Raw genomic sequence first — 54,846 nt, 5'->3', positions numbered from 1 at the left:
AGCAGCGGTGGCGGTCGAGATTCTCGAGCGACATGTCGGCGTGCAGGTCGCCGTAGAGCGTGTCGTCGAACAGCCAGTGCGGCGAGAGGCCGCGATGGCCGTACTGGCAGAAATGATCGAAGCCCGAGGCGTAGCCGCCCTCGGCGACCAGCGCCGCGATGTCGGGGTTGCTGGCGCGGTAGAAGCCTTCGTCGAAGAGCGGGCTCGGGCTGTGCCCCAGCCGGCCGCCGACGGCGAGGTAGTATTCGAGCAGGGCGGCCTCGTCGCGCCCGGCGGCGATGTCCGGATGGCGGAGGGCGTACCAGACCGGATCGAAGAGCGCCCAGGCGGGTCGTTGCTCGGCGGGGAGGCGCAATAGGAGATGGGCGGGCTGGGGCACCTGAAATGGTCTCGCGGCTGAAATGACGGATCGAAAATGGACGGCGAATGCAGGGCGACAGAACTGCAAAAACCGGTCGAGCGCAAGAACGGCTGAGAAACGGTTAGCGGATCAGCGGGTCGTGGCCGGAGTCGGCGAGCGCGGCCCAGGCCGTGGGGGCGAGGGCGGGGACGGGATAATACAGGAACGGCTTGGCGCCGCGGCCGGGCCCGACCGCGAGGCCGGTGGACAGCACGGCGCCGCCCGTCGCCCGGAGGAATCCGGAGCGGGTGCGCGCGGCGCGCAGCGTGGCGGCGAAGCGGACCGCCGTTGTCTGGTGGCCGCCGGCGCGGCGCAGGGCGAGCAGCGCGAAGCCGGTGCCCTCGGTCCAGAGTCCCTGGCTGGCGGCGCTGAAGCCGATTCCGGCCGGCGCGCCGCGCGGCTGGCCGAGCGCGCCGAGGCAGGCGGCGATTCCGGCGGGCGGGGCCAGGCCGGCGAGGACCGGCCAGAGATTGGCGTCCGCGGCGACGAGGCGGTTGGGGGCGCCGCCGGGCAGCAGGCCGGCGGCGAACAGGCCGGTGGCGGGATCGCGCATGGCGCGGACGAAGCGCGCGGCGTGGGCGGCCTCCGCCCGCCGGCCGAGCCGGGCGAAGGCCACCGCGAGATCGGTGTTTTGTTCCGTGCTGGTCCAGCGCAGGCGCTGCGGATGCGGCGGGAAGCCGAACACGCCGCCGGTGAAGCCGCGCGGGGCGCGGCATTGGGTGACGATCCAGTCCGCCGCGCGTGTTGCCGCCTCGCGGTAGCGGGCCGCGTTGACCCCGGCGCGGGCGAGTGCGGTCCAGAGCAGGATGGCCCAGGCGATCGGGCCGGTTTCGCTGCCGGTCTGGTACGGGTCCTCGGCCCAGTGGCCGCCCGCCGCGTCCCACCAGCCGGGCAGGGGGACGGCGCCGTGGAGCAGGCGCATCGTCCCGGCGCGGTAGGCGTTGCGCAGGCGGAAATCGCGGTGATCGGGGTCGTGGGTCTGGGCGAGGACGAGGGCGTCGGCGATGCGGGCGGCGCGCGGCGCGTCGCCCGCGGCGAGGAGGGCGAGGCCGGCGAGGGCGTTGTCATAGACATAGGCGACGCCGTCATTGGCGGGGAAGAAGGCGGGGAAGCGGCGGTTGGCCGCGGTGTCGGGGTAGCTCGCCAGCAGGGCGGGGCCGGGGGGAATCGAGTCGATCGCGGCGGCGATGGCGGTGGTGGGGGATGGCGGCGCGGCGGCGCGGGCGGTGGTGTGGGCGAGGGCCGGGCTCGTGGCGAGCCCGGCGAGCAGGGCGCGGCGGCGGATCGGCCGCGCCGCGCCCCGCATGGTCAGGACAGCGCCTCGACCAGCGCCTCGGCGGTGCGGCCATTGGCGATGGTGGCGGCGCGGCGGTCGAAATGCACGCCGTTGACGCGGGCGAAGGCGTGGTGGACGGCGGGATAGACATGCGAGGAGACCAGGGCGTTGCCCTTCGTCGCCGCCATCACCGCGTCGCGCGCCTCTTTCGGGGCGAACTCGTCGAGCTCGGCCATGTGCATCACCAGCTTGCGGCCGATGTTGCCGAATTCGGGGATCAGCTTGTCGAGCATGACGCCGTAATAGGAGATGTTCACGTCGGCGTCCGACCGTGTGGCCATCATCACCGCGAGGCGGCCGCCGAGGCAGAAGCCGACGGTGCCGACCTTGCCGTTGCAGCCCGGCAGGGCGCGGGCGGTGGCGAGGGTGGTCTTGAGATCCTCGATCCCCTTGTCCTGGTCGAAGCCGTTCATCAGCTCGAAGGCGCGCTTCCACTCGGCCTCGGACTTGTCGGTGAGGTCGACGCCCGGCTCCTGCCGCCAGAACAGGTCCGGCGCGATGGCGATGAAGCCCATCTCGGCGATTTCCTGGCAGGTCGCGCGCAGCGCGTCGTTCACGCCGAAGATTTCCTGGATCACCACCACCGCGCCGGTCGGCTTGACGGAGGGGGTGACGGTGTAGGCCTTGAACGCGCCCGAACCGTCGGCGGCCTTGATGTCGATGCTGCCGATGGTCGTCGTGATCTTGTCGGTCATGAGGCTCTCCCTGAGCGCTGGTTGCAACAACGCGCCGCCCGGACGCCGGGCGGCGCGACTGCGTCAGAGATAGTGTTCTTCCGGCGGGAGAAAACCGTTGAACCCCTGGCTCGCGTAACTTGTCACGTAGGCGCCGGTATCGTGGATCAGCACGCGGTCGCCGGCGGCGAGGGATGCGGGCAGCGGGCAGGGGGTTTCGCGATACATCACATCCACGCCATCGCAGCTCGGCCCGGCGAGCACGGCGGGCGCGTCGGCGCCGGCGACGCCGGGGGCGGTGATGCGGTAGCGGATGGCCTCGCCCTCGGTTTCGGCGAGGCCGCCGAAACGGCCGAGATCGAGATAGACCCAGCGGCGGCCCTCATCCTCGTGCCTTGTGCAGGCGAGCACCACCTCGCTCACCGCAACGCCGGCATCGCCGACGATGGCGCGGCCGGGCTCGATCAGCAGGTCCGGCACGTTGTTGCCGAAGGCTTGGCGCACGGTATCCATGATCGCGGCGCCGAAATCGCCGAGCGGCGGGATGTCGTCGCGGTAGCGGGTCGGGAAGCCGCCGCCGAGATTGAGCAGCCGCAGGTCGATCCCGCGCGCCCGCAGGTCGGTGAACACGGCGGCGGCCTGGCCGATCGCGGTGCGCCAGGCGCCGACGCCGGTCTGCTGGCTGCCGACATGAAAGGAGACGCCCCAGGGGATCAGGCCGCGTTCGGCGGCGCGGACCAGCAGGTCGCGCGCATGGGTGCCGCTGGTGCCGAACTTGCGCGAGAGCGGCCAGTCCGCCCCGTCCTGGCTGACGGCGAGGCGGCAATAGACTTTCGCGCCGGGCGCGGCCTCGGCGAGCTTGTCCAGCTCCTCGTCGGAATCGAAGGCGAAGAGATCGACGCCGCGCGCATGCGCCTCGGCGATGGCGGCGCGCTTCTTGACCGTGTTGCCGAAGCTGATCGCGGCGGGGGCGGCGCCGGCGGCGAGGCAGGCGCGGATTTCCTCGATGCTGGCGGCATCGAAGCGCGAGCCGAGGCCGACCAGGCGATCGAGCACCGGGGCGGCCGGATTGGCCTTCACCGCGTAGTAGATCGCGGCGTCCGGCAGGGCGGCGCGCAGGGCGGCGAAATTCGCCGCCACGCGATCGAGATCGACGAGGATGGCCGGCGTGGAGACCATGCCGGAATCGAGAAAACGGGCGAGCTTGGGGGTCATGACCCACTCCCTTCCCAGATCCATGGGCCCGGCGCTTGCGGCGCAGGGCGGGTTGCGAAACGGTCGAACGAACCAGCGACCAGACGAAACCGGCACGAATGCCGGGTTGTTGCCAGAACGCTTGACGTCGTTGCGTAACCCCCGACGGGAGGCAGAGGCACGTGCGTTGCTGCGTGGAGCGCGACATAGGGCCATCACCCCGGGGGCGCAAGTAAAATCTTGGACGCCGGGGCATGATCATTTTGCGTAAGGAAATGCAACGGCGCGCCCAAAGTGAAACGATCCCGGCTATTGTAACAGCCATGGACATCATGCCGCACATCCTCGTGGTCGACGATGACCGCGAAATCCGTGAACTGCTCGCCCGCTTTCTCGAACGCCAGCGCTTCCGCGTCACCGCCGTGCGGGATGCGCGCGAGGCGCGGCGGGCCTACCTCAACGGCCATTACCAGCTCGTCGTGCTCGATCTCATGCTGCCCGGCGAATCGGGGATCGATTTCGCTCGCTGGCTGCGCGGGGAATCGCAGGTGCCGATCATCATGCTCACGGCGCTGGGCGAGGAGCCGGACCGGATCATCGGCCTCGAACTCGGCGCCGACGACTATGTGACGAAGCCGTTCAACCCGCGCGAGCTGGTGGCGCGGATCCGCGCGGTGCTGCGCCGCGTCGGCGAGAACGAGACCCCGGGCCGCGAAAGCTCGGCGCGGCTCTACCGCTTCGCCGGGTGGGTGCTGGAGACGTCGCGGCGCCGGCTGCTCGACCCGCACGGGGTCGAGGTGCCGCTGACCGGCGGGGAATACGACCTGCTGCTCGCCCTGCTCGACCGGCCGAACCGGGTGCTGACCCGCGACATGCTGCTCGACCTGCTGCGCGGGCGGCAGGCGGGGCCGTTCGACCGGGCGATCGACGTCGCGATCTCGCGGCTGCGGCGCAAGCTCGAGGATGACGGGCGGCACGCGCAGATCATCAAGACGGTGCGCGGCGGCGGCTATGTGCTGGCGGTGCCGGTCGAGCGTTCATGACCCTCGGCCGGATCTGGGCACGGCTGAAATTCTGGCCTTCCAGCCTCGCCTGGCGCACCGGGCTCGTTCTGCTGCTCGGGTTTTCGCTGATCCAGGCCATCGGCCTCGGCGTTCATGTGCTCAACCAGATCGAGGTGAACGGGATCGTCGCCGAACGCGCGATCGCGACGCGGGACGGCGCGCTCTATCGCCGGGTGGTGAGCGCGCCGAAGCCGCTGCGGGCGCAGATCGTGGCGGAGGCGAACGGCGTCGCCGGCGACCGGGTCAGCCTCGATCCGGTGCCGCCCTATTCCGGCACCTTCACCCTGCCGCTGCCGACCCGGCAGATCATCCAGGGTTCGCTGCTCGCCTTTCCGATGCCCGATTTCCTGCAGCCGAGGCAGGTGGTGATGCGGGGCACGACCGCGCCCTCGACCACGATCCTGAGCTTCGAGCTGCCGGATGGCGGCTGGCTGACGGTGCAGAGCCCGTTCCGGCCGCGCCCGCCCTGGGAACAGCCCGGCTTCGCGAGCGCCTTTCTGGTGATGTTCGCGCTCGGCGCGCTGCTGATCTTCTGGGGGGTGGTCAGGCTGACCGCGCCGGTCCGCACGCTGGCCGCCGCCGCCGAGCAGCTCGGGCGCGACATCGCCCATGCGCCGTCGCTGCCGGAGGGCGGGGCGACCGAGATCGCCACCGCGGCCATCGCGTTCAATACGATGGCCGCGCGCATCCGCCGCTTCGTCGAGGACCGGACCTTCCTGCTCACCGCCATCGGCCACGACCTGCGCACGCCGATCACCCGGCTCCGGCTGCGCGCCGAATTCCTCGACGACGACGCGCAGCGCGAGAAGATCCTCGCCGATCTCGACGAGCTGGAGGCGATGCTGACCTCGACCATCGCCTTCGGGCGCGACGTGGCGCAGACCGAGGCCTCGGTGCCGGTCGACCTCGCGATCCTGCTGCGCACCGTGATCGACGAGACGGCCGATATCGCCCCCGCCGCTTCGGCCAGGCTCGCCTATCAGGGGCCCGATCACATCACCATCCGCGGCCGGCCGCTCTCGCTCAAGCGCGCCTTCGCCAACCTGATCGGCAACGCGGTGAAATACGGCCAGTCGGCGCGGGTCTCGCTGCACCAGGCGGAGCGGCATACGCTGCGCGTCGATATCGAGGATGACGGGCCGGGCGTGCCGCCGGGCGAGCTGGAGCGGGTGTTCGAGCCGTTCCGCCGGCTGGAGACCAGCCGCAACCGCGAGACCGGCGGCTCGGGGCTCGGCCTCGCCATCGCCCGCAACGCGATCCGCGCGCATGGCGGCGACATCACGCTGGCGAACCGGCCGGGCGGCAAGGGGCTGATCGCCAGCGTGTATCTGCCCGAATGAACGCAGGCGCATCGCCGCGAGACCGGATCTGGCGGCGATGCGCCGGTTGAGGAAGATCGAGTAAAATACAGGGATATTTCCGCGCGTTCGCCGGGAATGACATGAATCCTGCGATTTTTTCTTGATCCGTGAGCTGACGCCTCCATATCTGGATTGAGACTGCAATCTCAGATGGTGCCCGTCGGGCGCCTGATTCATGAGTCGCCGCGTGTCCCGGTTGCCGGGGCGCGGCGGGCCGGGCGCCGCGACGAGGCGACCGGCGCCGTGATGACGCGCTGACGCCGTCCGGCCGCAACCCAGGACCCGACCGGTTCGCCCCGCGCCGCCCCTCACCGGGGCGCGGCGATGCGTCGCCGCCGTTCGGGAAGAACGAAAGCGAGGTCCAAGATGCCGCACCCTGCTTCTGAGCCGCACCCGGCTTCCTCCGCCACCGCGCCCTCGCGGCGCAGGAAACGCCGCACCCTCTCGCTCGGCAATCTCAGCGCCGGCACGATCGGGAACGTGCTGGAATGGTACGATTTCGGCCTCTACGGCTATCTCGCGCCGATGATCGCCAGCCTGTTCTTCCCCTCGTCCGACAAGATCGCCTCGTTGCTCGGCGCCTATGGCGGGTTCGCCATCGGGTTCATGATGCGGCCGATCGGCGGGGTGATCTTCGGCCATCTCGGCGACCGGGTGGGGCGGCAGACGGTGCTGGTGACCTCGGTGGTGATGATGGGGCTGGCGACCACGGCGGTCGGGCTGTTGCCGACCTATCAGCAGATCGGCTTCTGGGCGCCGGTGCTGCTGCTGGTGGTGCGGCTGTTCCAGGGCCTGTCGGTGGGCGGGGAGTTCACCGGCTCGGTGTCGTATCTCGTGGAAACCGCGCCGGCGAACCGGCGGGGCTTCGCCGGCAGTTTCGCGAATTTCGGCTCGACCGGCGGCTATCTGCTCGCCGCCGGCTTCGCCGCGCTGACCACGCTGATGGCGGGCCATCATGCGGTGCAGGGCTGGGCCTGGCGCGTGCCGTTCCTCGCCGGCGGCGTGCTCGCGGTGCTGGCCTATCTGGTGCGTTCGCGGCTGACCGATACCGGATATGAGCCCGACAAGGCGGCGGAGGATGACGAACTGCCGATCCGCCAGGCGTTCCGCCGCAGCCCGAAGATCATGCTGCTGGCGATGCTGTTCACCTGGGGCTATGGCGTCGCGGATTATCTCACCCTCGTGTTCCTGCCGACCTTCGGGTCCAAGTTCGGCGCGATTTCCGACGGCCTGGCGCTGGAGATCGTGACCGTCACGCAGCTTTTCGTGCTTGTCCTGATCCCGCTGACCGGCTGGCTGACCGATCACTGGATCCTGCGCCGCTCCTGGCTGATCGGCAATTTCGGCTTGCTGCTGGTTCTGGCGCTGCCCTTCTTCGCGATGGCGCAGGGGGCGTTGACGCCCTTCGCCATCGCCCAGGTGGTCTCGGGCCTGATGCTCGGCTCGATCATGGGCGTCGCCCCGGCGATGCTCTCCGAGCAGTTCCGCTCTGAATACCGGCTGTCGGGCTATTCGCTGGCGTTCAATGTCGGGCTCGGGATCGGCGGCGGCACGGCGCCGCTGATCGCCACCGCGCTGATCGGGCTGACCGGAGTGAAGCTCGCCGCCGGCGCCTATCTGCTGGTCGGCTGCGCGATGTCGGTGGTCGCGCTGTGGATGCTGAAGGACCGCGGCCGCCAGCCCCTGAGGTGAGCGCCGTGCGGCGGCGGGGCGATTGACGCGCCCGCCGCGATCGGACAGGTTTCGGGCGAGGAATGTCATGAAACCTGCTCCATTCGATTACGTCCGTGCCGGGTCGGTCGCCGAGGCGGTCGGGCTGCTCGCCGCCCATGAGGGGGCGAAGCTCCTCGCCGGCGGGCAGAGCCTGCTGCCGGCGCTGAACTTCCGGCTGTCGGCGCCGGGCCTGCTGGTCGATATCGGCCGGATCGCGGACCTGCGGCGCATCGACGTCACCGCGACGATGCTGCGGATCGGCGCCGGCTGCACCCATGCGACGCTGCTCGACGCACCCGAGATCGCCGCCCATGCGCCGCTGATCGCGACCGCGCTCGCCCATGTCGCGCATCCGGCGATCCGCTCGCGGGGGACGATCGGCGGCAGCCTCGCCAATGCCGATCCGGCGGCGGAACTGCCGGCCTGCATGCTGGCGCTCGATGCGACGATCATCGCCGAGGGGCAGGCGGGCGCGCGGCGGATCGCGGCGGCGGATTTTTTCACCGGCCTGTTCGAAACCGCGCTGGAACCGGGGGAGATTCTGACCGCGGTGGAGATTCCGCTGGTGCCGGGGCGGCGGCATGGCTTCGCGGAGCTGGCGCGGCGGCATGGGGATTACGCGCTGGTCGGGCTTGCCGCCGCGGCGGAAGGGGATGCGGTGCGGCTCGGGTTCTTCGCGGTCGGCCATGCGGCGCTGCGCGCGCCGGCGGCGGAGCGCGCACTCGCGGACGGGGCGGCGGGGATCGAGGCGGCGTGCGCGGCACTCGCCGGGGATTTGCCGCCGCATGCGGACCCGGAGATTTCGGCGCCGGTGCGGCTGCACCTGGCGCGGGTGCTGCTGCGGCGGGTGATGAAGGAATGTCTGGCTCCATGACGGCGATTTCCCTGATCGTGAATGGCGAGCGCGTCGAGGCCGAGGTGCCGGCCCGGCTGCATCTGGCGGATTTCCTGCGCGAGCGGCTCGGCCTGACCGGCACGCATCTCGGCTGCGAGCATGGCGTGTGCGGCGCCTGCACGGTGCGGCTGGACGGGGCGATCGTGCGCGGCTGCCTCGTCCTCGCGGTGCAGGCGGCGGGGTGCGTGGTCGAGACCATCGAGGGGGTGTCGGATTCGGGCGAGCTGGCGGATTTGCAGGAGGCGTTCTGGCGCCGCAACGCGCTGCAATGCGGCTATTGCACGCCGGGGATGATGCTGGCGGCGGCGGATTTCCTCGCCCATGCGCCCGACCCGACCGACCGCGCGGCGATCCGCGCGCATCTTTCGGGCAATTACTGCCGCTGCACCGGATATGAGGCGATCGTCGACGCGGTCGAGGCGACGGCGCGGGCGCGGAGGGCGGCATGAACGGCGCCGACCGGCCGATCGGACGGGCGATGGCGCGGCCGGATGCGCGGCGGCTGACCCAGGGGCGCGGGCTGTTCGCCAGCGATATCGCGCTGCCGCGCATGGTGCATGCGGCGTTCCTGCGATCGCCCTATGCGCATGCCGAGATCAGGGCGATCGACCTGGCGCCGGCGCGGGAGATGCCGGGGGTGGTCGGCGTGTTCGACGCGGCGGCGCTGGAGGGGCGGTGCGCGCCGTGGGTCGGCGTGCTGACGCATCTCAAGGGATTGAAATCGGCGCCGCAATATCCGCTGGCGCGAGGACGGGTCCGGTTCCAGGGCGAGCCGGTGGCGATGGTGGTGGCGGCGAGCCGGGCCGAGGCGGAGGATGCGGCGGAGCGGATTCTCGTGGAGTACGCGCCGCTCGCGCCGGTGGTCGATCCGCTGGCGGCGCTCGCGCCGGGGGCGGCGGCGATCCATCCCGAACTCGGGGATAATCTCGCGTTCGCGCGGACGATCGAGGCGGGCGGCGGGGCGGCGGCGATCGACGCGGCGGCGGAGCGCGTGGCGCTGGAGTTCGATTTCGCCCGGCATACCGGGGTGACGCTGGAGCCGCGCGCGCTGGTGGCGGACTGGAACGAGGGCGAGCAGCGGCTGACCGTGCATCTCGGCACCCAGGTGCCGCACATGTTCCAGACCGTGCTGGCCACATTGCTCGGCCTCGCCGAGCGGCAAATCCGGGTGATCGGGCCGGATGTGGGCGGGTCGTTCGGGATCAAGATCCATGTCTATCCCGACGAGATGGCGGCGGTGGCGGCGAGCCGCATCCTGCGCCGGCCGGTGCGGTTCGTGGCCGACCGGCTGGAGAGTTTCACCGGCGATATCCATGCGCGCGGGCACCGGGTGTCGGCGCGGATCGGGGTGGCGGAAGACGGGCGGATCGAGGGGTTCGCGGTGGACGATCTGACCGGGGTGGGGCCGTATTCGGCCTATCCGCGCACCTCGGCGGTGGAGGCGAACCAGGTGATCAATCTGGTCGGCGGGCCGTATGATTTCGCGCATTACGCGGCGCGGGCGCGGGTGGTGTTCCAGACCAAGGCGATGATGTCGCAATATCGCGCGGTGGGGCATCCGATCGCGACCGCGGTGACGGAGGCGCTGGTGGACGAGGCGGCGCGGCGGCGGGGGATCGACCCGGTCGAGATGCGGCGGCGCAACCTGATCGCCGACGACGCCTATCCCTGCGCCTCGCCGGCGGGGATGAGGTTCGAGGCGCTGTCGCACCATGCCTGTCTCGACGAGCTGGTCCGGCTGATGGACTACGACGCGCTGCGGGCGGAGCAGGCCGGGCTGCGGGCGCGCGGGGTGTGGCGGGGCATCGGGATCGCGAGTTTCATCGAGATCACCAATCCGGGGGCGGCGTTCTACGGCGTCGGCGGGGCGCGGATCGCCGCGCAGGACGGGGCGACGGCGCGGCTCGATGCGGCCGGCGACGTGGTGCTGCATGCCGGCGCCACCGAGCAGGGGCAGGGGACGACGACGATCCTCGCCCAGGTGACGGCCGCGGCGATGGGGGTGGACCCGGCGCGGGTGCTGGTGAAGCTCGGCGATACCGACGCCACACCCTATGGCGGCGGCACCTGGGCCTCGCGCGGGGCGGGGGTGGGCGGCGAGGCGGCGTTTCGCGCCGCATCCGCGCTGCGGGAGAATGTGCTGGCGCTGGCGGCGAGCATCCTGCAGGCCGCCCCGGAGGCGCTCGACATCAGGGATGGCGCGATCGTCGATGCGGCGGGCGGGGCCGAGCGGATGAGCCTCGCCGAGCTGGCGCGCATCGCCCATTTCCGGCCCGACACGTTGCCGCAGGGGGTGGAGCCGGCGCTGGTCGCGAGCCGGCATTACGTGCCGCGGGAGTATCCCTTCGCCTTCACCAACGGGGTGCAGGCGGCGGTGGTGGAGGTGGACGCCGAGACCGGCTTCGTGCGGCTGCTGAAGCATTTCGTGGTCGAGGATTGCGGGACGATCATCAACCCGCTGCTGGTGGACGAGCAGATTCGCGGCGGCGTGGTGCAGGGGCTGGGGGCGGCGCTGTTCGAGGAATGCCGCTACGATTCCGAGGGGCAGATGCTGAACGCGACGATGGCGGATTATCTGGTGCCGATGGCGGCCGAGATGCCGGACATCGTGATCGGCCATGTCTGCACGCCGACGCGGGAAAGCCATATCGGCGCCAAGGGCGTGGGCGAGGCCGGCACGGCGGCGGCGGCGGCGGCGGTGCTGAACGCGGTGAACGACGCGCTCGCACCGCGAGGCGCGCGGATCACGGCGCTGCCGATCACGCCCGCGCGCGTGCTGGAAGCCCTCGGCATCGGCTGACGCGGAGGGCGCCGGCCGCGGTCAGCGGCCGGTCAGGATCTGACGCGGTCAGCGGCCGGTGAGGATCTGACGCGGTCAGCGGCCGGTCAGGATCTGACGCGGTCAGCTTCCGGTGAGGATCTGACGCGGTCAGCGGCCGGTCAGGATCCGTTCGATGAGCTGCTTCACCGTCGGGATGAAGCCGTTGGAATAGAACGGATCGGTCGCGAAGCGGTAGCCGTTGTGGCCGCTGAACATCAGGTTGTGGTCGACCGAATCGGGGTCGTTATGGGTGTGGGCGATGTCCTGCAGGGTCTTCTGGATGCAGAAGCTGCGCGGGTCGGCCTTCTTGCCGGTGGAGAAATCGGGCTCTTCCTGCGACCAGTTGGAGAAGCGGCACTGCGAGAGGCAGCCCATGCAGTTCACCTGGTCGAGCCGGATTTCCTCGGCGGTTTCGGGGGTTTCGAAGACGAGGGTGGAATCCGGGGTGCGCATCGCCTCGGTGAAGCCCTCGCGCTCCCAGGCGTGGACGTCCTTGAGGTCGGCCGGGGTGAGCCAGACCGGGCGCTTGCGCGGGCCGACGCCGTATTCCTCGGTATGCTCGCCGACCGGCTCGGTGGTGTAGGCGACCTGCCGCTCGTTGCGGGCGCGCAGGCCCTGGATGAAGCCGTTGTTCACCGCGCTGGAATAGAAGCCGGTGGGCGAGAAGCGGTTGAGGAAGACGTCGCCCTGCTTGAGGGTGAGGAGCTTCTGCTTCCAGACGTCGCTGATCGGGCTTTCCCTGGTCAGCAGTGGTCGGGTGCCGAACTGAAAGGCGACGGGGCCGAGATCCGGATTGTCGATCCAGTCCTCCCATTCCTCGAGCCACCAGACGCCGCCGGCCATGATGATCGGCGTCTCGCCGAGGCCGAACTCGCGCATCTGCCGGCGCAGCGCGATGACGCGGGGCAGCGGGCTTTCGGGCCTGGTCGGGTCTTCGGAGTTGGACAGGCCGTTATGGCCGCCGGCGAGCCAGGGGTCTTCGTAGACGACGCCGCCGAGCAGTTCCTGCGCCTTGTGGTAGGCGCGGCGCCAGAGCGCGTTGAAGGCACGGGCGGAGGAGACGATCGGATAGTAGTGGATGTTGAATTTCGAGGCGATTTCCGAGAGCCGGTAGGGCATGCCGGCGCCGCAGGTGATGCCGTTCACGAGGCCTTTCGCGCCTTCGAGGATGCCGGTGATGACGCGCTCGGCGCCGCCCATCTCCCAGAGGATGTTGGCGTGGATGCGCCCCTGGCCGCCCGATTCCTCGTGCGCGCGCCGGGCCTGGGCGATGCCGCCCTCGATCGCGAAGGCCACGAGCTCCTCGTGGCGGGCGCGCCGCGTGGTGCCGTGATAGACCTGCGGGACCGGACGGCCGGAGTCGTCGTAGCTGTCGGCATTGACGGCGCTGAACGTGCCGACGCCGCCCGAGGCGGCCCAGCTTCCGGCCGAAAGTCCGTTGGAGACCGCCACACCCTTGCCGCCTTCGACCAGCGGGAGAACATCGACGCCGCCCATCCTGATCGCGTTGATCGTCTTCATCGTCTCGATAACCTGTTCATCGCCTGCGCGATGCCATCCTGAGTTTCACTGCCGCCCGCCGTCCATCGTCGCGCGCCGCCCCGTGCCGGGCCGGCCGTGGGCGAGGATCGGGTGTCGGGCGGGGGGTGCCGCCGAAACGCCGATCCGGCTTGCTGGGCCGGCTTGCGGTGCCGCATCGCGAACGCCTGCACCGTCCGGATACGAATTCATATCATCATTCGGATGCACGAGAAACCGCCGCGTGAGACGCCGATACACGAAACCGTCATGCACCGTCCACAAAATCCGCACGCGCCGCGCGCCAGCGCTGCCAGCCCGCCGCGCGCAGCTCGCAGGCCGGGCAGGTGCCGCAGCCATAGCCCCAGTCGTGCAGCGTGGCGCGCTCGCCGCGATAGCAGCTGTGGCTGCCGGTCCGCAGCGCCTCGACCAGCGCAGCGCCGCCGAGTTCGGCGGCGAGCTCCCAGGTGGCGGCCTTGTCGCGATACATCAGCGGCGTCTCGACCGTGACGGCGCGGTCGAGGCCGAGCGAGAGGGCGAGCTGCATCGCCTGCATCGTCGTGTTCCGGCAGTCGGGGTAGCCGGAATAGTCGGTCTCGCACATGCCGCCGACCAGCGCGCCGATGCCGCGGCGATAGGCGAGGGCGGCGGCATAGGTGAGGAAGAGCAGGTTGCGGCCGGGGACGAAGGTGTTGGGCAGGCCGGCCTCGGTGGTCTCGATCTCGATCTCGGCGGTCATCGCGGTGGCGCCGAGGGTGGCCAGCGCGGCGCTGATGTCGAGCATCGTGTCGGCGCCGAGTGTGGCGCGCCAGGGGCGCAGGCCGGCGATGGCGGCGCGCAGCGGGGCGCGGCACTCCAGCTCGACCGCGTGGCGCTGGCCGTAGAAGAAGCCGATCGTCTCGACCCGGTCGTAGCGGTCGAGCGCCCAGGCGAGGCAGGTGCCGCTGTCCTGGCCGCCGGAAAAGAGGACGAGGGCCGCGCCGGATGCGGCGGGAGGGGAGGTGGTCATGGCCGGAACATGCCGGGCGGGCCGGCCGCGATCAAGCGCGATCGGGGGCGTAGATCCGCGCCCTTGCGGCGGGGCGGCGCGGATGCGATTCTATGCGGCATGGATCTCGACTTCACCGAAACCGAAATCGCCCGGTATTCGCGCCACATCCTGCTGCGCGAGGTGGGCGGCACCGGGCAGGCGCGGCTGCGCGCGGCCTCGGTGCTGATCGTCGGCGCGGGCGGGCTCGGCTCGCCGGCGGCACTTTATCTCGCGGCCGCCGGCGTCGGGCGGATTTCCATCGTCGATGACGACGTGCTGGAACTCTCCAACCTGCAGCGGCAGATCGCGCACGGGGTGGCGTTTCTCGGCGCGCCGAAGGTGGAGAGCGCGGCGGCGGCGATGCGCGGGCTGAACCCGGAGGTGAGCGTCAACCCGGTCCGCGCCCGGCTGGACGCGGGGAATGTCGGCGCGCTGGTCGCCGCGCACGACATCGTGCTCGACGGGACCGACAATTTCGCGACCCGCTTCCTCGTCGCCGATGCCTGTGTCGCGGCGCGGCGGACGCTGGTTTCGGCGGCGGTGCTGCGCTTCGAGGGGCAGCTTTCCACCTTCAAGCCGCATGCGGGGCCGGATTGCCCCTGCTATCGGTGCCTCTATCCCGAGGCGCCGCCGGCGGGCATGGTGCCGACCTGTTCGGAGGCCGGGGTGCTCGGCCCGGTGACGGGGGTGATGGGCACGTTGCAGGCGACGGAGGCGATGAAGGAGATTCTCGGCATCGGCACCTCGCTGGCCGGGCGGCTGCTGCTGTGGGACGCGCTGGATGCGCGGTTCCGCACGATCACGATCCCCCGCGTGCCGGACTGTGCCGCCTGTGCGGGCGTCTAGCCGCCTCGCCCGGCTCGGGCTGGTCGTCGTGGCGCTGGCGCTCGGCGCGTGGCACGCGCCGAAGGTCGGGCCGGGACCGGGGCCGGGCAAGGGGTCGGCCACCGGCTGGCCGGTGCCGCGCTTCGAGAGTTTCCGCTCCAGGGAAATCTACATGCGGGCGGGGCCGGGCTTCCAGTATCCGATCATCTGGGTCTATCACCGGCTCGACCTGCCGGTGGAGGTGACCGGGGAATTCAATGTCTGGCGCCACGTCGTCGCGCCGGATGGCGGCGACGGGTGGGTGCACGAGGCGCTGCTGCACGGCCTGCGCAGCTTCATCGTCATCGGCGGCCGGCACACGCTGCGCGCGGGGCCGCACAAGGATGCGGCGCCGGTCGCCTATCTCGACAAGGGCGTGATCGGCGTGATCCGGCGCTGCAAGGCGGGGGCGGCGTGGTGCCAGGTGGAGGTCGATCACCGCGCGGGGTGGCTCCGGCGCGACCAGTTCTGGGGCTCGTTCGCCGGCGAGGCGATAAAATAGCCCTTCGACGTGGGTTTTCCACAGAAAACTGCAAGGCAGAACTCAACTAGATGTTGAGTGAGGCCGGTCGCTCGGCTACAGAATGTTGTAGCACATGAGAGGGACAGGACAGGCCATGGAATGGACCGACGAGATCATTGCCCGCCTCCGCCAGCTCTGGGACGAAGGGCTTTCGACCGCCGAAATCGGGCGACGGCTGAACATTTCCAAGAATTCGGTGGTCGGCAAGGCGCACCGGCTTGATCTGCCGGCCCGTCCCTCGCCGATCCGGCGCGACATCAGCGGCGCGCGGCCGTCGCGCCCCGCGCCGGCGCGGGTGACCGGGCCGACCCTGCCTTCGCTGGCGATCGCGGCGGAGCCGGTTCCGGTGATGCCGCACGTGACGGCGGCGCCGGCGGGCGGGGCTTCGACGGTTGCGGCGGTGCGGACGGCGCCGCCGCGCCCGACCCTGGTGGCATCGCGTCCGGCGGCGCCGCCGCGGGCGGTGGCCCGGGTGCCGGCCTGCTGCTGGCCGATCGGCGAACCCGGAACGCCGAGCTTCCGGTTCTGCGGCGATCCCGCGATGAACGGCAAGCCCTACTGCCAGCCGCATGCCGAGATCGCCTATGTGCGGGTGCGCGACCGCCGCGAGGACGTCGCCTGAGGTGTTTTGCCGCCGGAGATGAATTCCGGGCTTGCATGTCCGGCCCGCTTCACGCAGTGTTTGTCCTGCCCGCGCCGCGGGCATGAGGCACGCGCCTTCGGTCTGCTGTCTTGCGCCCCTGGCGGGCGTGCTGCGCTGCCGATCGTCGGTCGCAAGTGACGGGTCGACAGGAGCAGCGTCCGAAAATGAGCGAAGCCTACAAGAGCGCCCCCAACACCGGCGAGGCCGAGAGGCTGGCCAGGCGCGCTTCCGCGCTCGACGCCGATGCGGTGCGGGCTGCGTATCGGCGTTGGGCCGGGATCTACGACGGCGTGTTCGGCGCGGTTTCGGCGCCGGCCCGCCGCGCCGCGGTGGACGCGGTGAACAGGGCGCCGGGCACCGAGGTGCTGGAGGTGGGCGTGGGCACGGGCCTCGCGCTGCCGCACTACCGGCCGGAGAAGCGGATCACCGGCATCGACCTCTCGACCGACATGCTGGACCGCGCGCGGGCGCGGGTGAAGCGCGAAGGGCTGCGGAATGTCGAGCAGCTGCTGGAACTCGACGCCGAGGCGACCGGGTTCGAGGACGGGCGGTTCGACATCGCGGTGGCGATGTTCGTCGCCTCCGTGGTGCCGAATCCGCGCCGCCTGGCGGCGGAACTCCGCCGTGTGGTCCGGCCGGGCGGGCTGATCCTGTTCGTCAACCATTTCGCCGCCGAGTCGGGCCCGATGGTGTGGATCGAGCGGGCGCTGGCGCCGGCCTCGCGGGCGCTGGGCTGGCACCCCGATTTCGCGATCGAGCGGCTGATACCCGCCGACCAGCGGGGGCGGCTGAGTGTGGCGCGGATGCGACCCTTCGGGCTTTTCAGGCTGATTTCGTTCCCCAATCCGCGGGGCGAGGGGAACCAGCCCGCTTTGTGACATCAGGTCTCTTGATCGAGGGGTGGGCCTGTTATATCCAGTTTGTTGAATGCGCGTGAAAGGGGCGTAATCGGCCCCGGCTGCGCTGTGACGTATTTTTATTTCAACTGACTTCGACGGCCGCGCCGAACGCGGTCCGAGTACACGGAACTGGCGGAGCTGATGAAACGATCCAACAAATATCTGTTCCTGGGCCTGGTCGGCTTCGCGGTTCTCGCCGCGGGCGCGCCGATGGCGCTTGCCGCCGCGAAGAATGCCGTCGGGTTTCCGGTGCATGCGCCGACGCCGTGGGAATGGTGGTTCCAGCCCGCCGCCAGCCCGATCCAGAAGAGCATCGACTGGCTCATGCAGTTCGTGCTCTGGATCATGGCGGGCGTGGTCGGGCTGGTGGGCCTGCTGCTGGCCATCGTGATCATCCGCTTCCGCGCCTCGAAGCACCCGGTGGCGACGACCACGACGCACAACACGCTGATCGAGGTGATCTGGACGGTGGTGCCGGCGTTGCTGCTGGTCGTGATCTTCGTGCCGTCGCTGAACCTGATCTACGAACAGTCGAACTACACGCACCGCTACATGACCGTGAAGGTCACCGGGCACCAGTGGTATTGGGAATACGACTATCCCGCCGCCAAGGGGGTCGATTTCACCTCGTACCCGATCCCCGACAACCAGATCAAACCCGGGCAGATCGCGCGGCTTTCGGCGGATCACCCGCTGGTGCTGCCGGCGAACGAGAAGATCGTCTTCAAGATCACCAGCGCCGACGTGCTGCACTCGTTCTTCATTCCCTCGCTCGGCGTGCAGCGCTACGCCATTCCCGGCCAGTACTGGCACCAGTGGACCAAGATCGACGCGCCGGGCATCTATTACGGCGAGTGCAACCAGATCTGCGGCATGAACCACGACAACATGCCGATCGAGATCGTCGCGCTTCCGCTGAAGCAGTTCAAGGCGTGGCTGGCCGAGGCGAAGGCCGACGCCGCGCAGGGCAATGTGCCGCCCGTGCGCAAATACGAGGTGCTGGCCATGGCCGATGCGGCGAAGAAGGCCGCATCGCGCGCGCAGGGGCACATCGCCCTGGCCAGCGCAACCACCGATGAAACGACGCGTTAATCTGTAGTCGGCGATCATCAGGAGCATATGACAATGTCCGCGACCGCACTGCACGATGCCCATGGCGAACATGCCCACCACCAGCCGGGATTCTTCCGGCGCTGGGTGATGAGCACGAACCACAAGGATATCGGCACGCTCTACATCACCTGGGCGATCATCGCCGCGATCGAGGGCGGCGTGCTCTCGATGATCATGCGCGCGCAGCTGGCCCATCCGAACAACACGATCATCACCTCGGGCCAGACCTGGAACGCGATCGTGACCGCGCACGGCCTGCTGATGATCTTCTTCTTCGTCATGCCCGCGCTGATCGGCGGTTTCGGCAACTGGATGGTGCCGATGATGATCGGCGCGCCGGACATGGCGTTCCCGCGCCTGAACAATATGAGCTTCTGGTTCCTGTTCATGGCGTTCATCTTCGTCAACCTGGGCCTGCTGGTCGGCGCCGGCTCCGGCGTGGGCTGGACGCTGTATCCGCCGCTGTCGGACATCACCTACCAGCCCGGGGTGGCCGTCGACTTCACGCTGTTCTCGCTGCATCTGGCCGGCATTTCCTCGCTGCTCGGCGCGATCAACTTCATCGCGACGATCCTGAACATGCGCGCGCCCGGCATGACGATGCACAAGATGCCGCTGTTCGTGTGGTCGATCCTGGTGACGGCGTTCCTGCTGCTGCTGGCCATTCCGGTGCTGGCCGGCGCGATCACCATGCTCATCATGGACCGCAATTTCGGCACCTCGTTCTTCGAGCCGGCGGGCGGCGGCGATCCGGTGCTGTTCCAGCACCTGTTCTGGTTCTTCGGCCATCCCGAAGTGTACATCATGATCCTGCCGGCCTTCGGCGTGATCAGCCACGTGGTCTCGACCTTCTCGAAGAAGCCGATCTTCGGCTATCTCGGCATGGTCTACGCGATGGTGGCGATCGGGTTCGTCGGCTTCGTGGTCTGGGCGCACCACATGTTCGTCTCGGGCATCTCGGTGGACAGCAAGGTCTATTTCGAGGCCGCGACCCTGGTGATCGCGGTGCCGACCGGCGTGAAGGTGTTCTCGTGGATCGCCACGATGTGGGGCGGGTCGATCGAGCTGAAGACGCCGATGCTGTGGGCGATCGGGTTCATCTTCATGTTCGTGCTCGGCGGCGCCACGGGCGTGGTGCTGGCGAATGCCGGCCTCGATACCGAGCTGCACAACACTTATTTCGTGATCGCCCACTTCCATTACGTGCTGTCGATGGGCTCGGTGTTCGCGATCTTTGCCGGCTTCTACTACTGGATCGGCAAGATGTATGGCCAGCCCTATCCCGAGGGCGCGGCGAAGCTGCATTTCTGGCTGTTCTTCATCGGGGTGAACCTGACCTTCTTCCCGCAGCACTTCCTCGGCCTCGCCGGCATGCCGCGCCGCTACCCGGACTATCCGGTGGCGTTCGCGGGGTGGAACTACGTCTCCTCCGTGGGGGCGCTGATCTCCGGCATCAGCACGCTGGTGTTCTTCTACATCCTCTTCAAGATCTTCACCGGGCGGCAGCAGCTGGCCGCCAACTACTGGGGTGAGGGCGCGACGACCCTCGAGTGGACGGTTCCCTCGCCGGCGCCGCACCACACCTTCGAGGATGTTCCGGTAATCCGCTGACGCGCGGGTTGCCACTGACGAAAGCGGGCGGGTGATGGTTCTCTCCGGCGGGGAGAACCATCCTCGTTCCCGCAAGGCAAAATCCGGATGCGAATATTCGCGCCGGCTGGATTGATGGAATGAGCGATACGATCCTGCGCACCTCTGCCACCGCTGTCCCCGATACGGCGCTGCTCGACCAGTCGCTGCTCGGCGCGACGGCCGGCGACTGGCTCGCCCTGCTCAAGCCGCGGGTGCTCTACCTCGTGGTCTATACGGGCGCGGCCGGATTGCTCGTGGCGCCGGGCGGGATCAATCCCATCCTCGGCTTTACCGCGATTCTCTGCATCGCCATGGCCGCCGGCGCGGCGGGGGCGATCAACATGTGGTATGATCGCGACATCGATGCCGTGATGCGGCGGACCGCCGGCCGGCCGATCCCGACCGGGCGGATTTCGCCGGATGGCGCGCTGGCCTACGGCGTTGCGCTTTCCGCATTGTCGGTGCTGTTGATGTGGCTCGCCACGAACCTGCTGGCCGCCGGGCTGCTGGCCGCCTCGATCGGGTTCTACGTGTTCATCTACACGATGTGGCTGAAGCGGCGGACGCCGCAGAATATCGTGATCGGGGGCGCGGCGGGGGCGTTTCCGCCGGTCATCGGCTGGGCCGCCGCGACCGGGCATGTCGGATTGCTGCCGGTGCTGCTGTTCGCGATCATCTTCTTCTGGACGCCGCCGCATTTCTGGGCCCTGTCGCTCTTCGCGTCGGCCGATTACCAGAAGGCGGGCGTGCCGATGCTGCCGGTGGTGGCCGGCCAGAAGGCCACGCGCCTCGCGGTGATGCGCTACACGCTGTGGCTGGTGCCGCTCTCGCTGCTGCCCTACGTGCTGCACCTCGCGGGCCCGGTCTACGGCGCGAGCGCCATGGTGCTGGGCCTCGCGTTCGTGTGGTATTCCTGGCGGGTGCTGCGCGACCGGCAGGATGGAAATGGCGTCAGCCTGACGCGGGACGCGCCGGCGAAGGCGGCGTTCAAGTTCTCGATTCTGTACCTTTTCCTGATCTTCGGCGCGCTCGTTCTGGACCATCTGGTATGACCGGGGTGGAACGGGCCAGCAGCAAGGACTGGAGCCGGGAGGAGCGGGCGGAATTCATCCGCCGGCGGCGGGGGCGGAACTGGGCGCTGCTCGCGGCGCTCGTCGCGCTCTGCGGCCTCATCTACGCGATTGCCGTCGTCAAGCTTTATCATGCCGGGCATATGTGGTGAAACGAATCATGGCCTTAGCGGCCGGCTTCTATCGGGAGAGAGTGTCTTATGAGTGCTGAGAGTCATACCGCCGAAGGGCAGATCGCGGGGCACGTGCCGCACCCGTATCACCTGGTAGAACCCAGCGTGTGGCCGCTGACGGGGGCGATGTCCGCCATCCTGATCGCGACCGGCATCATCTTCGTCGCGCATTTCAACGATTACTGGTTCCTCATTGCCGGCTTCATCGGCGCGGTCAGCACCATGTTCGTCTGGTGGCGCGACGTGGTGCGCGAAAGCCGCACGCCCGGCCTGCACAAGCTCGTCACCCAGATCGGGCTGCGCTACGGCATGGCGCTGTTCATCTCTTCCGAGGTGATGTTCTTCGTCTCCTTCTTCTGGGCCTATTTCAACTTCTTCTTCTTCCCGGCGCACCAGGGCTACATGCACCAGCCGGTCTGGCCGCCGGCGCATATCACCACGATCGACCCGTTCGCGGTGCCGCTGTTCAACACGATGGTGCTGCTGCTCTCCGGCACGACGATCACCTGGGCGCACCACGCGCTGATCGAGGGGGACCGCCGCGGGCTGATCCAGGGCCTCGGCTGCACCATCATTCTCGGCCTCGCCTTCCTCTGCGGCCAGACCTACGAATACACGCACTCGCCGTTCAACTTCTATCATGGCGGCATCTTCCCGTCGGTGTTCTTCATCGCGACCGGGTTCCATGGGTTCCACGTGATCGTCGGCACCAGCTTCCTGATCGTGAACTTCTTCCGCGCGCTGAAGAACCAGTTCACCCAGAAGCGGCATTTCGGCTTCGAGGCCGCCGCCTGGTACTGGCACTTCGTCGACGTGGTGTGGCTGTTCCTGTTCGTCTGCATCTACTACTTCGGCCGCAGCGCCATCACCGCCGCCTGACCGCATGACCGATCAGGCCTTGCCGCGCTCGCGCTGGCGGCGCCTGATCGGGATGGGGGCGATCAGCCTGTTCATGCTGGTCGCCCTGATCGCCCTCGGCGTCTGGCAGGTCCACCGGTGGCACTACAAGGACCGGATCCAGCGCGAGATTCATGCCGCCCAGCTACGGCCGCCGGTTCCGCTCTCCGCAAAACCCTCGCCTTATGAAAAGGTGGCGCTGACCGGGACCTGGGTTTCCGGCAAGGCGGCGTTCTATGGCGACCAGATCCGCAATTCGCCGACCGGCCCGCTGCGGGGCGGTCAACTGATCGTGCCGTTCCGCCGCGCGGACGGCGGCGTGGTGCTGGTCGATCTCGGCTGGGTGCGGGGACGGGTGCCGAAGCCGGTGCCCTTGCCCGCGGGGCCGGCGGTGGTTTCGGGCTATGTCCAGGCGCCGCAGAAATTCGGGCCGTTCGCCCCAAGCCCCGATCTGGCCCGGCTGATTTTCTACAAGCTCGATCCGCGGGCGATCGGGGCCGCTCTCGGGTTTGCGGATGCCGCGCCGTTCACCCTGGTGATGCTGGGGCCGAAGCCGGTCGCGGGCGGGCCGATCCCGGCGCCGAGCCTGCCGACGCCGCCGAACAATTCCGAGCAATACGCGCTCACCTGGTTCGGCCTCGCGCTGGTCGTCGTGCTCGAATATATCTTCTACGTGCGAAAAGTGATTCTGGAGACCGCGTGAACGATCTGGGCACCGACATCCCGGCAACCGCGTATCGGCGACTGGTGTCGCGGTTCGAGCGGCTGGCGATCATCGACGAGGCCAGCGCGATGCTGGGCTGGGACCAGGCGGCGGTGATGCCGGAAGGCGGCGCCGCGGCGCGGGGCGACCAGCTGGCGACGCTCGCCGGCGTCGCCCATGGGATGCTGGCGGCGCCGGAGGTCGAGGAGGATCTCGCCGCCGCCGAAATCGCGCCGCCCGCCGATCCGGTCGAGCGGCGCAATCTCGCGCTGATGCGGCGGGCGTATCGGCGGGCGACGGCGGTGCCGGCCGATCTGGTCGAGGCCGTGGCCCGCGAAAGCGCGGCCTGCGAGACGGTGTGGCGCGGGGCGCGGCGGGATGCCGATTTCGCCGCCGTCCGCCCGAGGCTGGAGGTGCTGCTCGGGCTGATCCGCGAACAGGCGGCGGCACTCGGCGCGACGCTCGGCCTCTCGCCCTACGATGCGCTGATCGATTCCTACCAGCCGGGAATCACCGCGGCCGAAATCGACCCGGTGTTCGACCGCTACGAGGCGTTCCTGCGGGACCATCTCGCCACCGTCGAGGCGCGGCAGGCGGGGCGGATGGCTGGCCTGCCGGGCACGCCGCCCTTCGCCGAGGCGGCGCAGGAGGCGCTGTGCCGCCGCCTCGCCGAGCGCGTCGGGCTCGATTTCCGGGGTGCGCGGCTGGACCGCTCGCTGCACCCGTTCTGCGGCGGCACGCCGACCGACATCCGGATCACCACGCGGTATGACGAGGCGGATTTCGCCTCCGCCCTGATGGGCGTGCTGCATGAATCCGGCCACGGGCTGTACGAGGCCGGATTGCCGCGCGCGCGCGCGCGCCAGCCCGTCGGCGCGGCGGCCGGCATGGCGGTGCATGAAAGCCAGTCGCTGATCGTGGAATTGCAGGCGGCGCGATCCGATCCGTTCCTGCGCTGGCTCGGCCCGCAACTCGCCGCCGCCTTCGGCCAGCCGCCGGCGGATTTCGCGCCGGACCGGCTGGCGGCGCGGCTGCGGCGGGTCGAGCGGAGTTTCATCCGCGTCGAGGCGGACGAGGTGACCTACCCGGCGCATGTGATTCTCCGCTTCCGGCTGGAGGCGGCGATGGTGGCCGGCGACCTCGCGGTTGCCGACCTGCCGGCGGCCTGGAACGACGGGATGCGCGCGCTGCTCGGCATCGTGCCGCCGGACGACGCCAGGGGCTGCCTGCAGGACATTCACTGGTACGCGGGGCTGTTCGGCTATTTTCCGTCCTACACGCTTGGCGCGATGGCCGCGGCGCAGCTGATGCAGGCGGCGCGGCGGGCGCGGCCGGACATCGACGCCGCCCTGGCGGAGGGCGATTTTGCCCCGCTGCGGGACTGGCTGCGCGCCAATGTCCACGGTCACGGCGCGCGCTATGGGTTCAACGAACTGTTGGTCGAGGCGACCGGCAAGCCGCTCGACCCCGCTTCGTTCGAGGCGCATCTGCGGGCGCGTTACCTGGCCTGAGGCCGCCCGCCGCCGGGCGGGTCAGGCGGCGACGCGCTTGAGGCCGGCCTTGAGCGAACGGCGGGAGGTCGCGAGATGAACCGCCATGGCAAGCTCGGCCTTTTCCATCGCACCGGACCGCAGGGCGATGAGCACCGTCATGTGTTCGGCGATGGCGACGCGGGTGCGTTCGACCTCGTAGTTCCGGTCCCACTGGTAGTGGTAATGGAACAGGAAGGACACGATGTCGAAGAAATCGTAGGCGAAGCGGTTGTTCAGGAAGCCGATGATCCAGAGATGGAAATCCCGGTCCAGCGCCGCGAACTCGGTGTAGCGCCTTGCGATTGCCGCCTCGATGTCGCGGTGGCGGGCGATCATCGCATCCGCCGCCTCGGTGAGGGCGGCGCTGCCGGCGCGGGGCATGCGCGCCAGGGCGGCCATTTCGATCAGTTCGCGCATGTCGGCCACCTCGGCGGCGAAACCGTCATGGAATTCCCGCAGGATCCAGCCGCCGCGCGGCTGCTTGGCGATGAGCCCGAAGCGGGAGAAGCCGATCAGGAATTCGCGGACGGAAACGGTGCTGGCATTGCTGTCGCGCGCCAGCTCGGCTTCGGAGAAGGTGTGCCCGGGCCGCCAGTCGCCAAGGAGCACGCGCTGCATGAAGACGCGTTCGATCTGCTCCTGCGGACCGTCGGTTTCCGACTCGGTGTAATAGTCCGCGCGTTCCGGGCGGCGCACGATCCGCAGGCCGGCCGGGCCGCGCTCCAGGATGCCGCTCCCGATCATGGTTTCGATGGCGGCGCGCACCGTGGTGCGGCTCACCCCGAACTGGCGGGCGAGCGCGCTGTCCGACCCGAGTGCGGCTGACTCCTCCGGAAGATCCTTGATGTAGTCGAGTAGGGCGTTGCTCGTTCGTTTCAGCAACGTATTCGGCTTTGCCATCCGTTCTGCCCGGCGCTTCCTCTTGATTGTCGGGCCGGCGGTCGAACCGCCGGCCTAGTCGGTTTGCAATATTTATTGTGCGGCGAGCTTTGCCGCGTTGGCAAGCCCTGATTCGTAGATCCCGGAAATCGCCTTGATCGCGGCGGCGTTGTCCTCGCCCTTCTTCGGATGGGCGGAGAGATCGAGGCGGCGGAAATGGCCGCTCCAGACGAGGCGGGTCTCGTTGGCGCCGAGCCGGTGCACCGAAATCGTCGAGACATAGTCGCGCACCGGCAGGATCTTCATGTTGTTGGCGGTGTGCTGGATTTCATAGGTGTAGGTCATGTGCCGGGCGTCATACCGGATGAGCTGTTCGGTCAGCACCGGCCCGCCGAGATCGAGATGGCGCACCGAGCCGGGGTGGTTGCCCTTGTCGGCCTTGCTGGTCTTGACGGCGGGAACCCAGGTCAGCTTGCCGAAATCATGCACGATCGACCACACCTTCGCGGCCGGCGCCTTGATGACGACGCTTTTCGTCACGTGCAGCACGGGGGCTTTCGCCTGGGCGGGAGCGACGGCGGCGAGCAGGGTCAGCGGCAGCGCGACGAGAACGGCGCGGCGCAAGATCGGTGCTTTCAAGTGTTCCTCCTGTTGACGGTCCGGTGAAGCCGGTCCTATGCGTTTACATGCATGGATCGCTCTATGCCATAGTTTTGCGTGCGTATGAAAATTTAGCGGGCACGGGCTTCTGGGCGAACGTCGTTCGGACGAGGCTGCCCTGACGAGGCCGGTTCAGGATGACCCTCGATCAGTTGCGGATCTTCATCGCGGTCGCCGAACGCGAGCATGTGACACGGGCCGCCGAGGCGCTGGGGCTCACCCAGTCCGCCGCCTCGGGGGCGGTGGCGGCACTGGAGCGTGAATTCGGCACCAGGCTGTTCCACCGGGTCGGCCGCGGCATCGCGCTGACCGAGGCGGGCCGCGTGTTCTTCACCGAGGCGCGGGCGATCCTGAACCGGACGGAGCAGGCGGCGCTGACGATGCGCGAGATCGCCGGCCTCGCGCGCGGGCGGCTGGCGATCAAGGCCAGCCAGACCATCGCCAACCACTTCCTGCCGCTGCGCCTCGTCGCCTTCCGGCAGGCCTATCCGGGCATCGGGCTCGCGGTCTCGATCGGCAATTCGGCCGAGGTGGCGCGCGCGATCCTGGAAGGGGATGTCGAGCTCGGCTTCGTCGAGGGGCCGGGCGATACGCTGATCCAGCCGCGGCTCGCCGCCGAGCCGATCGCGCAGGACCGGCTGGTCATGGTGGTCGCCCCCGGTCATCCCTGGGCGAAGCGGCGCGCGCTGCGGCCGGCGGAGCTCGCCTCCGGCAGCTGGGTGCTGCGCGAGGACGGGTCGGGGACGCGGGCGGTGCTCTTCGAGGCGCTGGCGGGGCTCGGGATCGACCATGCGGCGGTCGATGTCGCGATCGAGCTGCCGGCGAACAATTCGGTGCTGACGGCGGTGAGCGGCGGCGCCGGGGCGACGATCCTCTCCGAGCTGGTCTGCGCCGATGCGCTGGCCGCGGGCAAGGTGGTGGAGGTGCCGGTGAAGCTGCCGCGGCGGACCTATTTCGCGGTCCAGCACCAGGACCGCACGCGCACCAGGGCCGCGGCGGCGCTGCTCGCCCTGCTGCGCGAGTCCCCGCCGGAGGACGGCCACGGCTGACGCCGCGGCCGCCGGGGGGATCAGGCGGCGTCCAGATCCTTCATGGTCTGCACGACGCGGCTGACCATGCCGTAGGCGATCGCCTCCTCCGCGCCCATCCAGTAGTTGCGGTCGGTGTCCTTCTCGACGCGGGCATAGTCCTGCCCGGTCTCGCGGGCGATGATGCGGTTGATCCGCTCGCGCATCTTGATGATCTCGCGGGCCTCGATGTCGATATCGGTCGCCGGGCCGCGCACGCCGCCCATCGGCTGGTGCAGCAGGAAGCGCGTGTTGGGCAGGCAGAAGCGGCGGTCCTTGTGGCCGGCGAGGTAGATCAGCGCGCCGGCGCTGGCGACCCAGCCGGTGCCGATCATCCGCACCGGCGCGGTGGCGTCGACGAAGCGGATCACGTCATGGATCGTGTCGCCGCTCTCGACATGGCCGCCCGGCGAGTTGACGAAGACGTCGATCGGCTCGTCGCTCGCGCCGGCGAGGGCGAGGAGCTGGCCGGTGACGGCGCGGGCGATGCGGTCGTGGATCTCGCCGAAGATCAGCACCTTGCGCTGCTTGAACAGACGGTTTTCGAGTTCGGGCCCGACCTTGCCGGCCTTGGCGGCCTCGGGCGCCTCCTTCTCGGGGGCGTCCTCGTCATCGGCGCGGGGGGCGAGCCTGTTGCTCATGTCGCTTGTCATGCCTACTCCTCAGAACCAGTCGCACTATTGTGGGGTATGCGGGTCCCCCTGTCGAGACGATCGGGCGCGCATGGGTGCCGTCTTGACAGCGCGGCCCGCGCATGGTGCGAGATTGCGGGACCGTTATCACATCTGTGGCATAATTGCTGCTTTGAATGGTGCGGTGCGACACAATATTTCGGACGCCGGGGCGCACGATCGTTGCGCGGTGTTGAACGAAGGGATGGATATGATGCGTCTTGCGGTGTTGAAAGAGCGTCTGCCGGGCGAGACCCGCGTCGCCGCGGTGCCGGATTCGATCAAGAAGCTGAAGGCCCTCGGGCTCGACGTGGTGATCGAGGCGGGGGCCGGCGAGCGGGCCTCGGTCTCCGACGCGGCGCTGCGCGAGGCCGGCGCGGAGATCGCGCCGGATGCGGCCTCGGCACTGAAGGGGGCCGGCATCGTGTTCACGGTGCAGCCGCCCGGGGACGAGATTCTGGCGCAGATCGAGCGCGGCGCGCTGCTGGTCGGCACGCTCGGCGCGATGGGGAACCAGGAGCGGGTGCAGGCCTATGCCAAGGCCGGGATCGACGCCTGCTCGATGGAGCTGCTGCCGCGCATCACCCGCGCGCAGTCGATGGACGTGCTGTCGAGCCAGGCGAATCTCGCCGGCTATCGCGCCGTGATCGAGGCGGCGGAGGCGTTTCCGCGCGGCTTCGCGATGATGATGACGGCGGCCGGCACCGTGCCGCCGGCGCGCGTGTTCGTGGTCGGCGCCGGGGTTGCCGGGCTGCAGGCGATCGCCACCGCCCGCCGGCTCGGCGCCATCGTCTCGGCGACCGACGTGCGGCCGGCGGCGAAGGAGGAGATCAAGTCGCTCGGCGCGACCTTCGTCGGCGTCGAGGACGAGGAGAGCAAGGCGCAGACCGGCGCCTACGCGAAGGAGATGAGTGCGGAGTTCCGCGCCAAGCAGGCGGCGCTGATCGCCGAGACGGTGGCGAAGAACGACATCGTCATCTGCACCGCGCTGGTGATGGGGCGCAAGGCGCCGACCATCGTCACCGCCGACGCGGTGGCGAAGATGCGGATGGGCAGCGTGATCGTCGATATCGCGGCGGATGCCGGCGGCAACTGCGAGGCGACGGTGCCGGGCGAGCGGATCGTGACGGAGAACGGCGTGATCGTGCTCGGGCACAGGAACTGGCCGTCGCGCATCGGCGTCGCCGCCAGCACGCTCTATGCGCGCAACCTCTCGACCTTCCTCACCGGGTTCTGGGACAAGGAGGCCGGGCGGCCGAAACTGCCCGCCGACGACGATATCGTGAAGGGCGTCCTGCTCACGCGGGATGGCGCCGTCGTTCATCCGAACTTCCAGCCGCAAGCAGCTGCCTAGGAGCCACATCATGACCCCTGCACAACTCGCGGACCAGGCCGACGCGCTCGCGCACAAGGCCACCGTGCTGGCGCAGAACGCCGCCGGCTTCGCCGCCCAGGCGGCGGCGCACGCGCCGCACGGCGCCCCGCTGATCGACCTGTTCGCCATTTTCGTGATGGCGGTGTTCGTCGGCTATTACGTGATCTGGAGCGTGACCCCGGCCCTGCACTCGCCGCTGCTGGCGGTGACCAACGCCATCTCGTCGGTGATCATCGTCGGCGCGATGCTCGCGACCGGGCTGAAGGGCGGCTATGCCGCGCACGCCTTCGGCTTCATCGCGGTGCTGCTGGCCAGCGTGAACATCGTGGGCGGCTTCCTCGTGACCCAGCGCATGCTGGCCATGTTCAAGAAAAAAGCGAAGTAAGGGCGGCGCGACAATGAATTACGCATCCGATCCGGGGATCACGCTCGCCTATCTGGTGGCGGCCGTCCTGTTCATCCTGGCCCTGCGCGGGCTTTCGCATCCCGAGACCGCGCGGCGCGGCAACCTGCTCGGCATGGCCGGCATGGCGATCGCCGCGCTGGCGACGCTGGCGCATCCGGCGATGCTGCTCTCGGGCGTGGGGCTCATCGTGCTCGGCGTCGTCATCGGCGGCGCGATCGGCGCGGTGGTGGCGCGGCGGGTCAACATGACCGCGCTGCCGCAGCTCGTCGCCGCGTTCCACTCGCTGGTGGGGCTTGCCGCGGTGTTCGTCGCCGCCTCGGCGCTGAACGCGCCGCAGAGCTTCGGCATCGGCACGCCGGGGCACCTGCATCTCGAAAGCCTGATCGAGATGTCGCTCGGCCTGTCGATCGGCGCCATCACCTTCACCGGCGCGGTCATCGCCTTCGCCAAGCTGCAGGCGCTGATGAGCGGCGCGCCGATCAACTTCCCCGGCCAGCACAAGCTCAATCTCGGCCTCGGCATCCTGCTCGTGGTGCTGATCATCGCCTTCGTCGCCTCGGGCGGCTCGCAGGTGCTGTTCTGGATCATCGCGGCCCTCGCGCTCGCGCTTGGCGTGCTGCTGATCATCCCGATCGGCGGTGCGGACATGCCGGTGGTGATCTCGATGCTGAACTCCTATTCCGGCTGGGCGGCGGCGGGCATCGGCTTCACCATCAGCAACATCGCGCTGATCGTGACCGGCGCGCTGGTCGGCTCGTCGGGTGCGATTCTCTCCTACATCATGTGCAAGGGGATGAACCGCTCGATCCTCAACGTGCTGCTCGGCGGCTTCGGCACCGATGCCGCCGCCGCGGCCGGCCCCGCGGGGGCCGCCGGCGACAAGGCGGTGAAGATCGGCTCGGCCGAGGATGCGAGCTTCATCATGAGCAACGCCTCGAAGGTGATCATCGTGCCGGGCTACGGCATGGCGGTGGCCCAGGCGCAGCACGCGGTGCGCGAGATGTCCGACCTGCTGAAGGAGGCGGGCGTCGAGGTGAAATACGCGATCCATCCGGTCGCCGGCCGCATGCCGGGGCACATGAACGTGCTGCTCGCCGAGGCGCAGGTGCCGTATGACGAGGTGTTCGAACTCGAGGAGATCAACAACGAGTTCTCGACCGCCGACGTGGTCTACGTGATCGGCGCGAACGACGTGACCAACCCGGCGGCGAAGACCAATTCGTCGAGCCCGATCTACGGCATGCCGATCCTCGAGGTCGACAAGGCGAAGACGGTGCTGTTCGTCAAGCGCTCGATGGCCTCGGGCTATGCCGGCGTGGAGAACGAGCTGTTCTTCCGCGACAACACGATGATGCTGTTCGGCGACGCGAAGAAGATGACCGAGGAGATCGTGCAGTCGCTCGGCAAGTAAGCCGGGCGAACGCGGGACGATCCGGCGGCGGGGGCCACTGGCTCCGCCGCTTTCGTTTGGGGACGCGCTTGCCAGCGGCGGGAAATTCGGCCATAGGCGGAGCGGAATAGAGCCGTCGCGCTGCGAGTTTCGCACCGCGGCGCGTTTTTCGTTGATGGAGCGGGTTGCGATGTTTGACGCCCTGTCGGGCAAGCTCGGGGATGTTTTCGACCGGTTGCGCCGGCGCGGCGCGCTGTCCGAAAGCGATGTGATCGAGGCGATGCGGGATATCCGCCTCGCGCTGCTCGAAGCCGACGTCGCTTTGCCGGTGGTGCGGGATTTCATCGCCAAGGTGCGGTTGCAGGCGGTGGGCGCGGAGGTGCTGCGGGCGGTCTCGCCGGGGCAGCAGGTCGTCAAGATCGTCAACGACGCGCTGGTCGACGCCCTCGGCGGCGAGGGGGCGGTGCCGCTCAACCTCAACGCGGCATCACCCATTCCGTTCCTGATGGTCGGGTTGCAGGGCTCGGGCAAGACCACGACCTCGGGCAAGATCGCGCTCCTGCTCAAGGAGAAGCAGCGCAAGAAGGTGCTGCTGGCGAGCCTCGATACCCAGCGCCCGGCCGCACAGCTCCAGCTCGCGCAGCTGGCCGAGCGCGCCGGGGTGGCGAGCCTGCCGATCGTGCCGGGGGAGACGCCGGTGCAGATCGCGCGGCGGGCGATGGAGACCGGGCGGCGCGAGGTGTTCGACGTCGTCATCCTCGACACCGCCGGACGGCTCGCGATCGACCAGGCGCTGATGGACGAGGTCAAGGCGATCCGCGACGTGACCGCGCCGGCGGAGACGCTGCTGGTGGTCGACGCGATGACCGGCCAGGACGCGCTCGCCACGGCGACGGCGTTCAACGAGGCGGTGAGCATCACCGGCATCGTCATGACGCGGCTCGATGGCGACGCGCGGGGCGGCGCCGCGCTGTCGATGCGGGCGGTGACGGGCGCGCCGATCAAGCTGATGGGCATGGGCGAGAAGCTCGATGCGCTGGAGCCGTTCCATCCCGAGCGCATCGCCGGGCGCATCCTCGGCATGGGCGACATTGTCAGCCTGGTCGAGAAGGCGGCGGAGAATGTCGACCAGCAGAAGGCCGAACAGCTCGCCAAGAAGATGGCGCGCGGCAAGTTCGACCTCGAGGATTATGCCGAGCAGCTCAAGCAGATCACCAAGATGGGCTCGCTGTCGGGCATCATGGGCATGCTGCCCGGCGTGGGCAAGATCAAGCAGCAGCTCGCCGAGGCGGATCTCGACACCTCGATCCTGAAGCGGCAGGCGGCGATCATCTCCTCGATGACCAAGGCCGAGCGGGCCAATCCGGACATCATGAAGGCGAGCCGGAAGAAGCGCGTGGCGGCGGGCTCGGGCACCTCGGTGCAGGAGGTCAACCGGCTGCTCAAGCAGTTCGAGCAGATGAAGGACATGATGAAGCGGGCGCAGAAGCTGGGCCAGAAGGGCCTCGCGCGCGGCGGGCTGGCCGCGCTGCTGCCGCAGGGAGGCGGGCGCCGCCCGTTCTGAGATCGCGGGTTTTTGCCCGGACTGAAAACCGCGGGTTTCGGCCCGGAGTGAAATAACGGGCTTCGGCCCGGAGCGAAATAACGGGCTTTGGCCCGGACTGACACCACGGCGGCCGGGCTGGCCGCCATCGAGACTACTGACCAGGAGACAATGGAATGTCGTTGAAGATCAGACTGGCCCGCGCGGGTGCGAAGAAGCGGCCGTTCTACCACATCGTCGTCGCCGACTCGCGCAGTCCGCGCGATGGCAAGTTCATCGAGCGGATCGGCACCTACAACCCGATGCTGCCGGCCGATCACGAGGATCGCATCCGCCTCGTGACCGATCGGGTGACGCACTGGCTGAGCCAGGGCGCGCAGGCGACCGACCGCGTCGCCCGTTTCATCGGCAAGGCCGGCCTCGCGCCGATGCCGGCGTTCCGCGAGCAGCCCGTGCAGTCCGCGCCGAAGAAGAAGGCGCAGGAGCGCGCCGCCGAGCGCGCCAAGGCCGCCGAGGCCTGATTTCGCGGCTGAGCGATGGATGATCGCCTGATCCTGATGGGCGTGATCGGCCGGCCCCACGGTGTGCGCGGGGCCGTGCATGTCACCACCTATTCGCCGGACCCGGAGGGGCTGGCCGAGCTGCCGTTGCGCGACGAGCGCGGCCGGCGGGTCGGGCTGGCCTGGACCGGGGCGGGGATCGCGCGCGTCACCATCGGCGAGGGCGACGAGGCCGCCGCGATCGCCGACCGCGATGCGGCGGCGAAGCTGACCAATCTCCGGCTCTATGTGCGCCGGGCCGACCTGCCGCCGCCCGAGGACGAGGACGAATTCTACTTCGCCGACCTCATCGGGCTGCACGCGGTGGGGCCGGATGGGGCGGCACTCGGCACGATCCGCGCGGTGCATGATTTCGGCGCCGGCGCGAGCATCGAACTCTCCGACGGCTCGCTGCTGCCCTTCACCCGCGCGGTGGTGCCGGAGATCGACCTGCCGGGCGGCCGCGCCGTGGTGGTGCGGCCGGTCGAGGTGGAGATGCGGGAATGAGCTTCCGCGCCACGATCATCACCCTGTTCCCCGAGATGTTTCCGGGGCCGCTCGGCCAGTCGCTGGCCGGACGCGCGCTGGAGACGGGCATCTGGGCGCTTGATTGCGTGAACCTGCGCGATTTCGGCCTCGGCCGGCATCGCGCGGTGGACGACACGCCGTTCGGCGGCGGCGCGGGCATGGTGCTGCGGCCGGACGTGCTGGATGCCGCGATCGGCCAGGCGCGGGACGGGCGACCGTTGATCGCCCTGACGCCGCGCGGCGCGCCGCTGACCCAGGCGCGCATCCGCCGGCTTGCCGAAGGGCCGGGTGCCGTGCTGCTCTGCGGCCGGTTCGAGGGGTTCGACCAGCGCGCCCTCGATGCCAACGAAGCCGAGGAGATCAGCCTCGGCGATTTCGTGCTCTCGGGCGGCGAGATCGCGGCGCTCGCGCTGCTCGATGCCACCATCCGCCTGCTGCCGGGCGTGATGGGGGCGGCGGAGAGCGCCGAGGAGGAAAGCTTCTCGGACGGCACGCTGCTCGAATATCCGCATTATACCCGCCCGGCCGTGTGGCAGGGGCGGGCGGTGCCGGAGGCGCTGCTCTCCGGCCATCATGCCGCCATCGCCGCCTGGCGCCGCGCCGAGGCCGAGGCCGTGACCAGGCGGCGCAGACCAGATCTATGGGCCCGGCACATTGCCAGCCAGCCGGCTCTTCCGTAAATGAACTCCCCCGAAAGGATGCCAGACATGAACGTGATCCAGACCATCGACGCCGAGCAGATCGGCAAGCTCGCGGAAGCCCGCGCCGTGCCGGACTTCAAGCCGGGCGACAATCTCCGCGTTTCGGTCCGGGTGACCGAGGGCGAGCGCACCCGCATCCAGGCGTTCGAGGGCGTGTGCATCGCGCGGTCGAATCGCGGCATCAACTCGAACTTCACCGTACGGAAGATTTCGTATGGCGAGGGCGTGGAGCGCGTGTTTCCGCTCTATTCGCCGAATGTGACCGAGATCGCCGTCACCCGCCGGGGCGTGGTGCGCCGGGCGAAGCTGTATTACCTGCGCGGCCGCCGCGGCAAGTCCGCCCGCATCGCCGAGGCCGCGCGCGAGACCAACGCCGACTGACGCGCCGGGGGAGCGCCAGGGGGCCACGCGCCCCCTGCCATCCCCGCCGGGCGGCGCGCCGCCCGCGCAGCACGGTTTCAGCCGGAGGGGCATCACGCGGGCGCTTGCGCGTCTGCCGCCCGATGCCGCTCTGACCGAAACCTTGAAGGTGTCCGGAGCGTGACGCTCATGTCGGGCGCGGGTGATTCCCGCCCGGTCCGGCACCTTGAGCCGGAGGACGCACGCATGGCTTCGACATTGTTCGACAAGATCTGGGCGGCGCATGTCGTCGATCGCATGCCGGACGGCACCGCGGTTCTCTATATCGACCGGCATCTCGTCCATGAGGTGACCAGCCCGCAGGCCTTCGAGGGGCTGCGGATGGCCGGGCGCAAGGTGCGGCGGGTGGATGCGACCATCGCGGTCGCCGACCATAACGTGCCGACCGAGGACCGCGCCGCCGGCATCGCCGAGCCGGAGAGCGCGCTGCAGGTCGCGACCCTCGAACAGAATGTCGCCGCCTTTGGCGTGCCCTATATTCCGGTGACCGATGCGCGGCAGGGCATCGTTCACGTGATCGGGCCGGAGCAGGGGATCTCGTTGCCGGGGATGACGATCGTCTGCGGCGATTCCCACACCTCGACCCATGGCGCGATGGGCGCGCTGGCCTTCGGCATCGGCACCTCCGAGGTCGAGCATGTGCTGGCGACGCAGACGCTGTTGCAGAAGCCGGCGAAGAACATGCTGGTGCGGGTGGATGGCACGCTGCCGCCGGGCTGCTCGGCGAAGGACATCGTGCTGGCGATCATCGGCGAGATCGGCACCGCCGGCGGCACCGGGCACGTGATCGAATATGCCGGCGAGGCGATCCGCGCGCTCGACATGGCGGGGCGGATGACCGTCTGCAACATGTCGATCGAGGCGGGGGCGCGGGCCGGGCTGATCGCGCCGGACGAGACGACGTTCGAGTATGTGCGCGGCCGGCCCTACGCGCCGAAGGGCGAGGCGCTGGAGCGGGCGATCGACTACTGGAAGACGCTCGCCTCCGACGAGGGCGCGCAGTACGACCGGGTGGTGACGATCGACGCGTCCGCCCTGGTGCCGCAGGTGACCTGGGGGACCAGCCCGGAGACGGTGGTGCCGATCACCGGCCACGTGCCCGACCCCGCGGCCGAGCCGGATGCCGGCCGCCGGGCGCAGATGGAGCGCATGTTGCAGTATATGGACCTCGCACCGGGGCAGGCGCTGAAGGGCACGAAGATCGACGCGGTGTTCATCGGCTCCTGCACCAATTCGCGGATCGAGGATCTGCGGGTTGCCGCCGGGATCGTGCGGGGGAAGAAGGTCGCCGGCCATGTCCGCGCCATGGTGGTGCCGGGCTCGGGGCTGGTGAAGGCGCAGGCCGAAGCCGAGGGCCTCGCCCAGGTGTTTCTCGATGCCGGGTTCGAATGGCGCGAGGCGGGGTGTTCGATGTGCCTCGGCATGAACCCCGACAAGCTGAAGCCGGGCGAGCGATGCGCCAGCACCTCGAACCGGAATTTCGAGGGCCGGCAGGGGCCGGGCGGGCGCACGCATCTGGTGTCGCCGGCGATGGCGGCGGCCTCGGCAATTACCGGCGCGCTCGCCGATCCGCGGGAGATGGCATGATGGACAGGTTCGAACGGCTGGAGGCGGTCGCCGCCCCGCTCAGGATGGCGAATGTCGATACCGACAAGATCATCCCGGCGCGCTTCCTCAAGACGATCAAGCGCTCGGGGCTGGGCAAGCACGCCTTCGCCGGGCTGCGCTACAACGAGGATGGCAGCGAGAACCCGGATTTCGTGCTGAACCGCGAGCCCTACCGGCAGGCGCATATCCTCGTCGCCGGGGAGAATTTCGGCTGCGGCTCGTCGCGCGAGCACGCGCCCTGGGCGTTGCTGGATTTCGGCATCCGCTGCGTGATCGCGCCGAGCTTCGCCGACATCTTCTTCAACAACTGCTTCAAGAACGGCATCCTGCCGATCGTGCTGCCGCGCGAACAATGCGAGGCGCTGATGGAGGATGCGGAATCGGGGGCGAATGCGCGGATCATCATCGATCTCGCGGCGCAGACCGTCTCGCGGCCGGATGGCGAGACCTACGGGTTCGAGATCGATCCGTTCCGCAAGCGCTGCCTGCTGGAGGGGCTCGACGATATCGGCCTGACGCTGGAGAAGGCGCCCTCGATCGACGCCTATGAGGCGAAGCTGGACGGCGCGGCCTGGCGGCCGCGGATCGAGACCGTCTGATCCGCCCGCCCCGCTCCACCACCGCCGAACGCGACCCCAAGGGAGAGACGACCATGATTGCGAACCGGAAACTGCTGCTCCTGCCGGGGGATGGCATCGGCCCCGAGGTGATGGCGGAAGCCCGCCGGGTGATCGACTGGCTGGCGCGCAGCGGCCGAGCCCGGTTCGAACTCGCCGAGGATCTCGTCGGCGGCGCCTCGATCGAGGCGACCGGCAAGCCGATCACCGAACCGGTGATCGAGCGCGCGCTGGAGGCGGATGCCGTGCTGTTCGGCGCGGTGGGCGGGCCGCAATGGGATTCGCAGCCCTTCGACAACCGGCCGGAAATCGCCATTCTCGAACTGCGCAAGCGCCTCGGCCTGTTCGCCAACCTGCGCCCCGCGCCGGTGTTCGACGCGCTGATCGACGCGAGCCCGCTCAAGCCCGAGATCGTGCGCGGGCTCGACATCATGATCGTCCGGGAATCGACGGGCGGCATCTATTTCGGCGAGCCGCGCGGGATCGAGACCCTGCCGGATGGCACGAAGCGCGGGATCAACACCGAGGTCTACACCACGCCGGAGATCGAGCGGGTGGCGCGCGTCGCCTTCGAGCTGGCGCGCAAGCGGCAGGGGCGGCTGACCAGCGTCGAGAAGGCGAACGTGATGGAATCCGGCCTGCTCTGGCGGCAGACCGTCACCGCCCTCGGGGCGGAGGAATATCCTGACGTGCAGCTCTCGCACATGTACGCCGACAATTGCGCGATGCAGCTGGCGAAGAATCCGCGCCAGTTCGACGTGATCGTGACCGGCAACCTGTTCGGCGACCTGCTCTCCGACCTGGCCTCGATGCTGACCGGCTCGCTCGGGATGCTGCCCTCGGCGACGCTCGGCGCGCCGGATGCGGCGGGGCGGCGGCATGCGCTCTACGAGCCGATCCACGGCTCGGCGCCGGACATCGCCGGCAAGGGCCTGGCCAATCCGCTGGCGCAGATCCTCAGCCTCGCGATGCTGCTGCGCTATTCCTTCGACATGCAGGAGGATGCGGCGGCGATCGAAGCCGCCGTCTCCAACGTGCTCGCGAGCGGCATGCGCACCGCGGATATCGAGCAGAAGGGCACGGCGCGGATCGGCACGCGCACGATGGGCGACGCGGTGCTGCGCGAGCTCGACAAGCTCGGCGGCTGATCCGGGCCGGAAAAGGATCGGGGCGGCAGGTTTGCGCCTGCCGCCCCGTTTTCGTTTCAGCCGGAGGAAGCGCGGTCAGTCGCCGGCCGCGGTGCGCGCGCTGATCGGCATCCGCGATTGCGGCAGCAGCGCCGGCGCCTTGATCCGCGTCCGCTTCGGCGCCTTCGCCGGCATCGACGCGATGATCGAGACCAGGACCGAGGCCAGATAGGGCAGCGACTGGGTGAACAGCACCGCGCACCAGAGCCGGCTTTCCGGCGTGGCCCAGTGATGCCCGAAGCCGACGCCGAGCAGCGCCGCCCAGGTGAGGGCAAGCAGGATCAGCTCCTCGCGCACCATTACCAGCCCCTGCACCAGGGCGGGCGCATTTTCCATCTTCGGCGTGCGGATGAAGGGCAGCGAGTTGGTGAACAGGCCTTTCCACACCGCCTTGCCGATCGTGTGCGAGAGCGCGAGCCCGGCGACGGCCGCCCCCAGCCGGTCGCCCACGCCGCACGGCACCCGCGCGGCGTAAAGCGCGAAAATCTGCACGATCTTGAAGGCGAACAGGCCGATCGAGGGCAGCATGAACAGCAGGATCGGGAATTCGAACCGCACCGGATCGAGGATCAGACCGGCCGACCAGGCGAGGCCCAGCAGCAGGAAGGCGAGACCCAGCGCATCGCCGATCCAGGGCAGCCAGCCGGTGACGAAGTGCCAGCGCTGGCCGATCGTCAGCGTGCGGTCGAAGGGCGAGAGGAACGCCTTCCAGTGCCGGCGGGAAATCCGCATCGCGCCATAGGCCCAGCGGTAGCGCTGCTTGCGGAAGGCGTTGAAATCGTCCGGCATCACGCCGCGGCCGAAGCTCCGCTTGGAATAGACCGCCTCGTAACCCTCGCGGAACAGCCGCAGGCCGAGCTCGCTGTCCTCGGTGATGCACCATTCGGCCCAGCCGCCCTCGGCATCGAGGGCCGCCTTGCGGATCAACGTCATCGTGCCGTGCTGGATGACCGCGTTGCGCTCGTTGCGGTTGACCATGCCGATATGGAAGAAGCCGGCATATTCCCAGAACATCATCCGCTTGAAGAGCGAGCCGTCATTGTCGCGGTAGTCCTGCGGCGACTGGGTGAAGCCCACATTCGGGTCGGCGAAGGCGGGGACCATGCAGCGCAGCCAGTCGGGGTCGACGATATAGTCGGAGTCGAGCACGCCGACGATCTCGGCATCCGGCGCGGTCTCGCGCAGGGCGAAGTTCAGCGCGCCGGCCTTGTAGCCGGGATGCTTGCCGAGGGTGAAGAAGCGGAACTGCTTGCCGAGCCGCGCGCAATGCGCCGCCACCGGTTCCCATACCGCCGGGTCCTTGGTGTTGTTGTCGATCACCAGCACCTCGAAATTCTCGTAATCGAGGGCGGCGAGGGCGTTCAGCGTCTGCTTCACCATCTCGGGCGGTTCGTTGCAGATGGCGAGATGCAGCGAGACCTTGGGCAGTTTCGTGCCGGGGGCCGCGGGCACCGGCTCGAAATGGCGCATCCGCACCCGGCCGAACAGGGTTTCCACGAGGTCGAAACTGTCGGCGACGAGCAGGAAGAGCAGCAGCGCCTGGCCGGCGGCGAGCGCGGCCCAGACCGCGGCGGCGGACCAGGAGAGATAGGTCTCGCCCATCGTCATCAGCAGCGAGGCGAGGGCGGCGCCGAAACCCTGCACCAGGGCCGCGAACAGGATCTTGCCGGGCCAGCGGATGTCGGGCCTGACGCCGAGCATCAGCAGGGTGACGAGGAAGCCGAGCAGGCTGGAGCCGAGCGCCCAGGCGAGCCAGGCGCGGTTCTGCTGCACCGGGCCGGTGAGCGACCATTTGGCCTGGCGGTCGAGCGACCACATGCCCCAGTAGCCGGCGGCGCGGCCCTCGAAGCTCGTCTTCCAGGGCTGGTCGAACGCTTCCATCACGAAATAGTCGAGATGCTGCTTCTGCGCGATGTTGAAGAAATCGCGCAGGAAGCGGGCCTGCAGCACGCGCGAGGCGCGGGCGGCGCCGATATCGATGCCGTCCGACGGCCAGCCGATCTCGCCGATCACCACCTTCTTGCCGGGGAAGCGCTTCTCCACCTCGTGCAACCGCATCAGCGCATACTGCACGGCGTCCTTCTCGGGCACGCCCTCCCAGTAGGGCAGCAGGTGCACGGTGATGAAGTCGACCGACTTCGCAAGCTCGGGGTGGTGCAGCCAGACATGCCAGGGCTCGGCGGTGGAGACCGGCACATGCACGCGCTTCTTCACGTATTCGATGTCGGCGGCGAGTTCCGGCACGGTGAGGTTGCGGCGCAGGATCACCTCGTTGCCGACCATGACGGCCTTGACGTCGGCATTGGCGTTGGCGACCTTGACCACCTTCTTCAGCTCGGCCTCGTTCGCCTTCGGATGCTGGTCGATCCAGGCGCCGAGCGTGACGTTCAGGTGGTAGGGGGCGGCGAGCGCCGGAATCTGGCCGAGATCGCCCTGGACGGTGTAGGTCCGGATGTCATGCGTGTGCTTCGCGACGAGTGCGAGGTCCGACCGGATCTGGGCGATCGAGGGGTAGATCCCGCTCTGCGGGCTTTCGCCGGCGTGAAAGGGCGAGAAGGCGAAGCCGCCGATTTCGCCGCGATAGGGCGGCAGGTTCGTCACGGGACGGTTCAGCGCGGCCCAGATGCCAAAGGTGGCGCCCGCAGCGCCAAGAGCTGCAAGCCATGTGCCCGGGTGACGCCAGCCCGCCCTGGTCTGGCGGGGGCTGACCCGGGGAGCGATCGGGCGGAGGCGCGCGAGATGCGTCATGAACCATCATCCGGTTGACCCGCGGAAAAAGTCCGCGTTGAACATCTCCCATGACGGTGCAGTGCGGCATCGCGTCGGCTGGATTATGGCTAAAGAGTGGCGTGTGGTTCATGTCCTGCGCATCCGCTATGCTGCTGGATCGGAGATCGTTACGCCGGTGAAGCTCGGTTTCGTTGTCCTGGGTTCATGTCAGAACTGAAGTAAGGTATGCACGTTGTTGTTCTGATACTGATTTTGACCTTGCTGATCCTGCTCAATGCCGGATTCGCCCTCGCCGAGATGGCGCTGGTGTCGTCCCGCAAGGCGGCGCTCGCGCTGTTCGCCCGAAAAGGCGTGCGCGGCGCCGAGCGCGCGCGCCTGCTGGCCGAGACGCCCGAGCGCTTCCTGCCCACGGTGCAGATCGGCATCACCGCGATCAGCGTGCTGACCGGCGTGGTGGGCGGGGCGCAGCTCGCCCATTCGCTGGCGCCGGCGATCGCGCTGATCCGCCCGCTCGCCCCGCTCGCCGACACGATCGCGCTGGCGCTCACCGTCGTCGGCGTCACGCTGCTCACCCTCGTCTTCGGCGAACTCGTGCCGAAGCAGCTCGCCTTGCGCAATGCCGAGCGGATCGCCTGCCTCGTCGCCTGGCCGATCGACATGTTCGCCCGCGCCGCCTCGCCGCTGGTCTGGCTGCTGGGCTTCACCTCCGACCTGGTGCTGCGCCTGTTCGGCCCGGTCGATCCGCACCGCCGGGCGATCAGCGAGGAGGAGCTGAAGGCCATCCTCGCCGAGGGCACCGAATCCGGCATGCTCGAATACGAGGAGCGGGACATGATGGAGCGGGTCATGCGCCTCGCCGACAAGCCGATCCGCGCGATCATGACGCCGCGGCAGGACATCGCCTGGCTCGACCGCACCGCCCCGCGCGGCCAGGTGATCTCCTCGCTGAAGGCCGCGCCGCATTCCCGCTTCGTGGTCTGCGACCGCAGCATCGACAATGTGGTCGGCATCGTCCAGGCCAAGGACATCCTCGACCGGATGCTGGACGGCAAGGACATCTCGATCGCCACCGCGCTGCGCCAGCCGCTCGCCGTGCCGGACGCGATCTCCGCGCTCGATGCGCTGGAGCGCCTGAAATCCGACCCGCTCGGCGTCGCCTTCGTGCTCGACGAATATGGCAGCTTCGAGGGCATGGTGACGGTGGGCGACCTGCTCGAGGCGATCGTCGGCGATGTCGAGGAGGCGGGCTATGGCGAGGCCGGCGAACCCGCGCCCGACCGCTACGAGCTCGACGGTCTCGAACCGATCGACGAGGTGGCGCACAAGTTCGGGCTGGAGAACCTGCCCGCCCACGGCTCGTATCACACGCTGGGCGGCTTCCTGCTCGCCCTGCTCAAGCGGGTGCCGCGCCAGGGCGACGCGATCGCCTTCGGCGGCTGGCGCTTCGAGGTGCTGGCGATGAACGGCCGCCGGGTGGAACTCGTGCGCGTCAGCCGCGATCCCACGGCCGTGCCGTGAAATTAGGCTTTCATTAAGTCCCGCCTGCTATGCGGGGTCGGTGATCCACGCTGCTAGGCCCAGCCTGTCAAGGGGAGCCCGATCCATGAAACGCCATCCCGTCAGGATTGTCGTCCCGTCCGCCGGCCGGTCGCGGGGCCGGTGACGATGGTCTGGATACTGGCCGGCATCGTCCTGGCCGCGGCCGGCGCCATCGCCGCCATTCTGCTCGGCGTCCGCCGCCGCATCTCCGCCCTCGCGCGGGATCTGAACGCCGTGGCGATCGCCGCGAGCGAGGCGCATCGCGACATGGTCGCGCAGAACGGGCTCGACCGGAACATCGATGGCCTGCGCGCCCGTCTCGCGGCCCTCGGCCCGGCGCGCATCGAGAACGACGAACTCTGGTTCGGCGCCTACCGCATCAATGGCGACGATCGTGTCGTCGACGAGATCAAGACGCAATACGGCGGCGCCGTGACCATCTTCATGCGCGACGTCCGGGTGGCCACGAATGTCCAGAAGCCGGACGGCACCCGCGCGGTCGGCACGAGACTCGCCCCCGGCCCGATCCACGATGCCGTGCTCGGCATGGGCAAGACCTATCGCGGCGAGGCTGAAATCCTCGGCGAACCCTATTTCGCCATCTACGAGCCGGTCATCGCCAACCACGAGACGATCGCGATCATCTTCGTCGGCGTCAGGAAGCTGGACCTGCCGGAGGGGACGGTGACCGGCGATCCGCGCAGCATGGCCTGCATCCGCGCCGATCTCGATTCCCTGCGGAAGGTGCTCGCCGAGCAGGTCAGGACGGCCGGGGAAGCGATCGCCCTGCGGCAGCTTTCCGAGGATACGCGGCGCGCCCTCGATGCCGAGCGTGTCACGCGCGCCCACCAGCAGGCGCACGCGATCGCCGCCCTCGGCACCGGCCTCGAGCGCCTCGCCGGCGGCGACCTGCTGTTCCGGCTCGACGAGAAGCTGGCCGCGGAATACGAAAAGCTCCGCACCGACTTCAACGGCGCGATCCGCCAGCTTCACGACGCGATGGCGATGATTGCCCGCAACGCCGACGCGGTGCGTTCGGGCGCGCAGGAAATCACCGCGGCGTCGGACGATCTGGCCCGCCGCACCGAACAGCAGGCCGCGACGCTCGAACAGACGGCCGCGGCGCTGGAACAGATCACCGCCACCGTGCGGCGCACCGCCGCCGGCACCGGCGAGGCCCGGAAACTGGTCGGCGACGCGCGCTCCGAGACCGATCATTCGGGCGAGATCGTGCAGCGCGCGGTCGCGGCGATGAGCGCAATCGAGGCGTCATCCCGCCAGATCGGGCAGATCAGCGGGCTGATCGACGAAATTGCCTTCCAGACCAACCTCCTCGCCCTGAATGCCGGCGTCGAGGCGGCGCGCGCGGGCGAGGCCGGCCGCGGCTTCGCCGTCGTCGCCACCGAGGTCCGCGCCCTGGCCCAGCGCTCGGCCTCCGCCGCGCGCGAGATCCAGCAGCTCATCGCCACCTCGGATCGCGAGGTCGGCGCCGGCGTCGAACTCGTGGGCGAAACCGGCGCCGCGCTCGAGCGCATCGCCCGGCAGGTCTCGGCGCTCAACGGCCTGATCGTCGACATCGCGGCCTCGTCGGAAGAACAGTCGACCGGGCTCGCCGAGGTCAACACCGCCGTCAACCAGATGGATCAGGTGACCCAGCAAAACGCCGCCATGGTCGAGCAGACCACCGCGGCCAGCCACGGCATGTCGTCCGAAGCGGCGACCCTGGCGCAGTTGCTCAGCCGGTTCCGCATCGCCGCCGGCGCCAACGTGGTGCGCCTGCCCGCAAAGGTCGCCTGAACCGCGCGGGGTCCGCTCGCCGCCCGGCGGAAAGCCCGCCGGGTGCCGCCCTCACGCGTGGATCAGCGTGCCGATGCCGCCTTCGGTGAACAGTTCCAGCAGGCAGGCATGGGGCACGCGGCCATCGACGATCGTCGCCCCCTTCACGCCCTGTCGCACCGCCTCGATGCAGGTTTCGACCTTCGGAATCATCCCGCCGGAAATCGTCCCGTCGGCGCGCAGCGCCTCGACCTCGGCGATGCTGAGATCGGGAATGAGCTTGCCGTTGCGGTCGAGCACGCCGGCGACATCGGTCAGCATCAGCAGCCGGTTGGCGCCGAGCGCGCCGGCGATGGCGCCCGCCACCGTATCGGCGTTGATGTTGTAGGTCGCGCCATCCGCGCCGACGCCGACGGGGGCGACGACGGGGATGAGCCCGGCGCCGGTCAGCGCATGGATCACCCGGACATCGACATGCTCCGGCTCGCCGACGAAGCCGAGATCGAGCGCGCGCTCGATCGCGCCCTCGGGGTCGCGCCTCGTCCGCGTCAGCTTGCGCGCGCGGATCAGCCCGCCATCCTTGCCGCAGATGCCGACGGCCAGCGCGCCGGCCCGGTTGATCAGCCCGGCGACCATCTTGTTGACGGTGCCGGCGAGGACCATCTCGACCACCTCGACCATCGCCGCGTCGGTCACCCGCAGGCCATCGACGAAGGTGGACTGGATCGCCAGCCGCTTGAGCATCGCGTTGATCTGCGGCCCGCCGCCATGCACCACCACGGGATTGATGCCGACCTGCTTGAGCAGGGCGATGTCGCGCCCGAATTCCTCGGCGAGCGATTCCTCGCCCATCGCGTGGCCGCCATATTTCACCACGATCGTCGCCCCGGCATAGCGGCGCAGATAGGGCAGGGCGAGGGCGACGATGCGGGCCTGTTCGGCGGCGTCGGCGTGGCGGTCGGAAATCGTCATGACGGCAGGATCTTTCCTTGCTTTTCCGGCGGTCCAGAGCGTCACCCGACCGGATGGGGTCATCTGGTCGGATAAAGATGCTCTAATTTTCAATACGATAGAGCACTGCATCCGATCCGGCAGGATCGGAAAGTGCTCTATGGAACCGGGCGCGGGCGGTCAAGCCAGCAGGCCGTGGATCACCGCGCGCAGTTCGGCAATACCGGCGCCGGTTTCGCCGGAGGTGACGAGCACCTCGTTCAGCGCCGCCGGATGCCGCCGGGCGATCGCCCCGATCGAGGCGAGCTTGCTGGCGAGGGCCTCGGGTTTCATCTTGTCGGCCTTGGTCAGCACGACCTGGAAGGACACCGCCGCCTGGTCGAGCAGTTCCATCACCGCGTGGTCGGCCGGCTTGTCCTCGATCCGCGCGTCCATCAGCAGCAGGACGCGGCGCAGGTTGGGCCGGCCGCGCAGATAGCGGAACATCAGGCCCTGCCAGTCCCGCTTCACCGCCTTGGGGGCGGCGGCGTAGCCATAGCCCGGCATGTCGACGATGGTCAGCGGCCCGTCGCCGATGCGGAAGAAGTTGAGCTGGCGGGTGCGCCCCGGCGCCTGGGCGACGCGGGCGAGCGCCACCTGGCCGGTGATCGCGTTGATCAGCGTCGACTTGCCGACATTCGAGCGGCCGGCGAGGGCGATCTCGATGCCTTCCGGCTCGGGCAGGCCCTCGGCGGTCTGCGCGGCATGGAAGAACCGCGCCCCGCGGGCGAAGAGTTTCCGCCCTTCCTCGATCGGGTCGGTCTCTTCCATGGCGCCGCGCTCAACCCTTGGCGTTGAGGTTGGCGGCGGCGCGCGGGGCGGCGTTGGTGCCGCGCATGATCGTCCATTGCTGCAGGATCGTGAGCGTGTTGTTCACGCAGTAATACAGCACCAGCCCCGCGGCGAAGCGGCCGAGCATGAAGGTGAAGATCACCGGCATGAACTGCATCATCTTCGCCTGGGTCGGGTCCGGCGGCGGCGGATTCAGCCGCTGCTGACCCCACATCGTGATGCCCATGATGATCGGCAGGATGCCGAGATGCAGGAAGGGCGACAGCGCGCTCGGGTGGAACGGCAGCAGGCCGAAGAGGTTGAAGATGTTGGTCGGGTCCTCGGCCGAGAGGTCGTGGATCCACAGCACGAAGGGCGCGTGGCGCATGCCGATCGAGATGAAGATGACCTTGTAGAGCGAGAAGAAGATCGGGATCTGCGGCAGCATCGGCAGGCAGCCGGCGGCGGGGTTGACGCCTTCGGCCTTGTAGAGCGCCATGATCTCCTTCTGCTGCTGCATCTGGTCGTCCTTGTAGCGCTCGCGCAGCGCCTGGACCTTCGGGGTGATCGCGCGCATCCGCGCCATCGAGCGGTAGGAGGTGCGGACCAGCGGGAACAGCACCAGCTTCAGCCCGATGGTGAAGACGATGATCGCCACCCCCATGTTGCCGAACACGCCGGCGAGGTAGTCGAGCGCGATGAAGATCGGCTTGGTGAGGAAGAAGAACCAGCCGAAATCGATCGCGCGTTCGAACAGCGGGATGCGGTATTGCGTTTCGTAGTGGCTCAGGATGCTCAGCACCTTGGCGCCGGCGAAGACGTGGGTCGTGGTCGACGCGGTGGCGCCGGGGGCGGCATCGACGGGCTTCGCGGTCATGTAGTCGACCTGGTATCCGCCGTGCTCCGGCTGGCCGGGATCCGCGAGGTAGCGATAGGCGCCGATCACCTCGCGGCCCTGGCTCGGGATGAGCGCGGTCAGCCAGTATTTGCCGGTGATGCCGGCCCAGCCGCCGAGATTGGTCGTCTGATACGCGGTGCCGGGCGCATCGCCGGCGGCGGGATGCTTCCCGCCCGACTTCACGCCCTCATAGCCCATCTCGTGCAGCGTGCCGTGAAAGACGCCGATGGGCCCCTTGTGGAGGGTGAACGAGCCCGGCTCCTCCGGCAGGAAGTCGCGGCGGATGCGCGACCAGGGATAGACCTCGACCGCCGCCGCGCCGTGATTGATCACGCGCTGCTGGACCGTGAAGAGATACTGGCGGTCGACCGCAAGCTTGAGTTCGAAGGTCACGCCGGCGCCGTTGTTCCATGACAGCGTCACCGGGTGGGCGGGCGAGAGGTCCCCGCCGGAGCTGGTCCACACCGTATCGGGACCGGGCACCTTGAGGGAGCTGCCGGGTGCTGCATCCCAGCCGAACTGGACGTAATAGGATTTCGCCGTGCCGGCCTGCGAGAGCAGCTGCACGAGCGGCGACGTCTTCTTGACCGTCTGGTGATAGCGGGTGAGCACGAGGTCATCCAGCCGGGCGCCGACCAGGCTCATCGATCCGCGCAGCAGCGGGGTCGAGATCGCGAGGCGCGGGCCGGCGGGTATCTTCGCCGCGACGCCGCCCGGCGCGGCCGCGGGCGGCACCGCGCTGGGGGCCGGCACGCCCGGCGCGGGCTGGCCGGAGACCGGCTGTGTCTGCGCTGTCTGCGTGGCCGGGTGCGGCGGCGCCTTTTTCGGCGGCGGCAGCACGTAGCTCGCGATGACCTGGAACAGCACGAGGATCACCAGAGAGATCGAGATCGAGTAGAGAAGCCGTCGATTATCCATTCTGTTTCATCTCATCGTGGTGATGGGCCGGTGGGACGGGATCGACCCCGCCCGGATTCCAGGGATGGCAACGCAGGATGCGCCGTGCGGCGAGGGCGGAACCATGCAGCGCGCCATGAACCGCGAGCGCTTCCATCGCATAGGCGCTGCACGAAGGATAGAAGCGGCACTGCCCGCCGAGGACAGATGACAGCGTCAGTTGATAGGCCCGCACCCCGCCACGCAGCAACTTCGTCGCCGTGTTCATCGCGCGTCTGCCGCCGCAGGGGGAAAAGCCGCGTCGAGCACGGCGCGGAAATCCGCGCGGAGGCTTGAAAATTCGGCGGTTGCCGTGCCTTTGCGGGCGATCAGGACGATGTCCGCCCCGGAAACCGATCGGTGGCGCAATTCTTCGCGAGCGAGCGCACGAAGCCGGCGGCGTGCCCGGTTCCGGATGACCGCGTTGCCGACCTTCCGGCTCGCGGTCAGGCCGAGGCGGACGGGCGCGCCGGGCATTGTCAGCAGGATTTGTACGACGAAACCTTCGCGCGCCGCCTTCCGCCCATGGGCAGCGGCACGGAGGAAATCGGCACGCTGGGGCAGAGACTGGAAGGGCGCGGCGCGCATGATCGTGACTGGTTCCGGGCCCGGCCACGCAGCGCGATGTGCGGGCCCGGGCGAACGCGAAGGAACGTCAGGCGGAAAGACGCTTCCGGCCCTTCGCGCGACGGCTTGCCAGCACCTTGCGGCCGCCGACGGTCTCCATCCGCGAGCGGAAACCATGGCGGCGCTTGCGAACGAGCTTGGAGGGTTGGTAGGTGCGCTTCACGGTCTCTACTCCAATGACTGCCGTATGGCGGTGGTTGCGGGCAACCTGCCGCCGGTTGAATTCGGAAAACAGGCAGAGCGCCGCGTTCCGTCCGGAGCGGCTCCCTTCGGTCCGTCCTCTTAGGCATTGTCCTGCCCGACGTCAACAAAGACGGCTGAACCGCCGCGTGCCGGCGCGGTTCCGCTTGCCCAACCCATATGCGATTGTGCAGATTGCGATGATGACCTCACAGCAACCGTATCGTTGTCGCACTGCGCTGGCCCTGCAGGGCGGCGGCTCGCACGGCGCCTATGCCTGGGGTGTTCTCGACGCATTGCTGGCCGCCGGGGAGGTGTTCGACGCCGTCTGCGGTGTTTCCTCCGGCGCCATTCTGGGCACGATGGCCGTCCAGGGTTTCGTTCGCGGCGGGGCGGACGGCGCCCGGGCGGCGATGGCGCAGTTCTGGGACCGGGTGGTGGCGACCAACGTGCTGGCGCCGCTGACGTCGCATCTCGACCGCTGGCTGCCCGGCTTCGAGGTCGGGCGCGAATTCGGCAGCAACCTTGCAATGCAGGGTATTGCGACGGTTCTCAGCATGTTTGGACACGCGTCGATCAACCCGCTGGGGCAGAATCCGCTGCGTCCGATCCTGACGGATTTGCTCGATCGTGCCGCCTTGGCCGATCCTTCGGCGCCGCGGCTGTTCATTGCGGCGACCGCCGTGGAATCGGGGTTGTCACGCATATTCACGAATCAGGACATCACGGTCGACGCCCTTCTGGCTTCCGCCTGCCTGCCGACCCTGTTTCCGACGGTGCTGATCGATGGAATCGCTTACTGGGACGGGGCGTATTCGGGCAATCCGCCTCTCGGTCCGTTGCTGGCGCTCGATCCCGAGAGGCTGGTGCTGATTCGGGCGCAGAGCCGGCTTCGGGCCGGCGTGCCGAGCCAGCCGGCCGATATTCTCAATCGGGTGCAGGAACTCGCCTTCCAGACGGCGATCGACGCTGAATGCGCCCTGCTGCCGCCGACGCTGACCTTCATCGAATATCCGGCCGATCGTGCCCTGGCCGGCCTTTCGCCCGAATCGCGGGCCTATGCGGACCGTGCCTTTCTCGATCGCCTGTTCGAGGAAGGGCGCGCCGCTTTCCGCGCGAGGGCCGCCTGACCGCCATGAACAAAGTCTTCGGGCGATGGATCGGCCACAGCCTGTCGGCGCGGCTGCTCTGGCTGACCGTGATCGTGACGCTGCTTGTCGAGGTCATGATCCTGTTGCCGAGCCTCGGCCATGAACGCAGCGCCTGGCTGATGAATAGAGTGACCGAGGCCCATCTCGCGGCGCTGACGGTATCGACCGCGCCGCATGGGGTCGTCGATCTGTCGACTCGCAACGAATTGCTCCGTCTGTCCGGCACCGAGGCGATCCGGCTCGTGCAGGGCGGACGCAGCATCCTGGTGTTGCCGCCGCGGGGGACGGTGCGCGCCGAGGGCTCGATCAACCTCGCGCACGAAACCCTGTTTGGTTCCGTTCTCAGGGCTCTCGATGTGCAGTTCGGCCTTGCCCCGCGCGATGTGCTGGTCACCGCGCCAAGTCCGCTGCAGCCGAATGTCATCGTGCAGATCGTCGTCCACAATCCCGTTCTCGCAAGGCATCTGTGGCACTATGCGGACCATACCGCGGCCCTCTCTCTCGCCATCGCGCTGCTGACCGGACTGGTGGTCTATGTCGCGCTCAACCGGGTGCTCGTGCTGCCGATGCGCCGGCTGACGGAAAGCATCACCCGCTTCCGGGAAGATCCCGAGCACGCCGCGCCGCTTGCGATCCGGCCGGCGGATGAGTTCAGGGACGACGAGATCGCGGTTGCCGCGCGCGAACTCGCAAGCATGCAGACGGAGCTTCGTGCCGCGCTGTGGCGCAACGCCAGGCTGGCGGCACTCGGCACGGCGGTGGCCAAGATCAGCCACGATCTGCGCAACATATTATCGACGGCGTTGCTGGTCGCTGACCGGCTTTCCGGAAGTGCTGACCCCGCGATCCGCAGCGGCGCGACGACCCTGGTCGACGCGGTCGAACGCGCGACGGATCTCGTCACTCATACGCTCAGTTTCGCCCGGGAGGGCCCGCCGCCTCTGGTCAGAGCGGCCTGCCCCCTGGCGGAACTGGTCGCGGACGTCGCCGCGCAGACGCGCCTGCTGCACGAGCGCCTGACCATCGAAACGAACATTCCAGCTGAAATCATGCCGTCGCTGGACAGAACGCAGATGCAGCGCGCCTTGCTGAACCTGATGCGCAACGCCGCCGAGGCGGGGGCGGGCCGGCTCGTCATCAGCAGCGGCATCGATGCCGGCCAGGTCATCATCGACATCGTGGATGACGGACCTGGTCTGCCCGAGCGGGCGCAGGCCAATCTGTTCAGGCCCTTCACAGGGTCTGCCCGCAGCGGTGGAACGGGCCTGGGCCTCGCCATCGCCCGTGACCTGGTGCGCGCCCATGGAGGCGAGCTTACGCTCGTGGCGACGAGCAGCAGAGGAACGCATTTCAGGATATCGATCCCGCTCGACCCCGGCTGACCGGCCGTCACGCAGGGTGAGGAGACGTTCCAGTCGCAACTAGAAATGTATGGGCGGAAAGCTTCTCACCAGGCTGCCGCAGACGAGTTGCCAGCCATCGACAAGAACGAAAAAGATGATCTTGAATGGCAGTGACACCGCGGTGGGCGGCAGCATCATCATGCCGAGGCTCATCAGGATCGAGGAAATGACGATGTCGATCACCATGAACGGCAGGAAGATCATGAAGCCCATTTCAAATCCGCGGCGCAACTCACCGACGACGAAGCCGGGAATCAGTGCGCGCCAAGGAACATCCTGCATGTTTGCCGGCGGCTTGATGTGTGCCAGCGAGAGGAAGACCCGCACATCGGCGGGGCGGGCATTATCAGCGAGAAAGGTGTGAAACGGCGCGGCGGCGAGCTTCAGCCCCTCCAGCGTGCCAACATCGCCCTGGGTCATCGGCAGGAGACCGGTGTGCCACGACTGCGAGAACACCGGGGCCATGACAAAATAGGTGAGAAACAGAGCAAGTCCGATCAGCACCGAGTTTGGCGGTGTCGTCTGTGTGCCGAGGGCCGTGCGCAGCAGACTCAGCACGATGACGATCCGCGTGAAGGCCGTGAGCATGACAAGCAGGCTGGGCGCCAGCGAGATGACGCCGATCAGCGCGATGAGCTGGATAAGCTTCGCGGTTTCGGGCGCGCCTCCCGACCCGAGATCGAGATTGACCGACTGGGCATGGGCGGCGTGAGGCAAGGCCAGGAGGGCAAGGCCGAGGCCGGCCCCCAGCAGCACGCCGGTGCGTGTACGCCGGTTCATCAGGTGTCGTTCCCGTGCCGAGCCGTCGGCAAGAGCTGTATTTGGTCCGATCGCGGGCCATTCATGACAACAAAACTGAAGTCGCCCAGTGTAACGATCGACAATGTCGTGCTGCGGCCGACTCGGCAGGACTGTGTCTGGGCCGTCACGCCCCAAGCGGAGGCAATCCCTGTCAAGGCGCTGGTCAGACGGAGTCGGCGCAGAATTGCGGCAAGTCCCGCAATCAGGAGCAAGACGACCCCCAGCGCGATAACAACGTGCTCTATTCCTGCCATGCCCATTCTGCAGCAGTCTCCGGATCTGATCCCGCCGACCTGGCTTCGTCCGAATCGGCGGCAGGTCGGTCTGCGGAAGAAAGCCGGAAAAAGATTAATATTTCATTGAACCCGCGTGTCGGGTTCGCAGAAATAAAAAAATTAATGCCCATTATCCTTGACGGAATTTTAACTTTTCAAAGGCATCATCCTTCCGGTTTCGGAGGGCAAAATGACCTTGAATCTTATCGGCCTCGCCGCCGATCGGCTGGTCTATCTGGCGCAATCGCAATCGGTATTGGCGCAAAACATAGCGAATATCGATACCCCAGGATATGTGTCCAGAATGCCGGTTGCGTTCTCGGATACGCTGAACGGCACTGGCAATCTTGCCTTGGCCACGACGAATGCCCTCGATATTCCGTCATCCTCCGGTCAATCCGTTGGCACGGAGACCGCCACCGTCGCGGCACGCGCGCCCGATGGAAACGCGGTTTCGCTTGAAAGTCAGCTCGCGGCGGTCGCCGGAACCCAGATCAACCAGCAATATGCAGTGAATATCTACAAGACCTATCTTGGCATGTTCACTACGGCGCTTGGTCCCAACCCGTAAAATCCGAGGAACTATAATGAAATTCGGTACCACACTCGACATTACGGCTGCGGGACTGTCAGCGCAGGATGCGCGGCTGCAGGTCATCGCGCAGAATCTGGCCAACGCGGACAGCACGGGCTCGACGCCGGGCAGCAATCCATATCAGCGAAAGACCATCTCATTCCAGGACGTCTTTAGCCAGACCACCGGCACTGACCTGGTGCAGGTTGCGAATATCGGCAAGGACACGGCGCCATTCCCAATGAAATACGATCCCTCCAATCCCGCGGCCAACGCCCAGGGCTACGTCAAGTTGCCAAACGTAAATAGTCTGGTGGAACTCATGGACATGCAGCAGGCCGAGCGTTCCTACGATGCCAATCTCTCCGTCATGAATGCCACGCGCGGCATGATGACCCGCACGCTGGGGCTGATCTGATGTCCGGAACGATCTCGGCTCTCGTAAATCCGTCCAATGCAATCTCTGCCTATGGTCGCGCTGCCGGCACGGGCGCGGCCGGTTCGCCCAGCTTTGGCGATTACATGTCGAACGTCATCACGAGCGCAATTCATCAGAGCGCGTCGACGGAGCAGGCAGCCAGTTCCGGTTTGATGGGAAAGGGAGACCTTACCCATGTCGTTGCCTCTGTTGCCCAGGCTCAGGTTGCGTTGCAGACGACCGTTGCCATCCGTGATCGTCTGATCCAGGCCTATCAATCGATCATGAGCATGCCGATCTGATCATGGGCGGTGGTGCTTCAGCGACGATTGGCAGACAAAAGGAGCGGCGGTCCGGCATCGCTTGCGGTTCCCGGCATGACTGATCCAGCGGTCATCACGTCGCTCCACGAGGCATTTCTTGTTGCGGCGCAACTATCGGCGCCGCCTTTGCTCGCCGCGCTCGTGGCGGGCGTCGTGATATCGCTGCTGCAGGCGGTGACGCAAATCAACGAGGCGACCATTGTCTTTTTGCCAAAGATGGCTGCCGTCGCCGGAACATTGATGATCATGGGCAGTTTTTTGCTCGGTACGTTATCGCAGTTCGCGCACGAGATATTCACCGCCATGATTCACGTCGGCTGATCATGTTTCCGCACGGCCTTGCCGATATGGTTTTCGGGCCGTTGCTGATTTTCATCAGAATTTCGAGTCTAGTCATGGCGCTGCCCTTCATGGGGGCGGGGAATGCGCCGCCGCAGATACGCATCGGGCTGTCGATCGCTCTTACGGCAATCGTGGCGCCGTTGATCGTCTCCGGTACGATTGGCGTTCCATCCTCGATTCCGGTTTTCGTGTTTCTGGTTCTTCGTGAGATCGTTGTCGGGCTATCTCTCGGCTGGCTCACGGCGGCGATCATGCTGAGCCTGCCCGTAGCGGGACAGATTATTTCCTATCAGATGGGCCTGTCCAGCGTGTTGCTGCCGAATGTCGAGATTGGTCCGAACAGCACGCTGGTGGCGAATGCCCTGAGCGTCATGTTGCCGGCTGTAGTGTTCACCACCGGTCTTTTTATGTTGCCGGTCCTCGCCATAATCCGGTCGTTCCGGGTAATCCCGCTGACGTCGACAATCATTGGCGCTCACCTTCCCCCGGCGGGGCTGCTGCTCGGCTTCGCTGTCCGGGCCGTGTCGGCAGAGTTCGTGACGGCCTTGCATCTTGCCGCGCCCTTTCTCTTCATCGGTCTCCTGTGGCAAGCCGGTCTTGGACTGATGTCCAAGGTCGCCCCGAGCATGCAGGTTTATTTCGTTGCCGCCCCGCTGCAGCTGCTTGGCGGCATGTTTCTGCTCGCGATCCTCGCCTCCCCGATGCTCACTGTCTGGCAGGATGCGATGCTGCCGCTTCTGCATGCTTACGCGAGCTGGTGAGATGCAGGCCGGAATCCGTGATATCGCATGAGGTCGTGTCATAGCGGCTGAAGACAAGGAAGATCGGACCGAAGCTGCGACGCCAACGCGCCTTGCGAAGGCGTTGGACGAGCAGGGGCCCGGAACGTCCAGGGAAGTGGCGACACTGGCCAGTCTCGGTGTTGCCCTTGCGGTGATGATCGGTGTGCTGCCGTCTTCCGCCGAACGCCTTGCGAATACGCTTGCGAGCGCCTTCACCAGGGCTGCAACGGTCGACAGTGGGGCCGGTCTCAGCCGCGCCTTATGGCAGGCTGGAATGGCATCGCTCGGCGTTTTCATTCCGTTTGCAGGCGCGATTGCACTATCGGCAATCGTCGTATCGCTCCTGCAGACCGGCTTCAGGACGAACTGGGGGGCGATTGGCCTGAACTTCGCCAGGTTGAACCCGCTTGCCGGCATCGGCAAACTGTTTGGGACTCCAAACCTCGCCGCTTCCGGACAGTCCATCCTCAAGTTGGCGGCGATTGGTGCAGCGCTTTATGTCGTCATGGACGCAAGGCTCCACGGCCTGGAGGCGATGCTGCTCGGTTCGGAAAAGACGCTTCTTGCGGCGATCTTTGGTTCGATCGTTGCCATTCTGTCTGCGGCCGTCATGATTCAGGTTGTTTCGGGCGCAGTCGACTTCGTGTTGGTGCGCAACCGCTTTTCGACTTCAGTCAAAATGTC

Annotated in this window: 58 protein-coding genes (2 of these 58 only partly in view); 40 read left to right on the top strand and 18 right to left on the bottom strand. The window is 68.2% G+C overall.

The genetic code is table 11. The features are described 5' to 3' along the window. The 4 genes from ACRY_RS13415 to ACRY_RS13400 form a co-directional block, all read right to left on the bottom strand. Positions 1-379, bottom strand: partial view of a glycosyltransferase gene (locus tag ACRY_RS13415; RefSeq protein WP_012039864.1) — the 5' portion only. The gene continues 2,609 nt to the left of window position 1, outside the view; 379 of the gene's 2,988 nt are visible here — the first part of the coding sequence; it begins with the start codon at positions 377-379; the stop codon falls past the left edge of the window. A 103-nt stretch (positions 380-482) separates the two neighbouring features. Further along, positions 483-1,706, bottom strand: a complete 1,224-nt coding sequence (locus ACRY_RS13410; RefSeq protein WP_012039863.1) for a hypothetical protein — start codon at positions 1,704-1,706, stop codon at positions 483-485. A 2-nt stretch (positions 1,707-1,708) separates the two neighbouring features. After that, positions 1,709-2,431 carry a dienelactone hydrolase family protein gene (locus ACRY_RS13405; protein ID WP_013640584.1) on the bottom strand — a complete coding sequence of 241 codons (723 nt, stop codon included), beginning with the start codon at positions 2,429-2,431 and terminating at the stop codon, positions 1,709-1,711. 63 nt (positions 2,432-2,494) lie between these two features. Beyond that, a complete protein-coding gene (locus tag ACRY_RS13400; RefSeq protein WP_012039861.1) occupies positions 2,495-3,625 on the bottom strand; it encodes a type III PLP-dependent enzyme in 1,131 nt (376 codons plus the stop codon). 302 nt (positions 3,626-3,927) lie between these two features. Here ACRY_RS13400 and ACRY_RS13395 point away from each other — a divergent pair, with 302 nt between their 5' ends. The 6 genes from ACRY_RS13395 to ACRY_RS13370 all read left to right on the top strand — a co-directional run bounded on the left by ACRY_RS13395 (position 3,928) and on the right by ACRY_RS13370 (position 11,437). Beyond that, entirely contained in the window at positions 3,928-4,647 is a 720-nt protein-coding gene (locus ACRY_RS13395) for a response regulator (RefSeq protein WP_043509181.1), read from the top strand. Continuing rightward, entirely contained in the window at positions 4,644-6,008 is a 1,365-nt protein-coding gene (locus tag ACRY_RS13390) for an ATP-binding protein (protein WP_012039859.1), read from the top strand. Before ACRY_RS13395 ends, ACRY_RS13390 begins: the two co-directional genes overlap by 4 nt. A gap of 387 nt (positions 6,009-6,395) precedes the next feature. Then, positions 6,396-7,721, top strand: coding sequence for an MFS transporter (locus ACRY_RS13385; RefSeq protein WP_012039858.1), 1,326 nt, complete (start codon positions 6,396-6,398; stop codon positions 7,719-7,721). A gap of 67 nt (positions 7,722-7,788) precedes the next feature. Beyond that, entirely contained in the window at positions 7,789-8,616 is an 828-nt protein-coding gene (locus tag ACRY_RS13380) for an FAD binding domain-containing protein (protein ID WP_012039857.1), read from the top strand. Further along, a complete protein-coding gene (locus ACRY_RS13375) occupies positions 8,613-9,086 on the top strand; it encodes a (2Fe-2S)-binding protein (protein WP_007423178.1) in 474 nt (157 codons plus the stop codon). Before ACRY_RS13380 ends, ACRY_RS13375 begins: the two co-directional genes overlap by 4 nt. Continuing rightward, positions 9,083-11,437, top strand: coding sequence for a xanthine dehydrogenase family protein molybdopterin-binding subunit (locus ACRY_RS13370; protein WP_012039855.1), 2,355 nt, complete (start codon positions 9,083-9,085; stop codon positions 11,435-11,437). Before ACRY_RS13375 ends, ACRY_RS13370 begins: the two co-directional genes overlap by 4 nt. 129 nt (positions 11,438-11,566) lie before the next feature. Here ACRY_RS13370 and ACRY_RS13365 read toward each other — a convergent pair whose 3' ends face one another. From ACRY_RS13365 to queC, 3 genes are read right to left on the bottom strand one after another with little or no spacing between them, the layout of a single operon-like run. Then, positions 11,567-12,979, bottom strand: a complete 1,413-nt coding sequence (locus ACRY_RS13365; RefSeq protein ID WP_007423180.1) for an NAD(P)H-dependent flavin oxidoreductase — start codon at positions 12,977-12,979, stop codon at positions 11,567-11,569. Between the two features lie 45 nt (positions 12,980-13,024). After that, complete coding sequence (locus tag ACRY_RS19720; protein ID WP_155856372.1) at positions 13,025-13,189, bottom strand: hypothetical protein; 165 nt, start codon at positions 13,187-13,189, stop codon at positions 13,025-13,027. A 55-nt stretch (positions 13,190-13,244) separates the two neighbouring features. Further along, on the bottom strand, positions 13,245-13,985 hold the full coding sequence (gene queC, locus ACRY_RS13360; protein WP_035186750.1) for a 7-cyano-7-deazaguanine synthase QueC: 741 nt from the start codon (positions 13,983-13,985) through the stop codon (positions 13,245-13,247). Between the two features lie 99 nt (positions 13,986-14,084). Here queC and ACRY_RS13355 point away from each other — a divergent pair, with 99 nt between their 5' ends. The 11 genes from ACRY_RS13355 to ACRY_RS13310 all read left to right on the top strand — a co-directional run bounded on the left by ACRY_RS13355 (position 14,085) and on the right by ACRY_RS13310 (position 24,034). After that, positions 14,085-14,852, top strand: coding sequence for a HesA/MoeB/ThiF family protein (locus ACRY_RS13355; RefSeq protein WP_007423182.1), 768 nt, complete (start codon positions 14,085-14,087; stop codon positions 14,850-14,852). Next, positions 14,839-15,372 carry an SH3 domain-containing protein gene (locus ACRY_RS13350; protein ID WP_012039854.1) on the top strand — a complete coding sequence of 178 codons (534 nt, stop codon included), beginning with the start codon at positions 14,839-14,841 and terminating at the stop codon, positions 15,370-15,372. The genes ACRY_RS13355 and ACRY_RS13350 overlap by 14 nt, the downstream gene beginning before the upstream one ends. A 115-nt stretch (positions 15,373-15,487) precedes the next feature. Further along, on the top strand, positions 15,488-16,015 hold the full coding sequence (locus ACRY_RS13345; protein ID WP_012039853.1) for a GcrA family cell cycle regulator: 528 nt from the start codon (positions 15,488-15,490) through the stop codon (positions 16,013-16,015). A 185-nt stretch (positions 16,016-16,200) separates the two neighbouring features. Further along, complete coding sequence (locus ACRY_RS13340) at positions 16,201-16,914, top strand: class I SAM-dependent methyltransferase (RefSeq protein ID WP_007421649.1); 714 nt, start codon at positions 16,201-16,203, stop codon at positions 16,912-16,914. Between the two features lie 162 nt (positions 16,915-17,076). Further along, positions 17,077-18,027, top strand: a complete 951-nt coding sequence (gene coxB, locus ACRY_RS13335; protein WP_007421648.1) for a cytochrome c oxidase subunit II — start codon at positions 17,077-17,079, stop codon at positions 18,025-18,027. 33 nt (positions 18,028-18,060) lie between these two features. Further along, the gene (gene ctaD, locus ACRY_RS13330) at positions 18,061-19,659 is read left to right on the top strand and encodes a cytochrome c oxidase subunit I (protein ID WP_007421647.1); all 1,599 of its coding nucleotides are present in this window, start codon (positions 18,061-18,063) and stop codon (positions 19,657-19,659) included. A gap of 119 nt (positions 19,660-19,778) precedes the next feature. Next, positions 19,779-20,732: a heme o synthase gene (locus ACRY_RS13325; RefSeq protein WP_012039852.1), complete on the top strand. Its 954-nt coding sequence runs from the start codon at positions 19,779-19,781 to the stop codon at positions 20,730-20,732. Then, entirely contained in the window at positions 20,729-20,902 is a 174-nt protein-coding gene (locus ACRY_RS19945) for a hypothetical protein (protein ID WP_013640576.1), read from the top strand. The genes ACRY_RS13325 and ACRY_RS19945 overlap by 4 nt, the downstream gene beginning before the upstream one ends. Positions 20,903-20,950: 48 nt before the next feature. Continuing rightward, positions 20,951-21,802, top strand: a complete 852-nt coding sequence (locus ACRY_RS13320) for a cytochrome c oxidase subunit 3 (RefSeq protein WP_007421645.1) — start codon at positions 20,951-20,953, stop codon at positions 21,800-21,802. 4 nt (positions 21,803-21,806) lie between these two features. Beyond that, positions 21,807-22,523, top strand: coding sequence for an SURF1 family protein (locus ACRY_RS13315; protein WP_012039851.1), 717 nt, complete (start codon positions 21,807-21,809; stop codon positions 22,521-22,523). Then, complete coding sequence (locus ACRY_RS13310; RefSeq protein WP_012039850.1) at positions 22,520-24,034, top strand: carboxypeptidase M32; 1,515 nt, start codon at positions 22,520-22,522, stop codon at positions 24,032-24,034. The genes ACRY_RS13315 and ACRY_RS13310 overlap by 4 nt, the downstream gene beginning before the upstream one ends. A 21-nt stretch (positions 24,035-24,055) precedes the next feature. On the opposite strand, the gene ACRY_RS13305 is transcribed toward ACRY_RS13310, so the two are convergent. Continuing rightward, positions 24,056-24,955 (bottom strand): GntR family transcriptional regulator, encoded by a 900-nt coding sequence (locus ACRY_RS13305; RefSeq protein WP_012039849.1) that lies wholly within the window; start codon positions 24,953-24,955, stop codon positions 24,056-24,058. A gap of 72 nt (positions 24,956-25,027) precedes the next feature. Then, positions 25,028-25,573, bottom strand: a complete 546-nt coding sequence (locus ACRY_RS13300) for an SRPBCC family protein (RefSeq protein ID WP_012039848.1) — start codon at positions 25,571-25,573, stop codon at positions 25,028-25,030. Between the two features lie 158 nt (positions 25,574-25,731). Here ACRY_RS13300 and ACRY_RS13295 point away from each other — a divergent pair, with 158 nt between their 5' ends. Beyond that, the gene (locus ACRY_RS13295) at positions 25,732-26,643 is read left to right on the top strand and encodes a LysR family transcriptional regulator (RefSeq protein WP_007421694.1); all 912 of its coding nucleotides are present in this window, start codon (positions 25,732-25,734) and stop codon (positions 26,641-26,643) included. Between the two features lie 20 nt (positions 26,644-26,663). Here ACRY_RS13295 and ACRY_RS13290 read toward each other — a convergent pair whose 3' ends face one another. Further along, positions 26,664-27,314, bottom strand: coding sequence for an ATP-dependent Clp protease proteolytic subunit (locus tag ACRY_RS13290; protein WP_012039847.1), 651 nt, complete (start codon positions 27,312-27,314; stop codon positions 26,664-26,666). Positions 27,315-27,543: 229 nt separating this feature from the next. Between ACRY_RS13290 and ACRY_RS13285 the strand changes: the two genes are divergently transcribed. The 11 genes from ACRY_RS13285 (at position 27,544) to leuB (ending at position 37,607) form a co-directional block, all read left to right on the top strand. Next, complete coding sequence (locus tag ACRY_RS13285) at positions 27,544-28,686, top strand: Re/Si-specific NAD(P)(+) transhydrogenase subunit alpha (protein WP_007421696.1); 1,143 nt, start codon at positions 27,544-27,546, stop codon at positions 28,684-28,686. A gap of 10 nt (positions 28,687-28,696) precedes the next feature. Continuing rightward, entirely contained in the window at positions 28,697-29,092 is a 396-nt protein-coding gene (locus ACRY_RS13280; protein ID WP_007421697.1) for an NAD(P) transhydrogenase subunit alpha, read from the top strand. 13 nt (positions 29,093-29,105) lie between these two features. Continuing rightward, positions 29,106-30,524, top strand: a complete 1,419-nt coding sequence (locus ACRY_RS13275; RefSeq protein ID WP_007421698.1) for an NAD(P)(+) transhydrogenase (Re/Si-specific) subunit beta — start codon at positions 29,106-29,108, stop codon at positions 30,522-30,524. Positions 30,525-30,693: 169 nt separating this feature from the next. After that, positions 30,694-32,067 (top strand): signal recognition particle protein, encoded by a 1,374-nt coding sequence (gene ffh / locus ACRY_RS13270; protein WP_012039846.1) that lies wholly within the window; start codon positions 30,694-30,696, stop codon positions 32,065-32,067. 155 nt (positions 32,068-32,222) lie between these two features. Next, positions 32,223-32,567, top strand: a complete 345-nt coding sequence (gene rpsP, locus ACRY_RS13265) for a 30S ribosomal protein S16 (RefSeq protein ID WP_007421700.1) — start codon at positions 32,223-32,225, stop codon at positions 32,565-32,567. Between the two features lie 15 nt (positions 32,568-32,582). Further along, a complete protein-coding gene (gene rimM, locus ACRY_RS13260) occupies positions 32,583-33,092 on the top strand; it encodes a ribosome maturation factor RimM (protein WP_012039845.1) in 510 nt (169 codons plus the stop codon). Further along, positions 33,089-33,793, top strand: a complete 705-nt coding sequence (trmD, locus tag ACRY_RS13255; protein ID WP_007421702.1) for a tRNA (guanosine(37)-N1)-methyltransferase TrmD — start codon at positions 33,089-33,091, stop codon at positions 33,791-33,793. Before rimM ends, trmD begins: the two co-directional genes overlap by 4 nt. A gap of 27 nt (positions 33,794-33,820) precedes the next feature. Beyond that, a complete protein-coding gene (gene rplS, locus ACRY_RS13250; protein ID WP_012039844.1) occupies positions 33,821-34,195 on the top strand; it encodes a 50S ribosomal protein L19 in 375 nt (124 codons plus the stop codon). A 225-nt stretch (positions 34,196-34,420) separates the two neighbouring features. After that, the gene (gene leuC / locus ACRY_RS13245) at positions 34,421-35,821 is read left to right on the top strand and encodes a 3-isopropylmalate dehydratase large subunit (protein WP_012039843.1); all 1,401 of its coding nucleotides are present in this window, start codon (positions 34,421-34,423) and stop codon (positions 35,819-35,821) included. Beyond that, positions 35,821-36,441, top strand: a complete 621-nt coding sequence (gene leuD, locus ACRY_RS13240; protein ID WP_043509179.1) for a 3-isopropylmalate dehydratase small subunit — start codon at positions 35,821-35,823, stop codon at positions 36,439-36,441. The genes leuC and leuD overlap by 1 nt, the downstream gene beginning before the upstream one ends. A gap of 53 nt (positions 36,442-36,494) precedes the next feature. Further along, positions 36,495-37,607 carry a 3-isopropylmalate dehydrogenase gene (gene leuB, locus ACRY_RS13235; RefSeq protein ID WP_012039841.1) on the top strand — a complete coding sequence of 371 codons (1,113 nt, stop codon included), beginning with the start codon at positions 36,495-36,497 and terminating at the stop codon, positions 37,605-37,607. 75 nt (positions 37,608-37,682) lie between these two features. On the opposite strand, the gene ACRY_RS13230 is transcribed toward leuB, so the two are convergent. Next, complete coding sequence (locus ACRY_RS13230; protein WP_012039840.1) at positions 37,683-40,394, bottom strand: glycosyltransferase; 2,712 nt, start codon at positions 40,392-40,394, stop codon at positions 37,683-37,685. Between ACRY_RS13230 and ACRY_RS19715 the strand changes: the two genes are divergently transcribed. From ACRY_RS19715 to ACRY_RS13220, 3 genes are all read left to right on the top strand, one after another. Further along, on the top strand, positions 40,393-40,593 hold the full coding sequence (locus tag ACRY_RS19715) for a hypothetical protein (RefSeq protein ID WP_138919191.1): 201 nt from the start codon (positions 40,393-40,395) through the stop codon (positions 40,591-40,593). The genes ACRY_RS13230 and ACRY_RS19715 overlap by 2 nt on opposite strands. Positions 40,594-40,601: 8 nt before the next feature. Continuing rightward, positions 40,602-41,894, top strand: a complete 1,293-nt coding sequence (locus ACRY_RS13225) for a hemolysin family protein (protein WP_012039839.1) — start codon at positions 40,602-40,604, stop codon at positions 41,892-41,894. Between the two features lie 147 nt (positions 41,895-42,041). Continuing rightward, complete coding sequence (locus tag ACRY_RS13220; RefSeq protein ID WP_012039838.1) at positions 42,042-43,712, top strand: methyl-accepting chemotaxis protein; 1,671 nt, start codon at positions 42,042-42,044, stop codon at positions 43,710-43,712. A 51-nt stretch (positions 43,713-43,763) separates the two neighbouring features. Here the strand turns inward: ACRY_RS13220 and argB are convergent, their stop codons facing one another. The 6 genes from argB to rpmH form a co-directional block, all read right to left on the bottom strand. Continuing rightward, positions 43,764-44,663 carry an acetylglutamate kinase gene (gene argB / locus ACRY_RS13215; RefSeq protein ID WP_196796266.1) on the bottom strand — a complete coding sequence of 300 codons (900 nt, stop codon included), beginning with the start codon at positions 44,661-44,663 and terminating at the stop codon, positions 43,764-43,766. Positions 44,664-44,822: 159 nt separating this feature from the next. Next, positions 44,823-45,452, bottom strand: coding sequence for a ribosome biogenesis GTP-binding protein YihA/YsxC (gene yihA, locus ACRY_RS13210; protein WP_007423594.1), 630 nt, complete (start codon positions 45,450-45,452; stop codon positions 44,823-44,825). A 10-nt stretch (positions 45,453-45,462) separates the two neighbouring features. After that, the gene (gene yidC / locus ACRY_RS13205) at positions 45,463-47,268 is read right to left on the bottom strand and encodes a membrane protein insertase YidC (protein ID WP_012039836.1); all 1,806 of its coding nucleotides are present in this window, start codon (positions 47,266-47,268) and stop codon (positions 45,463-45,465) included. Further along, on the bottom strand, positions 47,261-47,515 hold the full coding sequence (gene yidD, locus ACRY_RS13200) for a membrane protein insertion efficiency factor YidD (protein ID WP_007423334.1): 255 nt from the start codon (positions 47,513-47,515) through the stop codon (positions 47,261-47,263). The genes yidC and yidD overlap by 8 nt, the downstream gene beginning before the upstream one ends. Beyond that, entirely contained in the window at positions 47,512-47,874 is a 363-nt protein-coding gene (rnpA, locus tag ACRY_RS13195; protein WP_007423335.1) for a ribonuclease P protein component, read from the bottom strand. The genes yidD and rnpA overlap by 4 nt, the downstream gene beginning before the upstream one ends. A 67-nt stretch (positions 47,875-47,941) precedes the next feature. Then, positions 47,942-48,076 (bottom strand): 50S ribosomal protein L34, encoded by a 135-nt coding sequence (gene rpmH, locus ACRY_RS13190; RefSeq protein ID WP_007423336.1) that lies wholly within the window; start codon positions 48,074-48,076, stop codon positions 47,942-47,944. A 217-nt stretch (positions 48,077-48,293) separates the two neighbouring features. Here rpmH and ACRY_RS13185 point away from each other — a divergent pair, with 217 nt between their 5' ends. Beyond that, on the top strand, positions 48,294-49,223 hold the full coding sequence (locus ACRY_RS13185; protein ID WP_012039835.1) for a patatin-like phospholipase family protein: 930 nt from the start codon (positions 48,294-48,296) through the stop codon (positions 49,221-49,223). A gap of 5 nt (positions 49,224-49,228) precedes the next feature. Continuing rightward, entirely contained in the window at positions 49,229-50,626 is a 1,398-nt protein-coding gene (locus tag ACRY_RS13180) for a sensor histidine kinase (protein ID WP_007423338.1), read from the top strand. Positions 50,627-50,665: 39 nt separating this feature from the next. On the opposite strand, the gene fliP is transcribed toward ACRY_RS13180, so the two are convergent. Next, positions 50,666-51,427, bottom strand: coding sequence for a flagellar type III secretion system pore protein FliP (gene fliP, locus ACRY_RS13175; protein WP_007423339.1), 762 nt, complete (start codon positions 51,425-51,427; stop codon positions 50,666-50,668). Between the two features lie 486 nt (positions 51,428-51,913). Here fliP and ACRY_RS13165 point away from each other — a divergent pair, with 486 nt between their 5' ends. From ACRY_RS13165 to ACRY_RS13140, 6 genes are all read left to right on the top strand, one after another. Beyond that, entirely contained in the window at positions 51,914-52,294 is a 381-nt protein-coding gene (locus tag ACRY_RS13165) for a flagellar basal body rod protein FlgB (RefSeq protein WP_007423340.1), read from the top strand. 16 nt (positions 52,295-52,310) lie between these two features. After that, positions 52,311-52,715 (top strand): flagellar basal body rod protein FlgC, encoded by a 405-nt coding sequence (gene flgC, locus ACRY_RS13160; RefSeq protein ID WP_007423341.1) that lies wholly within the window; start codon positions 52,311-52,313, stop codon positions 52,713-52,715. After that, positions 52,715-53,017 (top strand): flagellar hook-basal body complex protein FliE, encoded by a 303-nt coding sequence (locus tag ACRY_RS13155; RefSeq protein ID WP_007423342.1) that lies wholly within the window; start codon positions 52,715-52,717, stop codon positions 53,015-53,017. The genes flgC and ACRY_RS13155 overlap by 1 nt, the downstream gene beginning before the upstream one ends. Positions 53,018-53,092: 75 nt before the next feature. Then, on the top strand, positions 53,093-53,359 hold the full coding sequence (locus ACRY_RS13150) for a flagellar biosynthetic protein FliQ (RefSeq protein WP_012039834.1): 267 nt from the start codon (positions 53,093-53,095) through the stop codon (positions 53,357-53,359). Positions 53,360-53,361: 2 nt separating this feature from the next. Further along, positions 53,362-54,141 (top strand): flagellar biosynthetic protein FliR, encoded by a 780-nt coding sequence (locus tag ACRY_RS13145; RefSeq protein ID WP_007423344.1) that lies wholly within the window; start codon positions 53,362-53,364, stop codon positions 54,139-54,141. A 40-nt stretch (positions 54,142-54,181) separates the two neighbouring features. Beyond that, on the top strand, positions 54,182-54,846 hold the 5' portion of the coding sequence (locus tag ACRY_RS13140; protein ID WP_081432887.1) for an EscU/YscU/HrcU family type III secretion system export apparatus switch protein. The gene runs 406 nt beyond the window's last position; the window shows 665 of its 1,071 coding nt (coding positions 1-665); the start codon lies at positions 54,182-54,184; the stop codon falls past the right edge of the window.

This window comes from Acidiphilium cryptum JF-5 (assembly GCF_000016725.1).
In the GTDB taxonomy this organism is placed as follows: domain Bacteria; phylum Pseudomonadota; class Alphaproteobacteria; order Acetobacterales; family Acetobacteraceae; genus Acidiphilium; species Acidiphilium multivorum.
Note: the sequence above shows the minus strand (reverse complement) of the source record. Positions and strands in the feature narration are given on the sequence as shown.

Coding starts and splice junctions, on each gene's coding strand:
- leuB (WP_012039841.1), top strand. CDS start 36,495: ATGATTGCGAACCGGAAACTGCTGCTCCTGCCGGGGGATGGCATCGGC.
- ACRY_RS13375 (WP_007423178.1), top strand. CDS start 8,613: ATGACGGCGATTTCCCTGATCGTGAATGGCGAGCGCGTCGAGGCCGAG.
- ACRY_RS13380 (WP_012039857.1), top strand. CDS start 7,789: ATGAAACCTGCTCCATTCGATTACGTCCGTGCCGGGTCGGTCGCCGAG.
- ACRY_RS13305 (WP_012039849.1), bottom strand. CDS start 24,955: ATGGCAAAGCCGAATACGTTGCTGAAACGAACGAGCAACGCCCTACTC.
- ACRY_RS13355 (WP_007423182.1), top strand. CDS start 14,085: ATGGATCTCGACTTCACCGAAACCGAAATCGCCCGGTATTCGCGCCAC.
- ACRY_RS13230 (WP_012039840.1), bottom strand. CDS start 40,394: ATGACGCATCTCGCGCGCCTCCGCCCGATCGCTCCCCGGGTCAGCCCC.
- flgC (WP_007423341.1), top strand. CDS start 52,311: ATGAAATTCGGTACCACACTCGACATTACGGCTGCGGGACTGTCAGCG.
- ACRY_RS13165 (WP_007423340.1), top strand. CDS start 51,914: ATGACCTTGAATCTTATCGGCCTCGCCGCCGATCGGCTGGTCTATCTG.
- coxB (WP_007421648.1), top strand. CDS start 17,077: ATGAAACGATCCAACAAATATCTGTTCCTGGGCCTGGTCGGCTTCGCG.
- ACRY_RS13315 (WP_012039851.1), top strand. CDS start 21,807: ATGACCGATCAGGCCTTGCCGCGCTCGCGCTGGCGGCGCCTGATCGGG.
- ACRY_RS13280 (WP_007421697.1), top strand. CDS start 28,697: ATGACCCCTGCACAACTCGCGGACCAGGCCGACGCGCTCGCGCACAAG.
- yidC (WP_012039836.1), bottom strand. CDS start 47,268: ATGGATAATCGACGGCTTCTCTACTCGATCTCGATCTCTCTGGTGATC.
- ACRY_RS13220 (WP_012039838.1), top strand. CDS start 42,042: ATGGTCTGGATACTGGCCGGCATCGTCCTGGCCGCGGCCGGCGCCATC.
- ACRY_RS13365 (WP_007423180.1), bottom strand. CDS start 12,979: ATGAAGACGATCAACGCGATCAGGATGGGCGGCGTCGATGTTCTCCCG.
- ACRY_RS13400 (WP_012039861.1), bottom strand. CDS start 3,625: ATGACCCCCAAGCTCGCCCGTTTTCTCGATTCCGGCATGGTCTCCACG.
- rnpA (WP_007423335.1), bottom strand. CDS start 47,874: ATGCGCGCCGCGCCCTTCCAGTCTCTGCCCCAGCGTGCCGATTTCCTC.
- rplS (WP_012039844.1), top strand. CDS start 33,821: ATGAACGTGATCCAGACCATCGACGCCGAGCAGATCGGCAAGCTCGCG.
- trmD (WP_007421702.1), top strand. CDS start 33,089: ATGAGCTTCCGCGCCACGATCATCACCCTGTTCCCCGAGATGTTTCCG.
- ACRY_RS13185 (WP_012039835.1), top strand. CDS start 48,294: ATGATGACCTCACAGCAACCGTATCGTTGTCGCACTGCGCTGGCCCTG.
- ACRY_RS13410 (WP_012039863.1), bottom strand. CDS start 1,706: ATGCGGGGCGCGGCGCGGCCGATCCGCCGCCGCGCCCTGCTCGCCGGG.
- ACRY_RS13340 (WP_007421649.1), top strand. CDS start 16,201: ATGAGCGAAGCCTACAAGAGCGCCCCCAACACCGGCGAGGCCGAGAGG.
- ACRY_RS13295 (WP_007421694.1), top strand. CDS start 25,732: ATGACCCTCGATCAGTTGCGGATCTTCATCGCGGTCGCCGAACGCGAG.
- ACRY_RS13345 (WP_012039853.1), top strand. CDS start 15,488: ATGGAATGGACCGACGAGATCATTGCCCGCCTCCGCCAGCTCTGGGAC.
- ACRY_RS13180 (WP_007423338.1), top strand. CDS start 49,229: ATGAACAAAGTCTTCGGGCGATGGATCGGCCACAGCCTGTCGGCGCGG.
- ACRY_RS13405 (WP_013640584.1), bottom strand. CDS start 2,431: ATGACCGACAAGATCACGACGACCATCGGCAGCATCGACATCAAGGCC.
- ACRY_RS13155 (WP_007423342.1), top strand. CDS start 52,715: ATGTCCGGAACGATCTCGGCTCTCGTAAATCCGTCCAATGCAATCTCT.
- argB (WP_196796266.1), bottom strand. CDS start 44,663: ATGACGATTTCCGACCGCCACGCCGACGCCGCCGAACAGGCCCGCATC.
- ACRY_RS19945 (WP_013640576.1), top strand. CDS start 20,729: ATGACCGGGGTGGAACGGGCCAGCAGCAAGGACTGGAGCCGGGAGGAG.
- ACRY_RS13395 (WP_043509181.1), top strand. CDS start 3,928: ATGGACATCATGCCGCACATCCTCGTGGTCGACGATGACCGCGAAATC.
- ACRY_RS13385 (WP_012039858.1), top strand. CDS start 6,396: ATGCCGCACCCTGCTTCTGAGCCGCACCCGGCTTCCTCCGCCACCGCG.
- queC (WP_035186750.1), bottom strand. CDS start 13,985: ATGACCACCTCCCCTCCCGCCGCATCCGGCGCGGCCCTCGTCCTCTTT.
- ctaD (WP_007421647.1), top strand. CDS start 18,061: ATGTCCGCGACCGCACTGCACGATGCCCATGGCGAACATGCCCACCAC.
- yidD (WP_007423334.1), bottom strand. CDS start 47,515: ATGAACACGGCGACGAAGTTGCTGCGTGGCGGGGTGCGGGCCTATCAA.
- ffh (WP_012039846.1), top strand. CDS start 30,694: ATGTTTGACGCCCTGTCGGGCAAGCTCGGGGATGTTTTCGACCGGTTG.
- rimM (WP_012039845.1), top strand. CDS start 32,583: ATGGATGATCGCCTGATCCTGATGGGCGTGATCGGCCGGCCCCACGGT.
- ACRY_RS13390 (WP_012039859.1), top strand. CDS start 4,644: ATGACCCTCGGCCGGATCTGGGCACGGCTGAAATTCTGGCCTTCCAGC.
- ACRY_RS13290 (WP_012039847.1), bottom strand. CDS start 27,314: ATGACAAGCGACATGAGCAACAGGCTCGCCCCCCGCGCCGATGACGAG.
- ACRY_RS13320 (WP_007421645.1), top strand. CDS start 20,951: ATGAGTGCTGAGAGTCATACCGCCGAAGGGCAGATCGCGGGGCACGTG.
- leuC (WP_012039843.1), top strand. CDS start 34,421: ATGGCTTCGACATTGTTCGACAAGATCTGGGCGGCGCATGTCGTCGAT.
- leuD (WP_043509179.1), top strand. CDS start 35,821: ATGGACAGGTTCGAACGGCTGGAGGCGGTCGCCGCCCCGCTCAGGATG.
- ACRY_RS19715 (WP_138919191.1), top strand. CDS start 40,393: ATGAACCATCATCCGGTTGACCCGCGGAAAAAGTCCGCGTTGAACATC.
- ACRY_RS13145 (WP_007423344.1), top strand. CDS start 53,362: ATGTTTCCGCACGGCCTTGCCGATATGGTTTTCGGGCCGTTGCTGATT.
- ACRY_RS13225 (WP_012039839.1), top strand. CDS start 40,602: ATGCACGTTGTTGTTCTGATACTGATTTTGACCTTGCTGATCCTGCTC.
- fliP (WP_007423339.1), bottom strand. CDS start 51,427: ATGAACCGGCGTACACGCACCGGCGTGCTGCTGGGGGCCGGCCTCGGC.
- yihA (WP_007423594.1), bottom strand. CDS start 45,452: ATGGAAGAGACCGACCCGATCGAGGAAGGGCGGAAACTCTTCGCCCGC.
- ACRY_RS13275 (WP_007421698.1), top strand. CDS start 29,106: ATGAATTACGCATCCGATCCGGGGATCACGCTCGCCTATCTGGTGGCG.
- ACRY_RS13370 (WP_012039855.1), top strand. CDS start 9,083: ATGAACGGCGCCGACCGGCCGATCGGACGGGCGATGGCGCGGCCGGAT.
- rpsP (WP_007421700.1), top strand. CDS start 32,223: ATGTCGTTGAAGATCAGACTGGCCCGCGCGGGTGCGAAGAAGCGGCCG.
- ACRY_RS13285 (WP_007421696.1), top strand. CDS start 27,544: ATGATGCGTCTTGCGGTGTTGAAAGAGCGTCTGCCGGGCGAGACCCGC.
- ACRY_RS13150 (WP_012039834.1), top strand. CDS start 53,093: ATGACTGATCCAGCGGTCATCACGTCGCTCCACGAGGCATTTCTTGTT.
- ACRY_RS19720 (WP_155856372.1), bottom strand. CDS start 13,189: ATGAATTCGTATCCGGACGGTGCAGGCGTTCGCGATGCGGCACCGCAA.
- ACRY_RS13325 (WP_012039852.1), top strand. CDS start 19,779: ATGAGCGATACGATCCTGCGCACCTCTGCCACCGCTGTCCCCGATACG.